Origin of the sequence: Streptomyces rishiriensis (genome assembly GCF_003112535.1) — a bacterium.
Classification (GTDB): domain Bacteria; phylum Actinomycetota; class Actinomycetes; order Streptomycetales; family Streptomycetaceae; genus Streptomyces; species Streptomyces rishiriensis.
The window spans coordinates 1-55184 of record NZ_BEWA01000015.1 but is presented as its reverse complement, the minus strand read 5'-3'; the positions used below and the strand labels follow the sequence as shown (position 1 = coordinate 55184).

Annotated in this window: 52 protein-coding genes and 3 pseudogenes (1 of these 55 running past the window's edge); 24 read left to right on the top strand and 31 right to left on the bottom strand. The window is 71.6% G+C overall.

The window, feature by feature from the left end; genetic code table 11:
- Window positions 1-345, bottom strand: the 5' end (the start) of a protein-coding gene (locus tag Sri02f_RS25785) for a ribose-phosphate diphosphokinase (protein WP_109003692.1). It extends 609 nt beyond the left edge of the window; 345 of the gene's 954 nt are visible here — the first part of the coding sequence; the start codon lies at window positions 343-345; the stop codon falls past the left edge of the window.
- A gap of 358 nt (window positions 346-703) precedes the next feature.
- Between Sri02f_RS25785 and Sri02f_RS25780 the strand changes: the two genes are divergently transcribed.
- On the top strand, window positions 704-1393 hold the full coding sequence (locus tag Sri02f_RS25780) for a DUF4230 domain-containing protein (RefSeq protein ID WP_109003691.1): 690 nt from the start codon (window positions 704-706) through the stop codon (window positions 1391-1393).
- Window positions 1394-1536: 143 nt separating this feature from the next.
- Complete coding sequence (locus Sri02f_RS25775) at window positions 1537-2193, top strand: VanZ family protein (RefSeq protein ID WP_245970796.1); 657 nt, start codon at window positions 1537-1539, stop codon at window positions 2191-2193.
- Window positions 2194-2224: 31 nt separating this feature from the next.
- On the opposite strand, the gene Sri02f_RS25770 is transcribed toward Sri02f_RS25775, so the two are convergent.
- Complete coding sequence (locus tag Sri02f_RS25770; protein WP_109003690.1) at window positions 2225-2461, bottom strand: hypothetical protein; 237 nt, start codon at window positions 2459-2461, stop codon at window positions 2225-2227.
- A gap of 119 nt (window positions 2462-2580) precedes the next feature.
- On the opposite strand from Sri02f_RS25770, the gene Sri02f_RS25765 reads away from it, so the two are divergent.
- From Sri02f_RS25765 to Sri02f_RS25755, 3 genes are all read left to right on the top strand, one after another.
- Complete coding sequence (locus Sri02f_RS25765; protein ID WP_109003689.1) at window positions 2581-3621, top strand: PHP domain-containing protein; 1041 nt, start codon at window positions 2581-2583, stop codon at window positions 3619-3621.
- Window positions 3622-3685: 64 nt separating this feature from the next.
- Window positions 3686-4342: an HAD family hydrolase gene (locus tag Sri02f_RS25760; RefSeq protein ID WP_109003688.1), complete on the top strand. Its 657-nt coding sequence runs from the start codon at window positions 3686-3688 to the stop codon at window positions 4340-4342.
- Between the two features lie 322 nt (window positions 4343-4664).
- Window positions 4665-5633 (top strand): SDR family NAD(P)-dependent oxidoreductase, encoded by a 969-nt coding sequence (locus tag Sri02f_RS25755; protein WP_109003687.1) that lies wholly within the window; start codon window positions 4665-4667, stop codon window positions 5631-5633.
- 25 nt (window positions 5634-5658) lie between these two features.
- Here the strand turns inward: Sri02f_RS25755 and Sri02f_RS25750 are convergent, their stop codons facing one another.
- The 3 genes from Sri02f_RS25750 to Sri02f_RS25740 all read right to left on the bottom strand — a co-directional run bounded on the left by Sri02f_RS25750 (window position 5659) and on the right by Sri02f_RS25740 (window position 8428).
- Window positions 5659-6492 (bottom strand): alpha/beta fold hydrolase, encoded by an 834-nt coding sequence (locus Sri02f_RS25750; protein WP_109003686.1) that lies wholly within the window; start codon window positions 6490-6492, stop codon window positions 5659-5661.
- A gap of 194 nt (window positions 6493-6686) precedes the next feature.
- Window positions 6687-6923, bottom strand: coding sequence for a hypothetical protein (locus tag Sri02f_RS25745; protein ID WP_109003685.1), 237 nt, complete (start codon window positions 6921-6923; stop codon window positions 6687-6689).
- 149 nt (window positions 6924-7072) lie between these two features.
- Window positions 7073-8428, bottom strand: a complete 1356-nt coding sequence (locus Sri02f_RS25740) for an ROK family transcriptional regulator (RefSeq protein ID WP_109003791.1) — start codon at window positions 8426-8428, stop codon at window positions 7073-7075.
- A gap of 515 nt (window positions 8429-8943) precedes the next feature.
- On the opposite strand from Sri02f_RS25740, the gene Sri02f_RS25735 reads away from it, so the two are divergent.
- Window positions 8944-10197 (top strand): FUSC family protein, encoded by a 1254-nt coding sequence (locus Sri02f_RS25735; RefSeq protein ID WP_109003684.1) that lies wholly within the window; start codon window positions 8944-8946, stop codon window positions 10195-10197.
- Window positions 10198-10826: 629 nt separating this feature from the next.
- On the top strand, window positions 10827-12104 hold the full coding sequence (locus Sri02f_RS25730) for a lactonase family protein (RefSeq protein ID WP_109003683.1): 1278 nt from the start codon (window positions 10827-10829) through the stop codon (window positions 12102-12104).
- Here the strand turns inward: Sri02f_RS25730 and Sri02f_RS25725 are convergent.
- Together Sri02f_RS25725 and Sri02f_RS25720 are read right to left on the bottom strand one after the other, a co-directional pair.
- The gene (locus Sri02f_RS25725; RefSeq protein ID WP_109003682.1) at window positions 12072-12800 is read right to left on the bottom strand and encodes a DUF2470 domain-containing protein; all 729 of its coding nucleotides are present in this window, start codon (window positions 12798-12800) and stop codon (window positions 12072-12074) included. The genes Sri02f_RS25730 and Sri02f_RS25725 overlap by 33 nt on opposite strands.
- Before the next feature lie 73 nt (window positions 12801-12873).
- Window positions 12874-13491, bottom strand: a complete 618-nt coding sequence (locus Sri02f_RS25720) for a TetR/AcrR family transcriptional regulator (RefSeq protein ID WP_109003681.1) — start codon at window positions 13489-13491, stop codon at window positions 12874-12876.
- 222 nt (window positions 13492-13713) lie between these two features.
- Between Sri02f_RS25720 and Sri02f_RS25715 the strand changes: the two genes are divergently transcribed.
- Window positions 13714-15267: a cytochrome P450 gene (locus Sri02f_RS25715; RefSeq protein ID WP_245970801.1), complete on the top strand. Its 1554-nt coding sequence runs from the start codon at window positions 13714-13716 to the stop codon at window positions 15265-15267.
- Here Sri02f_RS25715 and Sri02f_RS25710 read toward each other — a convergent pair.
- The 10 genes from Sri02f_RS25710 to Sri02f_RS25665 form a co-directional block, all read right to left on the bottom strand.
- Window positions 15229-16059 carry a pentapeptide repeat-containing protein gene (locus Sri02f_RS25710; protein WP_109003680.1) on the bottom strand — a complete coding sequence of 277 codons (831 nt, stop codon included), beginning with the start codon at window positions 16057-16059 and terminating at the stop codon, window positions 15229-15231. The two genes, Sri02f_RS25715 and Sri02f_RS25710, sit on opposite strands and share 39 nt — an antisense overlap.
- A 25-nt stretch (window positions 16060-16084) precedes the next feature.
- On the bottom strand, window positions 16085-16828 hold the full coding sequence (locus tag Sri02f_RS25705) for a PIG-L deacetylase family protein (RefSeq protein WP_109003679.1): 744 nt from the start codon (window positions 16826-16828) through the stop codon (window positions 16085-16087).
- A gap of 28 nt (window positions 16829-16856) precedes the next feature.
- Window positions 16857-18158, bottom strand: coding sequence for an alpha/beta fold hydrolase (locus tag Sri02f_RS25700; protein ID WP_109003678.1), 1302 nt, complete (start codon window positions 18156-18158; stop codon window positions 16857-16859).
- Between the two features lie 172 nt (window positions 18159-18330).
- Complete coding sequence (locus Sri02f_RS25695) at window positions 18331-19371, bottom strand: LacI family DNA-binding transcriptional regulator (RefSeq protein ID WP_109003677.1); 1041 nt, start codon at window positions 19369-19371, stop codon at window positions 18331-18333.
- Between the two features lie 91 nt (window positions 19372-19462).
- Entirely contained in the window at window positions 19463-20884 is a 1422-nt protein-coding gene (locus Sri02f_RS25690) for a BNR repeat-containing protein (RefSeq protein WP_109003676.1), read from the bottom strand.
- A gap of 21 nt (window positions 20885-20905) precedes the next feature.
- The gene (locus Sri02f_RS25685) at window positions 20906-21226 is read right to left on the bottom strand and encodes an L-rhamnose mutarotase (protein WP_109003675.1); all 321 of its coding nucleotides are present in this window, start codon (window positions 21224-21226) and stop codon (window positions 20906-20908) included.
- Window positions 21227-21243: 17 nt separating this feature from the next.
- A complete protein-coding gene (gene rhaS, locus Sri02f_RS25680; protein ID WP_109003674.1) occupies window positions 21244-22326 on the bottom strand; it encodes a rhamnose ABC transporter substrate-binding protein in 1083 nt (360 codons plus the stop codon).
- Window positions 22327-22363: 37 nt separating this feature from the next.
- Entirely contained in the window at window positions 22364-23371 is a 1008-nt protein-coding gene (locus tag Sri02f_RS25675; RefSeq protein WP_109003673.1) for an ABC transporter permease, read from the bottom strand.
- Window positions 23364-24524, bottom strand: coding sequence for an ABC transporter permease (locus tag Sri02f_RS25670; protein ID WP_373865126.1), 1161 nt, complete (start codon window positions 24522-24524; stop codon window positions 23364-23366). The genes Sri02f_RS25675 and Sri02f_RS25670 overlap by 8 nt, the downstream gene beginning before the upstream one ends.
- Complete coding sequence (locus tag Sri02f_RS25665) at window positions 24521-26038, bottom strand: sugar ABC transporter ATP-binding protein (RefSeq protein ID WP_109003672.1); 1518 nt, start codon at window positions 26036-26038, stop codon at window positions 24521-24523. The genes Sri02f_RS25670 and Sri02f_RS25665 overlap by 4 nt, the downstream gene beginning before the upstream one ends.
- 318 nt (window positions 26039-26356) lie before the next feature.
- Here Sri02f_RS25665 and rhaI point away from each other — a divergent pair, with 318 nt between their 5' ends.
- The 6 genes from rhaI (at window position 26357) to Sri02f_RS25635 (ending at window position 34078) form a co-directional block, all read left to right on the top strand.
- Window positions 26357-27517: an L-rhamnose isomerase gene (gene rhaI, locus Sri02f_RS25660; protein ID WP_109003671.1), complete on the top strand. Its 1161-nt coding sequence runs from the start codon at window positions 26357-26359 to the stop codon at window positions 27515-27517.
- Between the two features lie 113 nt (window positions 27518-27630).
- Window positions 27631-29670, top strand: a complete 2040-nt coding sequence (locus Sri02f_RS25655) for a bifunctional aldolase/short-chain dehydrogenase (RefSeq protein WP_109003670.1) — start codon at window positions 27631-27633, stop codon at window positions 29668-29670.
- A 5-nt stretch (window positions 29671-29675) separates the two neighbouring features.
- The gene (locus tag Sri02f_RS25650) at window positions 29676-31112 is read left to right on the top strand and encodes a rhamnulokinase (protein WP_109003790.1); all 1437 of its coding nucleotides are present in this window, start codon (window positions 29676-29678) and stop codon (window positions 31110-31112) included.
- Window positions 31113-31185: 73 nt separating this feature from the next.
- Entirely contained in the window at window positions 31186-31941 is a 756-nt protein-coding gene (locus tag Sri02f_RS25645; RefSeq protein WP_109003669.1) for a (Fe-S)-binding protein, read from the top strand.
- Window positions 31938-33440, top strand: a complete 1503-nt coding sequence (locus Sri02f_RS25640) for a LutB/LldF family L-lactate oxidation iron-sulfur protein (protein ID WP_109003668.1) — start codon at window positions 31938-31940, stop codon at window positions 33438-33440. The genes Sri02f_RS25645 and Sri02f_RS25640 overlap by 4 nt, the downstream gene beginning before the upstream one ends.
- Window positions 33437-34078 carry a LutC/YkgG family protein gene (locus Sri02f_RS25635; RefSeq protein ID WP_109003667.1) on the top strand — a complete coding sequence of 214 codons (642 nt, stop codon included), beginning with the start codon at window positions 33437-33439 and terminating at the stop codon, window positions 34076-34078. The genes Sri02f_RS25640 and Sri02f_RS25635 overlap by 4 nt, the downstream gene beginning before the upstream one ends.
- A gap of 128 nt (window positions 34079-34206) precedes the next feature.
- On the opposite strand, the gene Sri02f_RS25630 is transcribed toward Sri02f_RS25635, so the two are convergent.
- Window positions 34207-34782: a hypothetical protein gene (locus Sri02f_RS25630; RefSeq protein ID WP_109003666.1), complete on the bottom strand. Its 576-nt coding sequence runs from the start codon at window positions 34780-34782 to the stop codon at window positions 34207-34209.
- Window positions 34783-34904: 122 nt separating this feature from the next.
- Here Sri02f_RS25630 and Sri02f_RS25625 point away from each other — a divergent pair, with 122 nt between their 5' ends.
- Window positions 34905-35762 carry an AAA family ATPase gene (locus Sri02f_RS25625; protein WP_109003665.1) on the top strand — a complete coding sequence of 286 codons (858 nt, stop codon included), beginning with the start codon at window positions 34905-34907 and terminating at the stop codon, window positions 35760-35762.
- On the top strand, window positions 35759-37111 hold the full coding sequence (locus Sri02f_RS25620) for a VWA domain-containing protein (protein ID WP_109003664.1): 1353 nt from the start codon (window positions 35759-35761) through the stop codon (window positions 37109-37111). The genes Sri02f_RS25625 and Sri02f_RS25620 overlap by 4 nt, the downstream gene beginning before the upstream one ends.
- A gap of 78 nt (window positions 37112-37189) precedes the next feature.
- On the opposite strand, the gene Sri02f_RS25615 is transcribed toward Sri02f_RS25620, so the two are convergent.
- From Sri02f_RS25615 to Sri02f_RS25605, 3 genes are all read right to left on the bottom strand, one after another.
- Window positions 37190-37549, bottom strand: coding sequence for a cupin domain-containing protein (locus Sri02f_RS25615; protein ID WP_109003663.1), 360 nt, complete (start codon window positions 37547-37549; stop codon window positions 37190-37192).
- Window positions 37550-37690: 141 nt separating this feature from the next.
- On the bottom strand, window positions 37691-38668 hold the full coding sequence (locus Sri02f_RS25610; protein WP_109003662.1) for a pyridoxal-phosphate dependent enzyme: 978 nt from the start codon (window positions 38666-38668) through the stop codon (window positions 37691-37693).
- On the bottom strand, window positions 38665-39378 hold the full coding sequence (locus tag Sri02f_RS25605) for a helix-turn-helix transcriptional regulator (RefSeq protein ID WP_109003661.1): 714 nt from the start codon (window positions 39376-39378) through the stop codon (window positions 38665-38667). Before Sri02f_RS25605 ends, Sri02f_RS25610 begins: the two co-directional genes overlap by 4 nt.
- Window positions 39379-39550: 172 nt before the next feature.
- Here Sri02f_RS25605 and Sri02f_RS25600 point away from each other — a divergent pair, with 172 nt between their 5' ends.
- A complete protein-coding gene (locus Sri02f_RS25600; RefSeq protein ID WP_109003660.1) occupies window positions 39551-40369 on the top strand; it encodes an SAM-dependent methyltransferase in 819 nt (272 codons plus the stop codon).
- Window positions 40370-40403: 34 nt separating this feature from the next.
- Here the strand turns inward: Sri02f_RS25600 and Sri02f_RS25595 are convergent, their stop codons facing one another.
- Both Sri02f_RS25595 and Sri02f_RS25590 read right to left on the bottom strand, forming a co-directional pair.
- On the bottom strand, window positions 40404-41321 hold the full coding sequence (locus Sri02f_RS25595) for a helix-turn-helix domain-containing protein (protein ID WP_109003659.1): 918 nt from the start codon (window positions 41319-41321) through the stop codon (window positions 40404-40406).
- A gap of 185 nt (window positions 41322-41506) precedes the next feature.
- On the bottom strand, window positions 41507-41737 hold the full coding sequence (locus Sri02f_RS25590) for a DUF397 domain-containing protein (protein WP_174855706.1): 231 nt from the start codon (window positions 41735-41737) through the stop codon (window positions 41507-41509).
- A gap of 130 nt (window positions 41738-41867) precedes the next feature.
- Here Sri02f_RS25590 and Sri02f_RS25585 point away from each other — a divergent pair, with 130 nt between their 5' ends.
- From Sri02f_RS25585 to Sri02f_RS25575, 3 genes are all read left to right on the top strand, one after another.
- On the top strand, window positions 41868-42329 hold the full coding sequence (locus tag Sri02f_RS25585; protein ID WP_109003658.1) for an ATP-binding protein: 462 nt from the start codon (window positions 41868-41870) through the stop codon (window positions 42327-42329).
- A gap of 26 nt (window positions 42330-42355) precedes the next feature.
- Entirely contained in the window at window positions 42356-42844 is a 489-nt protein-coding gene (locus Sri02f_RS25580; RefSeq protein ID WP_245970795.1) for a hypothetical protein, read from the top strand.
- Between the two features lie 174 nt (window positions 42845-43018).
- Window positions 43019-43984 carry a pirin family protein gene (locus tag Sri02f_RS25575; RefSeq protein ID WP_109003657.1) on the top strand — a complete coding sequence of 322 codons (966 nt, stop codon included), beginning with the start codon at window positions 43019-43021 and terminating at the stop codon, window positions 43982-43984.
- A gap of 158 nt (window positions 43985-44142) precedes the next feature.
- Here Sri02f_RS25575 and Sri02f_RS25570 read toward each other — a convergent pair whose 3' ends face one another.
- Window positions 44143-44571, bottom strand: a complete 429-nt coding sequence (locus tag Sri02f_RS25570; RefSeq protein ID WP_245970794.1) for an ATP-binding protein — start codon at window positions 44569-44571, stop codon at window positions 44143-44145.
- Between the two features lie 218 nt (window positions 44572-44789).
- On the opposite strand from Sri02f_RS25570, the gene Sri02f_RS25565 reads away from it, so the two are divergent.
- Window positions 44790-45155: an STAS domain-containing protein gene (locus Sri02f_RS25565; protein ID WP_109003655.1), complete on the top strand. Its 366-nt coding sequence runs from the start codon at window positions 44790-44792 to the stop codon at window positions 45153-45155.
- A gap of 129 nt (window positions 45156-45284) precedes the next feature.
- Here Sri02f_RS25565 and Sri02f_RS25560 read toward each other — a convergent pair.
- From Sri02f_RS25560 to Sri02f_RS25545, 4 genes and pseudogenes are all read right to left on the bottom strand, one after another.
- Window positions 45285-45759: pseudogene (locus tag Sri02f_RS25560) on the bottom strand (SDR family oxidoreductase).
- Window positions 45760-45780: 21 nt separating this feature from the next.
- Window positions 45781-46302, bottom strand: a complete 522-nt coding sequence (locus Sri02f_RS43895; RefSeq protein ID WP_109003654.1) for a DUF3100 domain-containing protein — start codon at window positions 46300-46302, stop codon at window positions 45781-45783.
- A 270-nt stretch (window positions 46303-46572) separates the two neighbouring features.
- On the bottom strand, window positions 46573-47640 hold the full coding sequence (locus tag Sri02f_RS43035; RefSeq protein WP_245970793.1) for a tyrosine-type recombinase/integrase: 1068 nt from the start codon (window positions 47638-47640) through the stop codon (window positions 46573-46575).
- 384 nt (window positions 47641-48024) lie between these two features.
- On the bottom strand, window positions 48025-50505 hold the full coding sequence (locus Sri02f_RS25545; protein ID WP_159106782.1) for a right-handed parallel beta-helix repeat-containing protein: 2481 nt from the start codon (window positions 50503-50505) through the stop codon (window positions 48025-48027).
- A gap of 339 nt (window positions 50506-50844) precedes the next feature.
- On the opposite strand from Sri02f_RS25545, the pseudogene Sri02f_RS25540 reads away from it, so the two are divergent.
- Window positions 50845-50989, top strand: a pseudogene (locus Sri02f_RS25540) (IS110 family transposase); the annotation flags it as partial.
- Window positions 50990-51054: 65 nt separating this feature from the next.
- Here the strand turns inward: Sri02f_RS25540 and Sri02f_RS41355 are convergent.
- Window positions 51055-51216, bottom strand: coding sequence for a hypothetical protein (locus tag Sri02f_RS41355; RefSeq protein WP_159106781.1), 162 nt, complete (start codon window positions 51214-51216; stop codon window positions 51055-51057).
- Window positions 51217-51357: 141 nt separating this feature from the next.
- Here Sri02f_RS41355 and Sri02f_RS25535 point away from each other — a divergent pair.
- Window positions 51358-52404, top strand: a pseudogene (locus Sri02f_RS25535) (DUF4158 domain-containing protein); the annotation flags it as partial.
- 130 nt (window positions 52405-52534) lie between these two features.
- On the top strand, window positions 52535-53215 hold the full coding sequence (locus tag Sri02f_RS25530) for a hypothetical protein (RefSeq protein WP_109003653.1): 681 nt from the start codon (window positions 52535-52537) through the stop codon (window positions 53213-53215).
- A 3-nt stretch (window positions 53216-53218) separates the two neighbouring features.
- Here the strand turns inward: Sri02f_RS25530 and Sri02f_RS43030 are convergent, their stop codons facing one another.
- On the bottom strand, window positions 53219-54760 hold the full coding sequence (locus Sri02f_RS43030; protein WP_167467616.1) for a site-specific integrase: 1542 nt from the start codon (window positions 54758-54760) through the stop codon (window positions 53219-53221).
- Window positions 54757-55092 (bottom strand): helix-turn-helix domain-containing protein, encoded by a 336-nt coding sequence (locus Sri02f_RS25520; protein ID WP_109003652.1) that lies wholly within the window; start codon window positions 55090-55092, stop codon window positions 54757-54759. Before Sri02f_RS25520 ends, Sri02f_RS43030 begins: the two co-directional genes overlap by 4 nt.
- Window positions 55093-55184 lie beyond the last annotated feature (92 nt).

The window sequence follows — 55184 nt, the reverse complement described above, 5'->3', positions numbered from 1 at the left end:
CAGATCGGCGACCAGGCGTCCGCCCAGGGAGATGCGGGGGGCGTCCTTCTTGTCGGAGCGCGCGTAGGAATAGTGCGGCATCACGACGGTGATCCGGCCTGCCGACGCACCGCGGGCCGCGTCGCACATCAGCAGCAGCTCCACGAGGTGCTCCTGCACGGGCCGGACCAGCGGCTGCACGAGGAAGACGTCCCGTTCCCGGCAATTGGCCTGGAGCTGGACCTCCAGGCAGTCGTTGGCGAACCTGCTCAGGCGGGTGGGGCTCAGGGGCACGCCGAGATGGGCACAGACCTCGGCCGCCAGTTCGGGGTGGGCACTGCCGCTGAACACGGAGATGTCTCGCACGGTCGGCTCCTCGCTGATCGTGTCCGGCCGGGGGCGGGGTCTCTCATGCTACGGATCACGCCCGTTCTGCCCACCCGCGGGAAGCCCCGGGAGGCTCCGCAGTCCCGCGACGGCCCCGAACCGGCCGTCTCTCCCCCCGACCGGTGTGATCAGGCGCTTCGCCGGTTCGCGGGGAAGGCCGGCGAGCCGGGGACGCCCTCCGGGCCGTCCGCTCACGCCTGCCGTGCGGCGCTCCTCCCGCCGGGCCGACGCGCGCGGGCGGGCGCCGCACGCGGGCCTGCTGTCACAGCTCCTCAACAGGGCGGTCTGACACGGGCATTGACGGGAATCCGGTGAGGAGGAAGAGAGGACCGTCCGCATGACGACTTCGATCGAGCCCACCAGGGAGACCAAGCCCACCCGGCGTCCGCCCGGCCGCATGCCCGGCTGGGCCAAGGTGCTCACCGCCGTCGTGGTCGTGCTCGTCGTGATGTTCGCGGGGATCCGGCTGAGCCTGCTGCCGGGACTGCGCGACCTCTTCGGCACGCAGACCAACGACCGCTCGGGCCCCGCCCTGCTCCAGTCCATCCAGGACATGAACCGCTACGACGCCGCCTCCGGCAACTTCCAGGTCGTCGTGGACCTGGAGAAGGACGCCAAGTACCTTCCCGACGCCATCCGCGGCACCCGCACCCTGTACGTCGGGGCGGGCACGGTCGACGCCTACGTCGACCTCGGGAAGATCGGCGACAAGAACGTGACGGTCGACGAAGACCGGACCTCGGCCACGCTCCGGCTGCCGCATGCCCAGCTCGGCAAGCCGGCCCTCGATCCCGACCGCTCCTACGCGGTGTCCAAGCAGCGCGGTCTCCTCGACCGCCTCGGCGACCTCTTCTCCGACAACCCGGGCGGTGAGCAGGCCGTGCAGAAACTCGCGGTCAAGCACATCGGGGAGGCGGCGAAGGAGAGCGAGCTGGCCAAGCGCGCCGAGACCAACACCACCGGCATGCTCCAGGGGCTGCTGCGCTCCCTCGGCTTCAAGGAGGTGAAGGTGTCCTACGGCACCTGATGCCCGGGCGGAGGTGAGCGGGCGGACGCGCGGGCGACCGCGAGGGCCGCGGGAAGCCACACCCGGGGCCGTCCGCCCGCATCCCGGGGCCGTTCGAGGGTAACCGCGCTACGACGCCTGGAAGTTGAAGACTGGAGGACCGCATGGCCCGTGCAGCGCTACGTCCGCTCACCACGTTCCGCCTGCGCACTGCCAAGACCGCCGCCCCGGCGCCCGAGCCGGACAGGACCGGCAGGTTCGGCAGGTTCGGCACAGCACGACCGGCCCGGAAGGCCGGAAGAACACGGAAGGCCAGGAAGGCCGAGAGGGCCGCGGAAGCGGGGTCGGCGCGTACCGAACACCGGCCGTTGCCGTTCCCGCTCCGGCTGCTCGCGATGCTGGTGGCCTTCACCTTCATGGTGGCGTTCGCCGTCGTCCTCGCCCGGATCACCCTGGAGCCGTCGCCCGCCTCGGCGGCGCTGGTCCACTCCAACCTGCGCCCGGGCGACTCGCTGCGGGCCTATCTGGACCAGCCGGCGCTGCGCGACGCGGTGAAGCAGATCGGCGGAAACGTGCTGCTCGGCGTCCCCTTCGGCGTGCTGGTCCCGGTCGTCGCGCCCCGGGCGCGCGGGTTGGTGCGCGTGCTGCTGTTGACCGCGACGGTCATGCTGCTCGTGGAGTTCGCCCAGGGCGCGCTGGTGACCGGACGCGCCTTCGACATCGACGACGTCATCCTCAACACCACGGGCGCCCTGATCGGCTACCTGCTCCTGGGGCGCAGGGTGAGCCGCGCGGTGCACGCGCGCAAGCAGCGCGCGTGAGGGGGCGCGGGACGGGCAGCGGGGGCGCCGCTCAGTGCGGCTTCCAGGTGTACTTGTCCCCGCCCACCCAGCGCACGGTGTCCGGGTCGTCGAGGTCGTGGACCGTGATGCCGTAGGCGGCGGCGATCTCGAGGACGTCGGTCACGTCCCTCGCCTCACCGACCACCTCGGCGTCGATTTCCACGATGCGGAACGGCGCGGGGCCCGGCTGCACCCCGAGCACCATGATCCGCGGCCGGGAGACACGCAGGCTCGCGATTTCGGTCATGACATAGAGGGTAGAGCGGAACACATCGGGATGAATCATCGAATGTCTCCCCTCGGCAAGCGCTCCGCTCGTCGTGCGGTCGGGGCGACGGTGGGGAACTCTGGAGCCAGGAGGTGGCGATGGATCCCGTCGAGGCACTGGACCGGATCGCCTTCCTGCTGGAACGGTCCCTGGCGCCGACGTACCGCGTGCGGGCCTTCCGGACCGCGGCCCGGGTGCTGGCGCGACTGCCCTCGGCGGAGGTCGGGCAGCGGGTGGCGGACGGCACGCTGGAGTCGCTGAAGGGCGTGGGCCCGAAGACCGCCCAGGTGGTGCGCGAGGCGCTCGCCGGACAGACGCCGTCCTACCTGGAGAGGCTGGAGGAGGAGGCCGGGCGGCCCCTGACGGACGGCGCGGGGACCCGGCTGCGCGCCCTGCTGCGCGGCGACTGCCATCTCCATTCCGACTGGTCGGACGGCGGCAGCCCCATCGAGGAGATGGGCCGGGCGGCCGCCGCGCTCGGCCATGAGTGGGCCGTGCTCACCGATCACTCGCCGCGCCTGACGGTGGCCCGCGGGCTGTCCCCGGAGCGGCTGCGCCACCAGCTGGACGTGGTCGAGGAGCTCAACGCCTCCTGGGCGCCCTTCCGGCTGCTGACCGGCATCGAGTGCGACATCCTCGACGACGGCTCGCTGGACCAGGAGCCCGAACTGCTGGAACGGCTCGACGTGGTCGTCGTCTCCGTGCACTCCAAGCTGCGGATGGACTCCCGGGCGATGACGCGTCGCATGGTGAACGCCGTGCGCGATCCGCACGCGGACGTCCTCGGCCACTGCACCGGCCGGCTGGTGACCGGGCGCGGGCGGCCCGAGTCGGAGTTCGACGCGGACGAGGTGTTCGCGGCGTGCGCCGGGTCGGGCACCGCCGTGGAGATCAACAGCCGGCCGGAGCGGCTCGACCCGCCGCGCCGGCTGCTGCGCCGGGCCGTGGCGGCGGGCGTCCTGTTCTCGGTCGACACGGACGCCCACGCGCCCGGCCAGCTGGACTGGCAGATCCTGGGCTGCGCACGGGCCGAGGAGTGCGAAGTGCCCGCGGAGCGGATCGTGACCGCCTGGCCGCTGGACGACCTGCTGGCCTGGACGCGGGAGGGCCGGGTGCCGGCGGGCGTGGCCGCCCCGTGAGGTGGTACCCGGGGGTATCGCCCGGGGGGACGCGAAAGTACCCGCAGACGGAGAAAGGACCCAGATGACACGCGCCGCCGTGTTCGACGTCGACGGCACCCTCGTCGACACCAACCACCTTCATGTCGTCACCTGGTGGGAGGCCTTCCGGCAGGCGGGCCACCGGGTGCCGATGCACGCCGTGCTCCGGGCCGTCGGGCTCGGGTCCGGCGACCTGATCGCACGCCTGCTCGGCGACGACCGGGACAAGGACGAGGACGCCGAGCTCAGCGCCGCCCACAAAGCCCTGTACGGGCAGTACTTCGACCGGCTGCCGCCGCTGCGGGACGCCGGTTCGCTGCTGCGCCGGCTGCACGACGACGGCTGGACGGTCGTGCTCGCCACCTCGGCGAGCGGGCCCGAGCTGTCGGCCCTGCGCAGCGCCATCGACGCCGACGACGTCATCGCCGCGACGGCCAGCGCGGACGACGTCGAGGAGGGCAAGCCCGCGCCGGAACCCGTGCAGCACGCCCTGGAGCTGGCCGGCGCCCCCGCCGAGCGGGCCGTGTTCGTCGGCGACACCGTGTGGGACATGCAGGCCGGCCGCCGGGCCGGGGTGCGCTGTGTAGGCGTCCTCAGCGGGGGCATTCCGCGGGCCGACCTGGTGGCGGCGGGCGCGGAAGCGGTCTACGACGATCCGGCCGACCTCCTGGCCTCGCTGTCGACCAGTCCGCTGGCGTGAGGTGACGGACGTCACTGCACGGTGCGGCGAACGGGGGAACACGCATAGGTAGTTACCCGTTGAACCAACCGTGGGTGCGGACGGGACAGTGTCCCCGGGCCTCACCTTCTGCCCACAGGGACGATCGTCCGGCTGAAGCCCTGTGGAGCGTCTCGCCGAGAGGCGACCGCCGTCCGCGCCCACGCACAGACTGCCCCGACCGTGATTCCCCCGTCCGGTCGGGGCTTCTCTCTGTCCGGCGGCCCCGCGCTCGCCGGTGTCCGCGGCGCGCTCACGGCGCGCATTTGACTTCGAGCGCACTCCACTTCGTAGCGTCTCGGACATGAGCACTGCACAGCACAAGATCGGTTCGGGGTTCGACGCCCACAGCACCGCCGACGACGTCCTCGCCGGCATCGACCTGAGCGGACAGCTCGCGATCGTCACCGGCGGCTACTCCGGACTGGGCCTGGAGACCACGCGCTCCCTCACCGGGGCCGGCGCGCGCGTCGTCGTCCCCGCCCGCCGCCCGGACACCGCGCGGGCGACCCTGGAGGGCCTCGACGGCGTCGAGGTCGACGAGCTGGACCTCGCCGACCTGGACAGCGTGCGCGCCTTCGCCGACCGCTTCCTCGCCTCCGGCCGCACCCTCGACCTCCTCATCGCCAACGCCGGCGTCATGGCCTGCCCGGAGACCCGCGTCGGGCCCGGCTGGGAGGCGCAGTTCGCCACCAACCACCTCGGCCACTTCGCGCTCGTGAACCGGCTGTGGTCCGCGATCGAGCCCGGCGGGGCGCGCGTGGTCTCGGTGTCCTCGCGCGGCCACCACTTCTCCGGCGTGCGCTGGGACGACGTCCACTGGCGGCAGGGCTACGACAAGTGGGAGGCCTACGGCCAGGCGAAGACCGCGAACGTACTCTTCGCCGTCCACCTCGACCGGCTCGCCCGGGACCGGGGCGTACGGGCCTTCTCGCTGCACCCCGGCGGGATCATCACGCCTCTCCAGCGCCACATCCCCAAGGAGGAGATGGTGGAGCGCGGCTGGATCGACGAGGACGGCAACGTGATCGACCAGCCCGGCTTCAAGACCCCCGCGCAGGGGGCGGCCACCCAGGTCTGGGCCGCGACCTCGCCGCAGCTGGCCGACATGGGCGGGCTCTACCTGGAGGACTGCGACATCGCCGAGCCCGCAGTCGACGGCGATGTGCGCACCGGCGTCAAGGACTGGGCGACGGACCCCGAGCAGGCGGCGCGGCTGTGGGAGCTGTCCGCCGAGCTGACGGGCGTGAACGCCTTCCCCGCCCAGGGATAGTACGGCTCCCTCCCCTCCGGTGAGCTCACTCCCCCGCCGCGAACGTGCGCAGGTCGGCGGTGAGGCGGTCGGCGTGGGTCGCGAAGAGACCGTGGCCGGCGTTCTCGTACACCTCCAGGGTGGCGTTCGGGGCGAGGGCGGCGGCGCGGCGGCCGGTCAGCTCGATCGGACCGGAGGTGTCGTGGGTGCCGTGCACGACGAGCACCGGCAGGTCGAGCGCGGCCAGTTCGGGCGCGACGTCGAGGGCCGCGATCAGCTCGCCGACGGCGACGGCGGCCCGCGCCGTGGAACCGTGGCAGCGCCGGATCATGGCCTCGACGTACGCCTCGGAGAGGTCGTTGCCCGGGCGGTCCAGCGCGAAGAAGGCGCGGGCGCCGTCGGCGAAGAACGCGGAGCGGTCCCGCCGCAAGGCCTCGACGCCGCCCAGCATGAGCTGCGGGTCGACGCCCTCGGGGTGGTCGGCCGACCGGGCGGGGCCGGGCGTCATGCCGGCGACCAGCGCCAAGCGGGCCACCCGGTCGGCGCCGTGCCGGGTCAGACAGCGGACGGCTTCGGCCGCGCCGACCGAGTGCCCCACCAGGGTCACCTCCCGCAGGTCGAGGTGGTCCATGAGGCCCTGGACGTCGTCGGCGAGACTGTCGAGGTCGAAGCCGCTCCATGTGTCGTCGGAGCGGCCGTGACCGCGCCGGTCGAAGCCCACGCAGCGGTGGCCCTCCCGCGCCAGCGGCAGCATCTGGTACTCCCACATCTCGGACCCGAAGTACAGGCTGTTCACGAAGACGATCACCGGCCCGTCGGCGGGGCCGTAGTCGACGTGGTGCAGCCGGGCGCCGTCGACGGGGCTCGTGAAGTACGGCATGGACATCCTCCTGCGGTGCGTGCGGCACACGGTGAGCGGGTGATGCGTCCATGCTTGCCGCACGGCCTGCGGGCGTCGATTACCCGCCGGGTCATGCGGCCGGGACCCCGTGGACCCGTCAGCCCACGGACGCCCGACGTCGCAGCGCCGCCGCAGTCCGCGGCGCACCGTCAGGAGGTCAGGAGCCCGGGCGGTCAGGCGGTCGGCTCTTCGGGCTCCGGGTTCTCGGACGGGCCGCTGCCCGCGCGCGGGGCGCCCTGTCGGCCCGTTCCCGCCTCGTCGGTGTCGGGAACGTCCTCGGCGGCCTGCTGTGAGTCCTCGGGCTCGGCGACGTCCCAGTGGTCGTCGCCCCCGTCGGCCTGCTGGTCCGGCGGGTCGCGCGGGACCCGCGCGCCGTTCCCGCCAGGACCCTGGAGACGGTGTTCGGCCACGACGTCCTCCTTTCGCGGTCGCACCGCGTCGAACGCGGGCAACGCTCCCCGGACGGCCTTCGTCCGGGCGACTCGCGAGTACCTCCCGCACGGACGGCGAAACGTGCGGCCCACCCGCCTCGCAGGTCGCGGGCACGGCGCACCGCGGGTCAGCGCGGGGCGCGTTCCTCCAGTACGGTGCGCCAGGCCGGCGCCGGGCCGGTGGGCGCGGGCTCGGGGCGTCGGCCGCCGCGGCCGAAGAAGTCGGCGAGCGGGAGGATCGCCGCCCCGACGGTGACCGCGTCCGGACCGAGCCGCCCCAGCTCGACGGTGACCCTCTGGGCGGGGTGGCGCAGCGCGTACGCGGTGGCGTGCCGGCGTACGGCGGGCAGGAAGCGGGCGCCCAGCTGCAGGCCGGCCCAGCCGCCGATGAGGATGCGCTCCGGCTGGAAGAGGTTGATCAGGTCGGAGAGACCGGCGCCGAGGTACTCGGCGGTCTCCTCCAGGACGGCGAGCGCGAGGGGATCCGCGGTCCGCCCCGCGCCGGCGGCCTCCCCGTCGTCGCCGGACCCGCCGTCCTCGGACGACCCGCCGTCGTCCGGTCCGGCCGGGGGGTAGGCGGCGGCCAGCATGGCGGTCAGGGCGGTCTCCTCGTCGACGTCCTCGGGCGGCCGTCCGCCCTGCTCGCGCCAGCGTTCCAGCAGCGCTTCCGCGCCCGCGTACGCCTCCAGGCAGCCCAGGGCTCCGCAGCGGCAGCGGCGGCCCCGCACCCGGACCGTGAGATGGCCCCATTCGACGGCCCGGCCGTGTTCCACCTCCGGGGTGACCAGGCAGGCCCCGACGCCCGAGCCGAAGAGGACGACGACCGCGCTGTGCGCGCCCCGGCCGCCGCCGAACCACATCTCGGCCTGGCCCAGGGTCTTCGCGCCGTTGTCGATGAAGTACGGGACGCTCTCGGGCAGGAGGGCGCCCTCGCGCAGAAGCGCCTCCACCGGGACCGCGTCCCAGCCGATGGTCTGGCCGTGCACGACGGCGCCGCGCTCGGGGGTGTGCTCGACGATGCCCGGGACGCCGATGCCGACCCCGAGGAGCTGCTCGGCGGCGACGCCGGCCGTCGCGAGGACCTCGGCGACGCCGTCGCGGACATGGCCGACGATCCCGTCGACCTCGTACCGGCGCTGTTCCAACGGCCTCTCGGTGCGGGCGAGTTCGGTGAGCGTGAGGTCGAACAGCTCGATCCGCACCCGGGTCTCGCCGACGTCCACGCCGATCATGTGGCCGCTGCCGGGGGCCACCCGCAGCAACGTGCGGGGGCGGCCGCCGTCGGAGTCGACGCTGCCGGCCTCCTCGACGAGTCCGTCGGCGACCAGGTCGGCGACGACGTTGCTGATCGAGCCGGAGCTCAGGCCGGTGGCCGGCCCCAGCTCGAAGCGGCTGAGGGGCCCGTCGAAGTAGAGCCGTTGCAGTACGGCCGTGCGGTTCGCCCGCCTCAGGTCGCGTACCGTGCGCCCGTTCCGCCCCGTCATGTCGCTCCCCTCCGAGCCCTGCCCGACCTGCAACATACCTCCGCGGGGAGGGCACGCGCGACATTCTCCAACCCTTAGTTCACGATGTGAGCTAAGAGAGGCCGGGGTGTACTCCCGGTACAGGGTACGGAACGCGTCCCGGACGCCCGGAGCCGTCCGGAGGCCGTCGCCGCACACGGAGACCCGGGCGCCCCTGGTCAGCAGCCGCCGCACCTCGTCGGCCTCGGCGGCGATGCGGTGTCCTCGGCGGCGCAGCAGCTCCTCGGCGTGCACGGGTCTGGCCTGTTCGCTCTCTCTGCGCGCAGGAAGGCGCTGGAGCCGGGGGGCCCGCTTCGAGGAGTGCCTGAGCCGCAGGAGCAGATCGTCCGTGCGTCGGCCGACCTGTCCGCCCTCCTCGACAGGCTGTGCGCCTGACCCCGCCGCGGCGGCGCGGGACACGGGCCGGTGGGCCGTCCGGTCCATCCCGGGGCGGAAGAAACGTTCGAGGTCACGGAGGAAGGGGAACGGGTCTGGGGATGCAAGAAGTACGTCAACGCGCGGCGCCGCTCGTGCGGCTGGTGCGGCGCCATCGGGAACCCGTCGTCCTCCAGGCTCTGCGGTCGGCCGCCGCGGCCTCGATCGCCTACGTCATCGCGCTGCGCCTGAGCCCCGAGGCACTGCCGCTCACCGCGCCGCTGACGGCGTTGCTGGTCGTCCAGGTCACCCTGTACGCGACCCTCACCAACGGCGTCCGGCGGGTGACCGCGGTGGTCGCCGGCGTCGTCGTCGCCATCCTCTTCAGCCTCCTGGTGGGTCTGACCTGGTGGAGTCTCGGGCTGCTGATCGTGGCCTCGCTGGCGGTGGGGCACCTGGTGCGGGTCGACGAGTACGTCCCTGAGGTGGCGATCAGCGCCATGCTGGTGCTGGGCGTCACCACCGTCGGGGACACGGCGTGGGCGCGGGTGGTGGAGACGCTGATCGGCGCGGTCGTCGGCCTCGGCTGCAATCTGCTGCTGCCGCCGCCGGTGTGGGTGGAGGAGGCCGGCGAGTCGATCGAGGGGCTGGCCCGGCGGCTGCGGCAGCTGATGCTGCGCATCGGCGAGGAGGCCGCGGGCCGGACCCCGGCCGAGCAGGCGGCCGCCCGGCTGCACGAGGCACGACGGCTGGACCACGACATCGTCGAGGTGGACGCGGCCCTGCGGCAGGCCGAGGAGAGCATGCGGCTCAATCCCCGGGTGCGGGAGGGACTCCTGCACCGGGTCGTGCTGCGCACCGGTCTGGACACGCTGGAGATCTGCACGGTCGTGCTGCGGGTGCTCGCCCGGTCCCTCACCGACCTCGCCAAGGAGCGCGAGCCGCATCCGCTGTTCCCGCCCGCGACCGGCGAGGTCGTGGAGCGGGTGCTGTCCGAGATCGCCGACGCGGTGGTCAGCTTCGCCGTGCTGGTGACCACGCACGTCAGCCTGAACGCGGACGCCGCCGAGGCCCGGCTCACCGCCGAGCTGCGGCAGGCCGCCACCACCCGCGACAAGCTGGCCCAGCTGCTGCTGGAGCAGCTCCAGCACGACGCCCGCCAGTGGCAGCTGCACGGCGCGGTCCTGACCGAGGTCAACCGCATACTCGACGAGCTGGACACCGAGCACCGGTCCCGCCGGCTCCTGGAGGAGCTGGACCGCAACAGCCACGAGCAGCGTGAGCGCAGGCCGTGGCTGTACCGGCTCAGGAAGCGACTGCGGACACCGGGCCTGCTGCGGCGCAACGGGGCCGCGGCCCGACGTCGTTCCGGCTGACGAGCGCGCGACGGCCGGACGCCCAGGGGCGCGGGGACGGCCGACATCGCCGTCCGGATCGACGGAAACACGCAGGTCGGAGCGGGCAGAGTGCGAGCGATCCCCGCGCCGTGTGCACCTGGGCCGCTGCACCGGTCCGACCCCGCGACCCGGCCGGGACGCGCAGGACCTCGCCCCCGGGGAGACGCGCGACGGCATCCAGCCGGTCGACGACCCGGCCCCGGCCCGGGCCCCGATCCCGTCCCGGAGCCGGATCCGGCTCCGTGACCGCCGCCCGCCTCGGCCAGGTGCGGCACCTGGCGGTCACGCCGGAGAGCCCGAGAAGGACGGCGACCGGCGGTGCCAGAGCCCACTTGGCCGCACGTTCCGTCCCGTTCCCGTCCGGATCTCCCGCAAGGTGCCGCCCCGCGCACCCGCCCTCGCGCCCGGTCGCGCCTCCCGCCGCCTACCGGTCCCGGCACCCGCACATCCGTCCCGGCGCCCCGCCGCGCGCCCGTCCGCGCGGCCGAGTGGACGCCCAGCCGCGCGCCCCGCCGCAAGCCGGCCTCCGCGGCCGCTTTGCGTTCGCCGGTCGGTCCGGGTCAAGGTGGCTGTCACGGCGGCGGCGTACGACGACCTGAGGTGCGGGCATGGACAGTGGGACGGGAGCGGCGCGACGGGGGTCACCCGGCCCGCCGGAAACCGGGGACCGCGGACGCTGGACGAGGCGCCGTTTCGTCGGGGCGCTCGGCGGCGCGGCCGCGGGCTCGGCGCTGGCCGGCTGCGGCGGCGACGGGGGCCCGGCCGACGCCGAGGAGGCGCGGCGGGGCGCACCGCCCCGGCAGTCGTCGTCGTCCGCCGCCCCGAAGGCCTCGCCCCGCCCCTCGCCGGGCCTCTCCGGCGCGCGCCCGCTGTACCTGGGCACGTACACCTCGGCGGAGGGCGGCGGGAAGGGCGTCGGCGTCGCCTCCTACGACAGCGCCTCGGGGCGGATCACCGGGAAGGGGACGATCACCGGCGTGCCGGACCCGTCCTACCTCGCGGTGCACCCGGACGGCGCAACCCTGTACGCGGCGAACGAACGCGAGCGGGGCGCGGTGACCGCGGTGCGGCTGTCCGACGAGAAGGTGCTGGGCAGCCGGGCCACCGGCGGGTCCGCCACCTGCCATCTGTCGGTCCACCCCGGCGGGCGGTGGCTGCTGAGCGCGGACTTCGGCTCGGGCACCGTGGCCGTTCACCCGATCGGCGCCTCGGGGGCGCTCGGTGAGCGCACCGACCTGGTCCGGCACACCCGCCCGGCGCCGCGGCCGGGCCAACAGGGGCCGCACGCGCACCAGTTCATCACGGCGCCGGACGGCGGACACGTCCTGGCCGTCGACTTCGGCACGGACACCGTGTACAGCTACCGCCTGGACGACAAGGCGGGCACCCTCACGGAGGTCGCCCAGGCGCACACCCGGACGGGCGCCGGTCCGCGCCACCTCACCTTCCATCCCGGCGGCAGGCACGCCTATCTGGCGAACGAGGCCGACGACACGGTCGCGGTGTGCGCCTACGAGCCGTCGAGCGGCCGGCTGACGATCGGGCGGCCGCAGTCCACCGGCTCGAAGGCGGAGACCAACTACCCGGCGCAGCTGGCGGTCACGCCGGACGGCGCGTTCGCCTTCCTCGCCAACCGCGGCGACAACACCGTCGCGCGCTACGCGGTGGAGGCGGCCGGCGCCCGGCTGCGGCTGCTGGGCACGACGCCGGTGGAGGGCGACTTCCCCCGCCAGATCGCCCTTTCCCCGGACGGCGGCCTGCTGTTCGCCGCCAACCAGCACTCCGGCACGGTCAGCGTCTTCCGGGTGGACGGCACGAACGGCGGGCTCCGGCTCGCGGGCGAGCCGTTCGCCTCACCCGTCGCCGTCTGCGCGCTGCCGCTGTAGGGCCGAGCGGGGGCAGGACGCGGCGGCGGCCTGGGAGAGCAGGACGTGCATCCGCTCGGTGAGCCGGCCGACGTCGTCCGCGGGGGCGTGGAAGGGCAGCCGTACGTCGCCGTGGGCGCGGGCGCGTTCGACGCGCAGCGTCAGCCCGTGCCGGTCCACGGCGAGGGGCTGGACACGGACGGCGCCGTGCAGGCTGTCCGGCGGGACGAGCCGGGTGAGCCGCTCCAGCGCGTCCGGGTGGGCGTCGGCGAGATGGGTGAGCAGACGCGCTTCGGCGGCGGCGAGGGGGTCGGGCCGGGCCTGCGAGAACTCGTCGAGGGCGACGACGACCGCGCCGGTGGGCGGCGTGAACACCACGCGGGTGGCCCGGAAGGCGAGGCGGTCGCCCTCGGGGGTGAACCAGCCGGCGAGCCGAAGCCGGGCGCGGACCCGGTGGCGCACCGGGACGGGCGCGACGTCGGCGAACTCCAGCACGGCGGACGGCTCGCCGCGGGGCGCGCAGATCGCCGCCGTGAGCAGGGCGCTGTTCCCGGGCACGCGCAGGACCACCCGGCCGTCGCCGTCGACGGTGTGCGCGCCGACGAACTCCTCGCGCCCGCCGCTCGCGGTCACGGCGCAGGACCATGCGGTCGCGAGCACCGAACGGGCCCGCTCGGCCGCCGCGGGCATGGCGGCCCAGCTGTGGCTGTCACCCATCCCGAAACCTCCTAAGGTAAGGCTTGCCTAAGCTATCGGAGATCCGTGCTCGCGCCAACCACGGCGCAGTGGGTCACTCCGGAGCGGCGATGACCCCCAGCAGCGCCCTGGCGCACAGCTCCCGCACCTGCTCGCGGGAGAGGTCCGACCCGCGCAGCCACTCCAGGCAGACCGCCGTCGTGAACGCCAGCCAGCCGCGCACCGCGAGCCGTACGTCGGGGCGCTCCTCCAGGACCCGGCCGAACTCGGGGTCGGCGCCGAGGGCCGCCAGCATCTGGTGCTCCTGCGCCGCGAGCGCCCGCCGGTAGACCTTCCGTACGGCCTGGTCGCCGGCGGCGTCCGCGCGATGGAACGCGCGATAGCCGTGCGCGTGGGTCTCCACGTACTCCAGATAAGCATCGAGACCGGACACGAGCTGTGCGCGGACGGGGACGCCGGGCACCGCCGCCGTCATGCGCAGCATCCGCTCGCTCTCGCGCTCGACGACCGCCGCGAAGAAGTCCCGCTTGGTGGGGAAGTAGTGGTACAGCAGCCCCCGGGAGACCCCGGCGATCTCGGCGACCTGCTCGATCCACACGTCGTCGTACGGGCTCTCCGAGAAGAGCCGCGCACCGACCGACAGGAGCTGTTCCCTGCGCTCCTGGGTGCTGAGTCGGCGCCGGGTGCGCGCCTCCCCCTGGTTCGCGGCCATGGCCGCACCTTACTTGACGCCGGTTCGACGGCGGCTCCAGACTGAGGCCCGCTATTGAACCCATGTACAACATGCTCAACCTGCCGCTGCATCGAGGGAGATCGCGTCATGGCGGAGACGGGGACGACGGGAACAGCGGGGCCCGCGGGCACAGCGGGGGGTGCGGGGCCGGCGGGCTCGGCGGGGTTCCGGCGGAGCACGGTGGCCCCGCAGCCGGCGGGGATGGCCCGGGCGGAGTCCGCGGACGCGCTGCCGAAGGGCTTCCGCAGCGCGGAGCGCGGCTGGCCCGAACTGGAGCGCATACCGCATCCGCCGCACCGGATCCCCCTGCTCGGCGACCTCCTGGGCGCGAGCCGGCGCACACCCGTGCAGGACTCCCTGCGGTACGCCGCGGAGCTGGGGCCGATCTTCCGCCGCAAGGTGTTCAACCGGGAGTTCGTGTTCGTCGGGGGCGCGGAACTGGCCGCCGACATGGCGGACGAGACCCGGTTCGCCAAGCACGTGGGGCTGGGCATCGCCAACCTGCGCCCCGTGGTGGGGGACGCCCTGTTCACGGCGTACAACCACGAGCCGAACTGGCAGTTGGCGCACGACGTCCTGGCCCCGGGGTTCAGCCGGGAGGCCATGGCCGCCTACCACCCGATGATGCTGGACGTGGCGGCGCGCCTCACCGGCCACTGGGACGCGGAAGCCGCCGCGGGCCGGGCGGTGGACATTCCCGGCGACATGACCAAACTGACCCTGGAGACGATCGCGCGCACCGGCTTCGGGCACGACTTCGGCTCCTTCGAGCGGGCCCGGCCGCACCCCTTCGTCACCGCGATGGTGGGCACCCTCACCTACGCCCAGCGCCTGAACACCGTGCCCTCCCCCGCCCTGCTGCGGCGGGCCACGCGCCGCAACGAGGCCGACATCGCCCTGCTCAACCGCACCGTCGACGATCTGGTCCGCAAGCGCCGGTCGGCGGGCGGCGGGGAGGGCGACCTGCTCGACCGGATGCTCGACACCGCCCACCCCTCGACGGGGGAACGGCTGTCGGCGTTGAACGTGCGCCGTCAGGTCGTCACCTTCCTGGTGGCCGGTCACGAGACGACCTCGGGCGCGCTCTCCTTCGCCCTGCACTACCTCTCCCTCGACCCGCAGCTCGCGGCGCGCGCCCGTGCCGAGGTGGACCGGGTGTGGGGGGACACGGCCGTGCCCGGCTACGAGCAGGTGGCGAAGCTGCGCTGTGTGCGCCGGGTGCTCGACGAGGCGCTGCGGCTGTGGCCGACGGCGCCCGCGTTCGCGCGCGAGGCCAGGGCGGACACGGTGCTGGGGGGCGAGCATCCGATGCGGCGCGGCGGCTGGGCGCTGATCCTCACCGCGATGCTGCACCGCGACCACGAGGTCTGGGGACCGGACGCCGAACGCTTCGACCCCGACCGCTTCGACGCCCAGGCCGTGCGCACACGTGCCCCGCACACCTACAAGCCGTTCGGCACCGGCGCCCGGGCCTGCATCGGGCGGCAGTTCGCGCTCCACGAGGCCGTGCTGGTGCTGGGGCTGCTGCTGCGCCGCTACGAGCTGCGGCCCGACCCCGCCTACCGGCTGCGGGTCACGGAACGGCTGACGCTGATGCCGGAAGGGCTGCGGATGCGTCTGGAGCGGCGCACCCGGACGTCGTCCGACGGCCCCGCCGGCGACCCGGTCAGCGGTCCCGCGGACGACCCGGGCCCTGAGGGGCGCGGGACGCCGGGCTCAGCGCCGGGCTGTCCAGTGCGCGGGGCGGGCGACTGACTGAGGCAGGCGGGTGCCCGCGCTCCCCCGGGCCGCGTTCAGCTGCGGCTGGGTCAGGAAGAACGCGCCGGTCAGATCGGCGTCCGTCAGATCGGTGTCACGCAGGTCGGCGCCGATCAGGTCCGCTCGGCGCAGGTCCGCGCCGGTGAGGTCGGCGGCGATCAGACAGGCGCCGCGCAGGTTCGCGCCGTGCAGGTCGGCACCCTTGAGCCGGGCCCCCGCCAGATCGGCGCCCCGTCGCTCCTTTCCGCGCCCGGGTATGCCGGAGCGCACCAGCTCGCTGGTCTTCAGCAGCAGCACGTTGACGTCCTGACGGTGGGCGGGCACGTCCAGCGCGGCCAGCTCCTCCGGGGACAGACGGGTGAGTCCGTCGGTGCGGTCCAGGAGCCGTCGCAGCTCGCCGTGGACCGGGCGGGCGGCGGGGAGGGCCAGCGCCTCGGTGAGATACCAGAGGAGTTCGTGGAGCTGGCGGACCACCGGGAACACCTCCAGCATGCGCCGGGCCTCCTCCCGCGGGGCCGTCCTGCGGTCCCGGCCGCCGAAGGTGACCTGGGAGACCTTCTGCCCGGCGCCGAAGCAGTCGTAGACCGTGCAGCCGGTGAAGCCGGACTCCCGCAGCCGCGCGTGGATGCCGCAGCGGTGGTCCTCGCCCAGGTTCGGGCAGGCCTTCCCGGCGGGCTTGTCGATCGCGAAGTCCGCGGAGCGGGCGAAGGGCAGGGCCACGCAGCACAGTCCGAAGCAGTTCCCGCAGTCGCCGCGCAGGTCGGCCGGCTCCGCCGTCTTGTCTCGCATGCCGCCAGCCTACTGACCTGCCGGACTACCGGTGGAACAGCTCGAACGCCACGGCCGGCCGGCCGCCGAACCTCTCCCCCACGGACGTCGCCGCCCCGGTCAGGAACTTCCTCGCGTAGGCCTCGGGCGCCTCGTCGGTCAGCGCCTCGATGTAGGCCCGGTGTTCGAGCAGCGAGGCCACCGCACGCTCCAGACCCGGCGACGCGTCCACGGCGTGGGTGGGCGTCGCGGACCCGGCCACGGCGACCCAGCGCACCCCGTTCCAGGGCTGCAGACCCTGCTCGACGAGTTCGGGGAAGATCCAGCGGTTGCCGGCGTCCCCGGCCGCGTCGAGGACGGCCCGGCCGACGGCGACGTGGTCGGGGGTGTTCCAGGCGACCCCGCCCCAGGTGTCACGGTGGTTGAGGGTGATCACCAGCTCGGGACGATGCCGGCGGACGGCGGCGGCGATGTCGCGGCGCAGGGCGAGGCCGTACTCGACGACGCCGTCGCGGTGGTCGAGGAACTCGACCGACGAGACGCCCACCACGGCCGCGCTCGCCCGCTGCTCCCGCTCGCGCAGCGGGCGGCACTCGGCGGGCGCGAGGGTGTCGATGCCGGCCTCGCCGCGGGTCGCCAGCACATAGCCGACCTCGCGGCCGGCGTCGGTCCAGGCGGCGATCGCCGCGGCGCACCCGTACTCCAGGTCGTCCGGGTGCGCCACCACCGCCAGGGCGCGCTGCCAGTCCTCGGGCATGGGCTGGAGCTGGGGGATCGTCGGCTCGGTCATGCCCGCAGACTATCCGGTGACCGTGGCGTCACACCTCGTCACGGGCGAGGGCGAGCAGGCGGTCCAGGACGCGCGGACCGCCGGCCCGGACGCCGTCGTGCTCGAACTCGTCCGTGACCCAGGTGCGCAGTCCCCGGATCGCGCGCGCGGTGCGCAGCGAGTGGGCGGTGTCGACGTACAGGTCGTCGTGGTAGATCGCGGCCGCGACCGGCACCTCGTTGGCGGCCAGCCGTGCGGGGTCGTACAGCGTCGGCCAGTCGGTGCGGGCGGCGAGGAGTTCGGCGGCCCCGCGCAGCGGGCGCAGGGCGGGGTCGTTCTCGAACATCCAGGGATGGATCGTTTCTCCGGTGAGGAGCAGCGGGCCGTCTCCGGTGAGCGCCTTGGCTGCGTCGAACTGCGGGAACTCGGCGCGCACCCGCTCGGCGGACCAGTCGGTGGGGCGGGCGCCCTGTGCGTAGACCGCCTCGTGTACGAGGGCGTAGAGCGGGTGTCCCGCGAAGGAGAGCTGACCCTGAAGCTCCTCCTGGAGGGCGTCGGACAGCTCCGGGCCCCGGGGGGTGGTCACGAACGCCTCTTCGAGGAGGTGGTGCAGGCGGTGGCTGCCCTCGCCGCCGCCGAGCAGGATGCCCAGCGTCTGGAACGCCTCGGCGGTCAGCCGGTAGCCGTTCGGGAGGGTCACCTCGTGGTGCAGCAGATGGTCGGCGATGCGGCGGGCGCGTTCGACGTCCTGCGGGTAGCGGGCGTAGTGCGCGGCGTTCTTGCGCTCCATGCGCGGGTAGGCGGCGCGGTAGACGTCGTCGGCGTGGGCGTCCAGCGAGGGCAGCCCGCCGGTGATCAGGGCGGCGGCGAGGCCCTCGGGAGCCAGGGAGAGGTACGTGACCGTGCAGAAGCCGCCGAAGCTCTGGCCGAGGACCGTCCAGGGAGCGCCGCCGGCGACCTCGCCGCGGATCAGCTCACAGTCGCGGACGATGGAGTCGGCGCGGAAGTGCGCGAGATAGGCGGCCTGTTCGGCCGGGCCGCCGCGCAGCGGGAGCGTCTGGCGGTTGGCCGGGGTGGAGTGGCCGGTGCCGCGCTGGTCCAGGAGCAGGACGCGGTACTCCTCCAGCGCGCGGCCGAGCCAGGCCGGCCTGCCGACGAACCGGTGGGCGCCGAAGCCGGGCCCGCCCTGGAGGTAGAGCAGCCACGGCAGGTCCTGGTCCGCCTTGTCGCTCGCGACGACCTCACGGGCGTAGAGCCCGATCGTCTCCCCTGCCGGGTCGGCGTGGTCGAGGGGCACGGTGAAACGGCGGTCGGTGAGGACGACGCCGGGCTGACGGTAGCTGACGGACAACGAAGGCTCCCGGGACGATCGGTGTGCGGACCGCGGCCCAGTTCAGCACATGTCGGGGCGGCGCCCCAGCCCGGGGATCATGAACGGCGCAGAACCGCCGCCCGGGCGCCGTGCTGAACGGCGGATCAGTACACTGCTGAACGGACGTTCAGCGCGGCGGTCCCTCCGCCGCTCACCGTGCGGACAGGCTGGACCTGCGCACCACCAGCTCCGGCTGGAGCACCACCCGGCGGTGTTCGTGGGCCCGCTTCCCGCCCGCGTCGCCCGCGGCGCCTTCCTCGGTCTCCTCCAGCAGCATCTCGGCGGCCAGGGCGCCCATGGTCACGGCGGGCTGTCGCACCGAGGTGAGCGGGACGGCCGCGGCGGCGGCGAACTCGATGTCGTCGTAGCCGACGATGGCGAGGTCGCCGGGGACTCCGACGCCGGCCGCGTACATGGCCTGCAGAACGCCGAGGGCGAGCAGGTCGTTGGCGCAGAACACGGCGGTCGGGCGGTCGGCGAGGCCGAGCAGCCGCGCGCCCGCGTCGCGTCCGGCGGCGACGTCGAGCCGCTCGGTGGGCAGCTCGCGCAGGCTGTCGGGGCCGAGGCCGGCCTCCGCGAGCGCGTTCAGCGCGCCGGTGCGGCGGTCGCGGACCTGCGTGAAGCCGGGCGGGCCGCTGACGTAGGCGATCGAGCGGTGTCCGGCGTCGATCAGATGCCGCACCGCGAGCGCGCCGCCCGCCACGTCGTCCACCGACACCGAGCACTCGGCCGTGCCCTCGGCGACACGGTCCACGAGCACGAAGGGGATGCCGTGCCGGCGGAAGGAGGCGATGTTGCGGCCGGTGGCGTCGGCCGGGGTGAGCAGCACGCCGCGCACCCGCTGCTCGGCGAAGAGCGACAGGTACTCGGCCTCCTCCCCGGCGCTCTCGGCGCTGTTGCAGACCATCACGCCGAGACCGGCGTCCCGGGCGGCCCGCTCGGCGCCGCGGGCGACGTCCACGAAGAAGGGGTTGCCCATGTCGAGGACGAGCAGCCCCATGATCCGGCTGCGTCCCGCGCGCAGCTGCCGGGCGGACTCGCTGCGGACGTAGCCGAGCCGGTCTATCGCCGAGAGCACCCGGGCGCGGGTCTCCGTGGCGACCGTGTCCGGCCGGTTGATGACGTTGGACACCGTGCCGACGGAGACTCCGGCGGCACGGGCGACGTCCTTGATACCCACCGACTGGGCCATCAGGCGGGAACCTCCAGGTGAACGGGGCACGGCGGGACGGCCTTCACATTACCGTCATCCCGCCGGGCCCCCGGCCGAGCCGGTGCACCGGTCATGCGGGCAGCGCGAAGTCGACGACGTGGAGCGCCGAGGGGGTCGTCCCGCTCGACTTCTCCTGGTACATGAACGACAGCACGTCATCGGCCCTGACCCGGAGTTCGTCGATGACGACCTCGCCGAAGGCGTTGAGGCCGCTGCCGTCGAAGAGGACGGTCCAGTCGGTGTACCCGGAGGCCCTCGAGGCCCCGGCGATCCGTCCGAAGGGGAAGACCGCGTAGGCGTTGTCGTACCTGTCCAGGACCAGCTTGGTGCGCTGGCTGGAGCCGAGGGCGATCGGGATCTCCGTCTTCTGCCAGCCGCCGGAGGCGTTCTTGCGCAGGTGGAAGGCGCGGCCGTGGGCGGTGCGGTCGCCGACGTAGTCCGTGGTGCACTGGCCGAAGCGGCCGGGGACGTAGCTGATGATCGCGTGCGGCCGGCCGGCCGAGTCGGTGGCCTGGCTCTCCTGGTTCATCAGGGAGTGGTCGGGGTCGAGCGCGTCCACGACGAGTCCGCCGTCGGTCACGGCCACCTTGTCGGAGCCGCCCGTGACGCCGACGACGGCGCCCGCGTCGTTGCGCCAGGTCCGGCCGCGGTCGTCGGAGTACACGTAGCCGGTGTCGTGGTTGGTGATGCCGCCGCCGGAGCACATCACCGCGCCGTTCTGCTCGCGCCAGGTGAAGAAGGAGTGCAGCCGGCCGGCGACGTCGTAGTCGATGCCGTGCAGGTACATGTTGCGGGCGGTGGAGGAGCCGTGCGCGCTGGTGTACGTCCCGGTGGAGGCGGACCATTCGCCGAGGTTCGTCCAGGTCGAGCCGTCGTACTCGGCGAGGGCGTTGCGGCCGTTGCCGGAGATGCCGGCCCGGTAGCTGAGCTGGAGCCTGCCCTCGGGGGTGGCGACGAACTGCGGGTAGGTGAACTGGGCGGTGAGCGCGAGGCCGTCGAGGGTGGTCTGTACGGCGCCGAAGACGGCCGGCGTCCAGGAGGTGGCCGACGGGTCGTCGAGCAGTCCGGGAGCCGACTTCACGTAGAAGAAGCCGTCGCTGTGGGAGTCCATGTTCAGGTGGAGGCGGCCGTCGCCCCTGGAGACGCCCATGGAGATGACGTTGTGCGAGTCGCTGGCCTTCAGCCGGTGCGGGAGGGTCACGGTGGACCAGGCGGCGCCGCCGAGCACGCGGCGGGCGACGACCGCGTTCCCGGTGGAGGTGTACCAGGCGGCGTACTGGTGGCCCTTGTAGGTCAGCAGCCCGTTCTTCTGGAACGAGTTGTTGTTGACGAGCCCGTCGTAGGACACGAAGAACACGGCCTGCGCGTCGAGTTGGGTGGTGCCCTTCCAGGTGACGGAGGGGCCGGGTGTCGCGGCTCGGGCGATGCCGGGCACTGCCATGGCGGCCATCGCGGCGGACGCGGCGGTCGCGAGCACGGTACGTCTTCTCATCGTTTGCGGCTCCTGCGGTGGTCAGGCGAGGTGGAAGACCTCGGTGAGCGGTTTCATCGCTTCGTCGGGCCGGGCGCCGTCCGACGCCTCGAAGAACGGCGCCATCTCCGCCTGCCAGCGGGCGTTGACGTCGGTGGCCGCCATGCCCGCCCGGGCGGCCGCGAAGTCCTCGGTCTCCAGGTAGCCGACGAGCAGACCGTCCTCGCGCAGGAAGAGCGAGTAGTTGTGCCAACCGGTGGCCGAGAGGGCTTCGAGCATCTCCGGCCACACGGCGGCGTGCCGCTCGCGGTACTCGTCGAGGCGGTCCGCCCGGACCTTCAGCAGAAAGCACACGCGCTGCATCAACAGCCCCCGGGGGATCAGAAGTCGAACTGGTCGATGTTCTTGGCGTCGAACACGGTCGGCTTGCCGAGGCTGATCACGCCGTCCTTGCCGATGGCGTACGCGGTGCCGCCGGCCTTGAAGGTCTCGCCCTCCTTGCCGGTGATCTGTCCCGAGACGAGCGCCACCGCGGTCTGCGCGGCGAGCGCGCCGAGCTTCGCGGGGTCCCACAGCTCGAAGGCGTCGACGGTGCCGTTCTTGACGTAGGTGCGCATGTCGTTCGGGGTGCCCAGGCCGGTCAGCTTGACCTTGCCCTTGTACTTGGAGCCCGACAGGTACTGGGCGGCCGCCTTGATGCCGACGGTGGTCGGGGAGATGATCCCCTTCAGGTTCGGGTACTGCTGGAGCAGGCCCTGGGTCTGCTGGAAGGACTGCTGGGCGTCGTCGTTGCCGTAGGCGACCTTGACGAGCTTGACGTCCTTGTACTTCGGGTCGGCCAGCTCCTTCTTCATGAAGTCGATCCAGACGTTCTGGTTCGTCGCGGTCTGCGCCGCCGACAGGATCGCGATCTCGCCCTTGTAGCCGATCTGCTCGGCGAGCAGCTGCACCTCGGTGCGGCCGAGGTCCTCGGCGGAGGCCTGCGAGACGAAGGCGTTGCGGCAGCCGGGGTTGGTGTCGGAGTCGTAGGTGACGACCTTGATCTTGTTGCTCATCGCCTGCTTGAGCGCGGTGCACAGGGCACCCGGGTCCTGCGCGGACACGGCGATCCCGTCGACCTGCTGCTGGGTGAGGGTGTTGACGTACGACACCTGTCCGGAGGTGTCCGTCGCGCTCGACGGGCCGACCTCCTTGTAGCGGGAGCCGAGCTCCTTCAGAGCCGCCTCGCCGCCCTTGTCGGCGGAGGTGAAGTAGGGGTTGTTGACCTGCTTGGGCAGGAAGCCGACGGTCAGGCCCTTCTTGGTGGCCGCGTTCGGGTCGGCCTTGCCGGCGGAGACGGCCGCGCCGGTGCTCTCGTTCTTCACGTCCTCCTTGGTGGTGCCGCCGCAGGCGGTGGCGGCGAGGGCGAGCGAGGAGACGGCGCAGAGGGCCGCGCAGGCACGGCGGAGCGATGACTTGCGCATGATGGTGTGGGTCCTTTACGAGGGTGGGCGGAGCGGGTTACGACGTCGGCGTCGAGGCGGCGGCTCGGCGGCCCGCCCTCGCGACGGAGATCTGCCGTGCGACCCGTGGGCCGAGCACGGAGACGACGAGCAGGACGCCGGTGACGACGATCTGCGACTGGGCGGAGACGTCCTGGAGGCTCATCACGTTCTGCGCCGCGCCGAGCAGGAAGACTCCCGCGATCGCGCCGCCGAGCGTGCCCTTGCCTCCGTCGAAGTCGATGCCGCCGAGGAGGACGGCCGCGATGACGGAGAGTTCGAGGCCGGTGGCGTTGTCGTAGCGGGCGCTCGCGTAGTGCAGCGCCCAGAAGATCCCGGTGAGGGAGGCCATGAGGCCCGTCACCGTGAAGAGGATCAGCTTGTGCCGCTTGACCCGGACGCCGGCGAACCGGGCGGCCTCCTCGCCCGCACCGATCGCGAACAGCGAGCGGCCGAACGGGGTGGCGTGCAGGACCACGACGGCGATCGCGAACAGGACGACGAAGGGCAGGAACGCCTGCGGGAGGAAGGTGTCCCCGAGCCGGCCGGCCGCGAAGTCCAGGTACTGGGCGGGGAAGTCGGTGACCGCGTCGGAGCCGAGCACGATCTGCGCGATGCCCCGGTAGGCGGCCAGGGTGCCGATGGTGACGGCGAGGGAGGGCAGCCCGAGCCGGGTCACCAGCAGGCCGTTGACGAGCCCGCAGACCACGCCGAGCAGCAGGCAGACGGGGATGATCGCCTCGATCGTCATGCCCTGGTTCCACAGGGCTCCCATCACCGCGCCGGACAGTCCGGCCGTGGAGGCCACGGACAGGTCGATCTCGCCGGAGACGACCAGGAGGGTCATCGGCAGCGCGACCAGGGCGATCGGCAGGGTGTTGCCGATCAGGAAGGACAGGTTCAGCGCGTTGCCGAAGCCGTCCACGAAGGTGAAGGAGAACAGCAGCAGGACGATCAGGACGGCGCCGACGACCCCGTCCCACCGGAGGGCGGACCAGCGACTCGGGCGGGTGAGCGGCTCAGGCATCGTGAGCGTCTCCCTTCGTGACGGGGGTCTTCACGGCGGCCTTCTCGACGGGGGTCTTCTCGACAGGGGTCTTCGCGGCGGCGGTCTTCGCGGCGGGGGTCTTCGCGGCGGCGGTCCTGGCCGCGGCCGACTTCTTCCTCAGCGCGGACGCGACCCGCACGGCCACGACCCGGTCGATCGCGATGGCCAGCAGGAGCAGCACGCCGTTGATGGCGAGCACCCAGACCGAGCTGACGCCGAGGGCGGGCAGGACGCTGTTGATGGAGGTGAGCAGCAGCGCGCCGAGTGCGGCGCCGTAGACGCTGCCGGAGCCGCCGGTGAAGACCACGCCGCCGACCACGACCGCGCTGACGACGGTCAGTTCGTAGCCGTTGCCCGTGCTGGAGTCGACGTTGCCGAACCGGGCCAGGTACATGGCTCCGGCGAGGCCTGCGAGGCCGCCGCAGAAGGTGTAGGCGGCGAGGATCCGCCTGCGGACCGGGATGCCGGCCAGCAGGGCGGCCTCCGGGTTGGAGCCGAGCGCGTACAGCTCGCGCCCGCTGCCGAAGTGCTTGAGGTAGCAGGCGGTGGCGATGAGGACGACGAGCGCGATCAGCGCGAGCCAGGGCACGGCCGAGAGGCCGCCGGAGCCGAAGTCCACGAACGGGTTCGGCAGGTCGGCCGCGGTGATCTGCCGGGAGCCGACCCAGATGGAGTCGATGCCGCGGATGACGTACAGCGTGCCGAGGGTGACGACGAGGGCGGGCACCTGGCCGAGGCTGACCAGCAGACCGTTGAGGAGCCCGAAGCCGACGCCCAGCAGGACGGCCAGCACGATCGCGATGACCGGGTCGCCGCCGCCGTGCAGATACGTGCCGGCGGCGAAGGCGCTGATGCCGAGGGTGGAGCCGACCGACAGGTCGACGTTGCGGGTGATGACGACCAGGGACTGGCCGGTGGCGACCAGCACCAGGATGGTCGCGTTGAGCAGGAGGTCCTTGACGCCCTGCTCGGACAGGAACTCGCTGTTGCCGGCCTGGGTGACGGCGATCATCACCAGGAAGACGACCAGGATGGCGAGTTCGCGCACCTTGAACACGCGGTCGACGAGCCGGGTGCCGCTGGAACGGGGCGCCTCGGCGACGGGGGCCCGGTCGGGAGTGGTCACCGTCATGCGGCGGCCCTCCCGGTGGCTGCGGCCATCACGGTTTCCTCGGTGGCTTCGGTGCGGGCGATCTCGGCGGTGAGCCGGCCCTCGTGCATCACCAGCACGCGGTCGGCCATGCCGAGGATCTCGGGCAGGTCGGAGGAGATCATCAGGACGGCGACCCCGTCGGCGGCCAGCTCGGAGAGCAGCCGGTGCACCTCGGCCTTGGTGCCGACGTCGATGCCGCGGGTCGGCTCGTCGACGATGAGCACCTGGGGGCCGGTGGCCAGCCACTTGGCGAGGACGACCTTCTGCTGGTTGCCGCCGGAGAGCGTGTTGACGGTGTCGGCGATCCTGGCGTACTTCACCTGGAGCCTGATCGCCCAGTCGAGGGCGCGGCTGCGCTCGGCGCCGCGGTCCATCAGGCCCGCCCTCACGGTGGTGCGCAGGCCGGTGAGGCCGATGTTGCGCTCGATGGACATGTCCATCACCAGGCCCTGGGCGCGCCGGTCCTCGGGGACCAGGGCGAGGCCGGCGGCCATCGCGGTGGAGGGCGCGCCGCTGGTGAGCGGGCGGCCGTCCACGACGACCTCGCCGGCGTCCCAGCGGTCGATGCCGAAGACCGCGCGGGCGACCTCGGTGCGGCCGGCGCCGACGAGGCCGGCGAGGCCGACGATCTCACCGCGGCGGACGTCGAAGGAGACGTCCGTGAAGACGCCCTCGCGGGTCAGCCGGCGGACGCTGAGGGCGACCTCGCCCGGCGTGACGTCCTGCTTGGGGTAGAGCTCGTCGAGGTCGCGGCCGACCATGCGGCGGACCAGGTCGTCCTCGGTCATGCCCGCGACCTGCTCGGTGGCGATCCACGCGCCGTCGCGCAGGGTGGTCACACGCCGGCAGATCTCGAAGATCTCCTCCAGGCGGTGCGAGATGAACAGGACCGCCGCGCCCTGCTCGCGCAGGGTGCGCACCACGCCGAAGAGGCGGGCGACCTCGCTGCCGGTGAGGGCCGCGGTCGGCTCGTCCATGATCAGGACGCGGGCGTCGAAGGAGAGCGCCTTGGCGATCTCGACGATCTGCTGGTCGGCGATGGACAGGCCGCTGGCCGGGCGGTCGGGGTCGAGCTCGACGCCGAGGCGCTTCATCAGGGCGGCGGTGGCCGCGCGGGTGGCCTTGTGGTCGATGCGGCCGAAGGCGCGCCGGGGCAGGCGGCCCATGAAGATGTTCTCGGCGATCGACAGATCGGGGAAGAGCGTGGGCTCCTGGTAGATCACGGCGATGCCGGCGTCGCGGGCGTCGCCGGGACCGTGGAAGACGACGGGCTCACCGTCGAGCAGCACCCGGCCGGCGTCCGGTCGGTGCACCCCCGCGAGGGTCTTGATCAGGGTCGACTTGCCCGCGCCGTTCTCCCCGGCGAGGGCATGGACCTCGCCGGGGAACAGCTCCAGGGAGACGCCCCGCAGGGCGCGTACGGCGCCGAAGGACTTGGCTACGTCCTTCAGCGCCAGCACCGGGGCAGGTCCCGTGTCGGACGGGTGGGTCATGGGTGGCTCCTCGACGACGTCCGCGAAGCGATGCCCTGGGGGCCGTCACGGCGTCGTGAAAGGTTTCAACTGGATTGCCGGGACGTTAGGCAGGGCGGGCATGTCACGTCAATGGGTATGTCTCGAAAAGTTTTCGATAGCCGTAGGTCACGCGGCGATCACGGACAACGGGGCGAGCCGGGGGTCTTGACACCCTTCCGGCGGGCTCATAGCTTCCCGTTCTGAATCGTTTCATCAACAGCGTTTCCAGAAGCGTCCCCGGAAGGCCCTGGCAGCCGCTGCGGATGTTCTTCCGGACCGATGTCACAGGAGCCCGAAGTGACCGACCTCGCCGCGGTGAAGGCCGCGCTGAAGACCCAGGCCGTCGAGACACCGTCGTGGGCGTACGGGAACTCGGGGACCCGGTTCAAGGTGTTCGCCCAGCAGGGCGTCCCCCGCACCCCGCAGGAGAAGCTGGACGACGCCGCACAGGTGCACGCGTTCACCGGCGCGGCCCCGACCGTCGCGCTGCACATCCCGTGGGACGAAGTGGAGGACTACTCCGCACTTGCGAAACATGCCGAGGACCGGGGCGTGAAGCTGGGGGCTATCAACTCCAACACCTTCCAGGACGACGCCTACCGGCTCGGCAGCATCTGCCACCCGGAGGCGGCGGTCCGGCGCAAGGCCGTCGACCATCTGCTGGAGTGCGTCGACATCATGGACGCGACGGGCTCGGCCGATCTGAAGCTGTGGTTCGCGGACGGGACCAACTATCCCGGCCAGGACGACCTGCGCGCGCGGCAGGACCGGCTGGCCGAGGGCCTGGCCGAGGTGTACGCGCGGCTCGGCGACGGCCAGCGGATGCTGCTGGAGTACAAGTTCTTCGAGCCGGCCTTCTACTCGACGGACGTGCCCGACTGGGGGACGGCCTACGCGCACTGTCTGAAGCTGGGCCCCAAGGCGCAGGTCGTGGTCGACACGGGACACCACGCGCCCGGGACCAACATCGAGTTCATCGTCGCCACGCTGCTGCGTGAGGGCAGGCTCGGCGGGTTCGACTTCAACTCGCGCTTCTACGCCGACGACGACCTGATGGTCGGCGCCGCCGACCCCTTCCAGCTGTTCCGGATCATGTACGAGGTCGTGCGCGGGGGCGGGTTCACCGCCGAGGTGGCGTTCATGCTCGACCAGTGCCACAACATCGAGGCGAAGATCCCGGCGATCATCCGGTCCGTGATGAACGTGCAGGAGGCGACCGCGAAGGCGCTGCTGGTCGACCGCTCGGCGCTGGCCGCCGCGCAGGCTTCGGGGGATGTCCTGGAGGCCAACGCCGTGCTGATGGACGCGTACAACACGGACGTGCGGCCGCTGCTGCGTGAGGTGCGCGAGGAGACGGGGCTGGATCCCGACCCGATGGCCGCGTACCGGGCGTCCGGGTACGCCGAGAAGATCGTTGCCGAGCGGGTCGGCGGGGAGCAGGCGGGGTGGGGGGCGTAAGCGCCTGCCACCTGTCCGTCGCGGACTGCGGACCCGTCGTGGCTGGTCGCGCAGTTCCCCGCGCCCTTCGGGGCGCACCTCCGTCGCCCGCGTCCGAGAAGTAAGGAATCCGCATGACCACCCACCCCGAAGCCGCCGCCCTGCTCGGTCGGTCCCATCGGCTGGGCGCCGATCCCCGCAACACCAACTACGCCGGCGGCAACGCTTCCGCCAAGGGCGCCGGCGTCGATCCCGTGACCGGCGGGGACGTCGAGCTGATGTGGGTGAAGGGCTCGGGCGGCGACCTCGGCACGCTCACCGAGGCCGGACTCGCCGTGCTGCGGCTGGACCGGCTGCGCGGGCTCGTCGACGTCTATCCGGGCGTCGAGCGCGAGGACGAGATGGTCGCCGCGTTCGACTACTGCCTGCACGGCAAGGGCGGGGCGGCTCCGTCCATCGACACCGCCATGCACGGGCTCGTCGACGCCGCCCACGTCGACCACCTGCACCCGGACTCCGGGATCGCGCTCGCCTGCGCGGCGGACGGGGAGAAGCTGACCGCCGAGTGCTTCGGGGACGCGGTCGCCTGGGTGCCGTGGCGGCGGCCCGGCTTCCAGCTCGGCCTGGACATCGCCGCCGTCAAGGAGGCCAACCCGCAGGCGATCGGCGTGGTGCTGGGCGGCCACGGGATCACCGCCTGGGGCGACACGGCCGAGGAGTGCGAACGCAACTCGCTGCACATCATCCGCACCGCCGAGGCCTTCCTGACGGAGAAGGGGAAGGCCGAGCCCTTCGGACCGGTCGTCGCCGGGTACGAGGCGCTGCCCGAGGACGAGCGCCGGCGACGGGCCGCCGCGCTCGCCCCGCACGTGCGGGCGATCGCCTCCCAGGACCGGCCCCAGGTCGGGCATTTCACCGACTCCGAGGCCGTGCTGGACTTCCTGGCGCGGGCCGGGCACCCGCGGCTCGCCGCGCTCGGCACCTCCTGCCCGGACCACTTCCTGCGCACCAAGGTGCGGCCGCTCGTCCTGGACCTGCCGCCCACCGCCGCGCTGGAGGACGCCGTCGCCCGGCTGGCGGAGTTGCACGCCGGGTACCGCGAGGAGTACGCCGCCTACTACGCACGGCACGCCGAGCCCGGCTCCCCCGCGATGCGCGGCGCCGACCCGGCGATCGTGCTGGTGCCGGGCGTGGGCATGTTCTCCTTCGGCAAGGACAAGCAGACGGCCCGGGTCGCCGGCGAGTTCTACGTCAACGCGATCAACGTGATGCGGGGCGCCGAGTCGGTGTCGTCGTACGCGCCGATCGAGGAGTCGGAGAAGTTCCGCATCGAGTACTGGGCTCTGGAGGAGGCCAAGCTTCAGCGGATGCCGAAACCGAAGGCGCTGGCCGCCCGGGTGGCCCTGGTGACGGGCGGCGGCAGCGGGATCGGCAAGGCGATCGCGCACCGGCTGTCCGCTGAGGGCGCCTGCGTGGTCGTCGCCGATCTGAACGCCGGGAACGCGGCCGCCGTCGCCGAGGAGCTCGGCGGGGCCGACAAGGCGGTGGCCGTCACCGTCGACGTGACGTCCGAGGAGCAGATCGCCCGCGCCTTCGAGGCCGCCGCGCTCGCCTTCGGCGGGGTCGACCTGGTGGTCAACAACGCCGGCATCTCCATCTCCAAGCCGCTGCTGGAGACCTCGGCCCGGGACTGGGACCTGCAGCACGACATCATGGCCCGCGGCTCCTTCCTCGTGTCGCGGGAGGCGGCCCGGGTGATGATCGCGCAGAAGCTGGGCGGCGACATCATCTACATCGCGTCGAAGAACGCCGTCTTCGCGGGCCCGAACAACATCGCCTACTCCGCCACCAAGGCCGACCAGGCGCACCAGGTGCGGCTGCTCGCCGCCGAGCTGGGCGAGCACGGCATCCGCGTCAACGGCGTCAACCCCGACGGCGTGGTGCGCGGGTCCGGCATCTTCGCGGGCGGCTGGGGCGCCCAGCGCGCGGCCGTGTACGGGGTGGAGGAGGACAAGCTGGGCGAGTTCTACGCGCAGCGGACCATTCTCAAGCGCGAGGTGCTGCCCGAGCACGTCGCCAACGCCGTGTTCGCGCTGACCGGCGGCGAGCTCACCCACACCACCGGGCTGCACGTCCCCGTCGACGCGGGTGTGGCGGCCGCCTTCCTCCGGTGACGGCCGTGAAGGCGTACGCCGCCGTCGACCTCGGCGCGTCCAGCGGGCGCGTCATGGTCGGCCGGGTCGGCCCGGACGCGCTGGAGCTGACCGAGGCCCACCGCTTCCCCAACCGGCCGGTCCGGGTGCCCGAGGGGTTGCGCTGGGATGTGCTGTCCCTGTACGCGGGCGTGCTGGACGGGCTGCGGGCGGCCGGCCCCGTGGACTCCGTCGGCATCGACAGCTGGGCCGTGGACTACGGCCTGCTCGACGCCGACGGGGCCCTGCTCGGCAACCCGGTGCACTACCGGGACGCGCGCACCGAGGGCGTCGCCGAGAAGGTGTGGGCCACCGTGCCGGCGGCCGAACTGTACGCGGCGACGGGCCTGCAGTACGCGCCCTTCAACACCCTCTACCAGCTGACGGCCGAGGCCTGCACGGCCCGACTGGCTCAGGCCCGACGGCTGTTGCTCATCCCCGACCTGCTGTCCTACTGGCTGACGGGCGAGCAGGGCACCGAGCTGACCAACGCCTCCACGACCCAGCTGATCGACCCCCGCACCGGCGACTGGTCCTACGGCGTCGCCGCTCGGCTCGGCATCGACCTGGAGCTGTTCGCTCCGCTGCGCCGGCCCGGCGACCCGGCGGGGCTGCTGCGCTCCCAGGTGCTGGAGGAGACGGGGCTGACCGGCCCGGTGCCGGTGACCACGGTCGGCTCGCACGACACCGCGTCCGCCGTGGCCGCCGTCCCGGCCGTCGGCGAGCACTTCGCCTACATCTGCACCGGCACCTGGTCGCTGGCCGGACTGGAGCTGACGGCGCCCGTGCTCGGCGAGGAGAGCCGCGTCGCCAACTTCACCAACGAGCTGGGGCTGGACGGCACGGTCCGCTACCTGCGCAACATCATGGGACTGTGGCTGCTCCAGGAGTGCGTACGCGCCTGGGGCGACCCCGACCTGGGCGGACTGCTGCGGGACGCGGCCGCGGCGCCGGGGCTGCGGTCGGTCGTCGACGCGGGCGACGCCGCGTTCCTCGCGCCCGGGCGGATGCCGGAGCGGATCGCCGAGGCGTGCCGGGCGTCGGGGCAGCCGGTTCCGCGCACGCCCGGTGAGATCACCCGCTGCATCCTCGACTCCCTGGCCCTCGCACACCGGCGGGCGGTCGCCGACGCCCAGCGTCTCGCCGACCATCCCGTCGACGTCGTCCACATCGTCGGCGGCGGCGCCCGCAACGCGCTGCTGTGCCGGCTGACCGCCGACGCCTGCGGGCTGCCGGTGGTGGCCGGCCCGACGGAGGCCGCGGCTCTCGGCAACGTGCTCGTCCAGGCGCGGACCCACGGACTGGCCGGCGACCGCGCCGACATGCGCCGGCTGCTGGCCCGTACGCAGCCGCTGACGCGCTACGAACCGCGCGGAGACGCCGAAAGGTGGCGGGAGGCGGAGGTCCGGCTCGCCGTGCGCTGAGCCGGGGTCTCCCCCTTGAGCGCCGCGCCGGTCTACTCTTCACTCATCCGATGATCTACCTCAAGGAGCCGCGATGCGTGTCGCACTGTTCCTGACCTGTGTCAACGACACGCTCTATCCGGAAACCGGCCGTGCCGTCGTGAAACTGCTGACCAGGCTGGGCGTAGAGGTCGACTTCCCGATGGCGCAGACCTGCTGCGGCCAGGCGCACTACAACACCGGTTACCGCCACGAGGCCGAACCGCTGGCCCGTCATTTCTCCGATGTCTTCGAAGAGTACGAGGCCATCGTGACGCCGTCCGGATCGTGCGGGGCGATGGTGCGGGAGCTCTATCCGCGGATGGGCGAGCGCGCCCGGGCCGAGGGGCGAGGAGAAGCGCTGGCCGCCACGCTGGCCCCGGTGGTCCCGAAGACCTACGAGCTCACCGAGTTCCTGGTGGACGTGCTCGCGGTGACCGACGTCGGCGCGTACTACCCCCACACGGTCACCTACCACCCGACCTGTCACGGGCTGCGCGGACTGGGGCTCGGGGACCGGCCCCGGCGGCTGCTCCAGGCCGTCGGGGGCCTGGAGCTGGTCGAACTGCCGGGAGCCGACGAGTGCTGCGGCTTCGGCGGCACCTTCGCGCTGAAGAACCCGGACGTCTCGGCGGCGATGGGCGCCGACAAGGTGCGCAACGCCGAGTCGACGGGCGCGCAGGTGCTGTGCGCGGCCGACAACTCGTGTCTGATGCACATCGGCGGGACCATGACCCGGCTGCGGACCGGCATGCGGCCGGTGCACATCGCGGAGATCCTGGCGAGCACGGAACGGGAGCCGGCACGGTGAGCGGGACGTTCGTCGGGATGCCGGCCTTTCCGGAAGCCGCCCGCGAGGCGGTCGCCGACCCCACTCTGCGGGGCAATCTGCGGCACGCCACGCACACCATCCGCGCCAAGCGCGCGGCGGCGGTGGCGGAGATGTCCGACTGGGTGGAGCTGCGGGAGGCGGGCCGGCGGATCAAGGACCACACCCTGCGCCGGCTCGACCGGTACCTCGTGCAGCTGGAAGAGGCGGTCACCGCGGCCGGCGGCACGGTCCACTGGGCGGCGGACGCGGACGAGGCCAACCGGATCGTCACCCGGCTGGTCAAGGAGACCGGCGAGTCGGAGGTCGTCAAGGTCAAGTCCATGGCGACGCAGGAGATCGGGCTCAACGAAGCGCTGGAGGCCGAGGGCATCCGGGCCTACGAGACCGATCTCGCCGAGCTGATCGTGCAGTTGGGCAGGGACCGTCCCTCGCACATCCTGGTCCCGGCCATCCACCGCAACCGGGGCGAGATCCGGGACATCTTCCGGGCGGAGATGGGCGAGTGGGGCCGTCCGGCCCCGGAGGGTCTCACCGACACACCCGCCGAGCTCGCCGAGGCGGCCCGGCTCCATCTGCGCGAGAAGTTCCTGCGGGCGAAGGTCGGGATCTCCGGCGCGAACTTCATGGTCGCCGAGACCGGCACGCTGGTGGTCGTCGAGTCCGAGGGCAACGGCCGTATGTGCCTCACCCTGCCGGAGACGCTGATCTCCGTCGTCGGCATCGAGAAGATCGTGCCGACCTGGCGCGACCTGGAGGTCTTCCTCCAGACGCTGCCCCGCTCCTCGACGGCCGAGCGCATGAACCCGTACACGTCGACGTGGACCGGCACCAGGGACGGCGACGCCGGGGAAGGGGACGGCCCGCGGACCTTCCACCTGGTGCTGCTGGACAACGGCCGCACCGACACCCTCGCCGACGAGGTCGGCCGCCAGGCGCTGCGCTGCATCCGCTGCTCGGCCTGTCTGAACGTGTGCCCGGTGTACGAGCGGGCCGGCGGTCACGCCTACGGCTCGGTGTACCCGGGCCCGATCGGCGCGATCCTCAGCCCCCAGCTCCGGGGCACCGGAAGCGAGATCGACGCCTCACTGCCGTACGCCTCCTCGCTGTGCGGCGCCTGCTACGAGGTGTGCCCGGTCGCGATCGACATCCCGGAGGTGCTGGTGCACCTGCGCGAGCGCGTCGTCGAGGGCGGCCTCGTCACCCGGGAGGGCAACAAGGTGGTGCTGAAGCCGGCCAGGGGCCACGCGGCCGAGCGGGCGGCGATGCGGGCGGCACGCTGGGCGTTCTCCCGGCCCGGCGCACTGCGCGCCGGGCAGCGGCTGGCGTCGCGCACACGCGCCCTGCATCCGCGGACCCTGCCCGGCCCCGGCAGGGCGTGGAGTGCCGCGCGCGATCTGCCGGCCGTGCCCGCGGAGCCGTTCCGCGACTGGTGGCAGCGTACGAACGGCGGCACCACCGAGGAGGGGACGGCGAAGTGAGCAGCAGGGAACTGATCCTGGGCCGGGTGCGGCGCGCGCTGGCCGACGTGCCACCGGACGACACCCCGTACGAGGACGCCGCGCCGCGCGGCTATCTGCGCGAGCACGGCGCACGCGGAGCGGAGGAGACCGTGGCGCTGCTGGCGGAGCACCTGGCGGACTACCGGGCGATCGTGCACCGGTGCGGTGAGAGCGAACTGCCCTCCCTGCTGGCCCGGTTGCTCGCGGAGCGCGAGGCGGCGACCGTGCTCGTGCCCACCGGCCTCGACGAGACGTGGCTGGCGGAGTCGGACGTCACGCGGGTGGCGGACCGGGCCGAGAGCGACGCGCACGAACTCGACGCGGTGGACAGCGTGGTGACGGCGTGCGCGGTGGCCGTCGCCGAGACCGGGACGATCGTGCTGGACGCCGGACCGGACCAGGGCCGGCGCCGCATCACCCTGGTCCCCGATCACCACATCTGTGTGGTGCGCGCGCCCGACCAGGTGGTGTCCTCGGTGCCGCTGGCACTCGAACGGCTCGATCCGGGACGTCCGTTGACATGGATCTCGGGGCCCTCGGCGACCAGCGACATCGAGCTGGACCGAGTGGAGGGGGTGCACGGTCCGCGCACCCTGGAGGTGATCCTGGTCGGCTGAACCACATCCCCACGGTCACGCGCCCGGCGGGCAGCCCGGCATCCCGCGCTGCCTCGGCCTCCCCCTTCAGGGCGTCCGTACGGCCCGGTCCTCGGCACGGGCCGGTGGGCACGCGTGCCCGGGGGGGCTCAGGAGTAGACCATCGGGCAGCCGTGCCGCAGGGAGTACTGGGCGGCCCGCAGGTACACGGCCACATAGAAGGCGGTGTCCAGGTCCTCGGCCCACGGGCCGGGGCGGGCGGCGGCGACCTCACGCCCCTCCCCGTCCAGGAACCACAGGGTCAGTTCCAGGTTCCCGGTCGCCGGTATCGCGTCCAGCGGCAGGCCGAGGACGGCGGCCAGCCGCTCGGCGATCGCGAGGACCTGCGGCGCTCCCGCCACCAGCGTCTCGTCGCTGTACGGCGTGCCGATCGGCAGCTCGATCTCCTGGTCGAGGAAGAGCGGCACCAGGACGGACCACCCCGAGAGGGTCTCCTCCTCGGCCCGGGTCAGATGCGCCCGGCACAGCGCGGAGAACCCCTCCATGGACGGGCTCATCTTCTCCTCGAACCAGCCGCTCCCGCCGCCCGATGGCTCTCCCGGCAGGTACGGCGGCTGTCCGCGCCGCCGCAACTCCTCGTTCAGCGCGGCGGCGGTCTCGCCATGCCCGCCCTCGTGCCGCCCGAACCACTCCCGCGTGTCCACGCTCACCAGATACACACCCATGATCCGCAACGTACCGCCCGCCACTGACAACGGTCCCCCATCGGGTGACAAAGCCGGTGAACAAGCGCTTAGATAGTGGCCGGATCCTGCCCGCAGACCACACCGACCGCTCGGAGGCCCCGTTGTTCACATCCGTCGACGATGTGTCCGCCCGCCTCGCGGAGAGCGGCTACCTGGCCTCCCCCGCCGTCGCCACTACCGTCTTCCTCGCCGACCGGCTCGGCAAGCCGCTGCTCGTGGAGGGCCCGGCCGGGGTCGGCAAGACCGAGCTCGCCAAGGCCGTGGCCCAGGTGGCACAGGCCCGGCTGGTGCGGCTGCAGTGCTACGAGGGCGTCGACGAGTCGCGGGCGCTGTACGAGTGGAACCACGCCAAGCAGTTGCTGCGCATCAGCGCCGGCCGCGGCGAGACCTGGGACGCGGCCCGCACGGACATCTTCAGCGAGGAGTTCCTCCTCCCGCGTCCGCTGCTGACCGCGATCCGGGGTGACGAACCGACCGTCCTGCTGATCGACGAGACCGACAAGGCCGACGTCGAGGTGGAAGGACTCCTCCTGGAGGTGCTCAGCGACTTCCAGATCACCGTCCCGGAGCTGGGCACGGTCACCGCGACCCGCCGCCCCTTCGTCGTCCTCACCTCCAACGCGAGCCGAGAACTGTCCGAGGCGCTGCGCCGACGCTGCCTGTTCCTGCACATCGGCTTCCCCGAGGAGGAGTTGGAGCGGCGGATCGTCCGGCTGAAGGTGCCCGGGATCGGCGCGGCGCTGACCGAGTCGGTGGTCCGGGTGGTCGGCGCGCTGCGCGCGATGGACCTGCGCAAGGCACCCTCCGTCGCCGAGACGATCGACTGGGCGCGCACGCTGCTCGCCCTCGGCGCCGACGCCCTCGACGAGGACGTCGTCCGCGAGACGCTCGGCGTGATCCTCAAGCACCAGGACGACATCCTCAAGGCCGGCGCGAAGCTCGACCTGGACGCCGGGTGAGCGCCGAGGTCGCCGACCGCCTCGTCGGCTTCGTCGCCGCGCTGCGCACGCACGGCGTCCGCGTCGGCACCGGCGAGACGGTCGACGCCGCCGAGGCCGCCGCGGCCCTGGGCTTCGCCGACCGCGGGCTGCTGCGCGAAGGCCTGGCCGCGACGCTCCTGCACTCCACGGAGCAGCGGCGCGTCTTCGACACCGTCTTCGACCTGTACTTCCCGTACGGCGTCGGCGCGCCGCAGGACGAGCCCGGCGACCGGGACGACCTGCGCGACCGGCTGGCGGCCGCGCTCGCCGCGGACGACGAGGCGCTGCTGGCACGGCTGGCGATCGAGGCGGTCGACGGGTTCGGCGGGTACGGGAGCTCACCGGACGCGGACGGCTGGTCGTCGCACCAGACCCTCGAACGGCTGCGCCCGCAGACGCTGTTGGCGCGCGTGCGGGACGATGTCCGGGCCCGCGGCGGCGCTTCCGGATTCGCCGACCGGCTCCTGGAGGACGAGATCCGGCGCCGCATCGAGGCCTTCCGCGCCCTGGTCGCCCAGGAGGCTCGGCGCCGGGTCGCGGAACGGCGGGGGCGCGACGAGATCGCCCGGCGCGCGGTGGCGCCGACCGCCGACCGGGTCGACTTCCTGTACGCGGGAAAGGACCGGCTGGCCGAACTCCGGCGGACGGTACAGCCGCTGGCCCGCAGACTGGCCACCCGGATGGCAGCGCGCCGCCGCCGGGCCGCCCGGGGCACGATCGACCTGCGGCGCACGCTGCGCGGCTCCCTGTCGACGGGCGGGGTGCCGATGCGGCCCGTACTGCGCCGCCGCCGCCCGGTCCGCCCCGAACTGGTGTTGCTGTGCGACGTGTCGGGCTCGGTGTCGGGGTTCTCCGACTTCACGATGCTTCTGGTGCAGGCGCTGCACGACCAGTTCAGCAAGCTCCGGGTGTTCGCCTTCGTCAACCGGATCGACGAGGTGACCGGTCTGCTGGAGCACGGCGCCGCCGATCCGGAAGGTCTCGGCGCCCGCATCCGGGCCGAGGCGACGGTGACGGGCTACCACGGCAGCAGCGACTACGGCGTCGCCCTGGGCGAGTTCGCACAGCGTTACAGCGCGGCCGTCGGGCCCCGCACGACGGTGTTCGTCCTCGGTGACGCGCGCACCAACATGAGCGACCCGAACCTGTCGTCCGTGCGGGAGATCTCCGAACGGGCCCGCCGGGTGCACTGGTTGAACCCGGAGCCGCGCTCGCTATGGGGCACCGGCGACTCGGCCGCGCCGGAGTACGCCGAGCTGGTGGCGATGCACGAATGCAGGAACGCCCGCCAACTCGGCGAACTCACCGGCCGCCTGCTCCCCGTCTGACGCGCAGCGGCCGCGCCCCCCTTCTCCTCTCCCCTCCTCCGACTCTGCCCGTGGCCCTACCGGGCCTCTGCTCTCGCTCTACCGGGCCTTCGCGTAGTCCTTCGCCATCGCCCCGGCGAAGTCGTAGACCACGCACTGTTCGTCGCCCACCACCCAGGCGTCGTGGCCGGGCGGGACCACGAAGACGTCGCCCGGGCCCACTTCGGCCTCGCCGCCGTCGTCCATGGTGATGTGCATGCGTCCGGAGACGACATAGCCGTTGTGGTGGATCATGCAGGTGGCGGTGCCCGCGAGCGAGGCGAGCGACTCGGTCCAGCGCCAGCCGGGCTCGAAGGTCGCCACGGCGAAGTCCAGCCCCGTCATATGGACGGCCTCGAGGTGGCCGCGGGGGAAATCGCGGCGCTCGTCCGGCTTGTCGAGCGTCTTCACTTCGATCATGACGGTCCTCCCTTCCGGCCGCGCTCGACCACGGCCGGGGCCGGTCTCCCCGGCGGACCTGGACGGCGCCGGTGGAAGCCGGGCCCTACGCCTCCATCGTCCGCCTGTCCACCGGGGGCCGCCATCCGGGCGACACCGGCCTCAGACGGCGCCGCCGCACAGCTCGGCGAAGCGGGCGGCGTCGATGTTGCCGCCGGAGACGATCACACCGATCCGACGGCCCGGAGCCACGACCCGGCCCGCGAGCAGGGCGGCGAGACCGGCGGCGCCGCTGGGCTCCGTGACGATCTTCAGGCGCTCGAACGCGAACCGCATGGCCGAGCGGATCTCGTCGTCCGAGACCAGGGCGATCTCGTCCACGAGCCGCCGGTTCACCGAGAAGGTCAGCTCTCCGGGGACGTGCACCGCCTGGCCGTCGGCGATGGTCCGCGGCACGGGGATCTCGATGCGCCGCCCCGCCTCCAGCGACCGCTTGGTGTCGTCCCCGTCCTCCGGTTCCACGCCGACGACCCGGATGCCCGGAGCCAGGCCCTTGACCGCGGTCGCGCTGCCGGCGATGAGCCCGCCGCCGCCGACCGGCGCCAGCAGGACGTCCAGCTCCCCCGCCTCCTCCAGGAGTTCCAGCGCGGCGGTGCCCTGACCGGCCATGACGTGCGGGTGCTCGTAGGGCGGGATCAACGCCAGGCCCCGCTCGGCGGCGAGCGCCTCGGCGACGGCCACCCGGTCGCCGCGGTAGCGGTCGTACGTCACGATCTCGGCGCCGTAGGCCTCCGTCGCCGCCCGCTTGGAGCGCGGCGCGTCCTCGGGCATGACGATCACGGCGGTGGCGCCGAGCTCCCGCGCGGCCAGCGCGACGGCCTGGGCGTGGTTGCCGGAGGAGTACGCGGCGATGCCCCGGGCGAGCTGCCCGGGGGCCAGCCGGGAAGCGGCGTTGTACGCGCCGCGGAACTTGAAGGCGCCGACGCGCTGGAAGTTCTCGCACTTCAGCAGGACCTCGGCGCCGACCGACCGGTCGAGGGTCCGGGAGCGCAGGACGGGCGTACGGTGGGCGACGCCCTTGAGGCGGACGGCCGCGTCGCGCACGTCGTCGAGGGTGATCGGCAGGGGTGTGGTCGTCACGGGTGTGCTCCCTCGGGGGTGCCGTCGGAGCCGTCGGCGTCGCGCTCGGCTCTGGACCGGGACAGGTAGTGGTAGGCGGAGGCGCGGGAGATGCCCAGCCGGGCGGCGATCTGCTCGACGGCCCGGCGCACGGCGAACACGCCGCGTTCGTCCAGACCACGGAAGAGCGCCAGGCGGCGCGGGCCGTCGAGTCCGGCCCAGGTCTGGTCCTGGCGCGCGAGATGGGCGTCGAGAAGGGCGTCGACGACGGAGTCGATGTCGTCGCCGAACGTGGTCACCGGCGGGTCGGGCCGTGCTCCCGCCGTCCCCGCGAGCGCGTTCAGCAGGCTCTGCACCCGGTCGACCTCCGTGACGTCCACGTTGACGCACAGCGCGCCGAACACCGCGCCGGCCGAGTCGCGCAGCACCATCGTGGACGACTTCACCAGCTTCCCGGCGCCGGTGCGCGTGACGTAGTTCAGCTCGTCGACGGCGTCGTCGCCGCGGGCGAGGATCCGCATGCCGATCTCGCTCATCGCGCCCCCGGCGGTCCGCCCCGTCACCGACCCGGCGACGGCGGCCACGGACCGCTCCGGTCGCCGGTAGTCGTGCAGTACCACCTCGCACACCGGTCCGAAAGTCGCCGCGATCCCCTCGACGACGGGAGCCAGCGCACGCAGGATCGCGTTCCGCTCGGCTTCCCGGTCCTGGCTCGCTTCTGTGGCTTCCATACCGTCATTAGACCACGAGTCCAGCAATTAGACATAGAGTCCAGGTGCCGGCGGGTGCGCTGCGCCTCCGGGGAGCTGTCGATCAAGGGGGGTGGTGCCGTCAAGCGCCGTTTCCCTAGGATGGGTCGTCGGCCGCGCCGGTCCGTGGCGCAGCGGGGATCCGGGGGAAGAGATGCAGCCTGGCAAGCAGTTATCCACGTCGATCGACTCCGCGGTGCCGACGGCGGCCCGCATGTACGACCACTACCTGGGCGGCAAGGACAACTACGCGGCCGACCGTGCCGCCTGCGAGGAGCTCGACAAGGTCGTCCCGAGCACCCGCGCCCTCGCGCTGAACAACCGGCGCTTCCTCCAGCGGGCCGTGCGCACCCTGAGCCAGGAGTACGGCATCCGGCAGTTCCTCGACCACGGCTCCGGCCTGCCCACCCAGGACAACGTGCACCAGGTCGCCCAGCGCATCGACCCGAGCACTCACGTCGTCTACGTGGACAACGACCCCATGGTCCTCGTGCACGGCCGGGCCCTGCTGGAGCAGGACGAGCGGACCACCGTCATCCACGCCGACATGCGGGACACGGACGCCATCCTCGCCCACCCGGAGACCCAGCGCCTGATCGACTTCTCCCAGCCGGTGGCCGTGCTCTTCAACTCCGTGTTCCACTGCATCCCCGACAGCGACAGCGACGGGCCGCGGGCGGTGGTCCGCCGGGTGACCGAACACCTCGCCCCCGGAAGCTTCGTGCTGATGTGCCAGCTCGTCAGCGAGGACCCCGCGGTCAGGGAGTTCGTCACCGACTTCATGGACCAGGCCACCCAGGGCCACTGGGGCCGGGTGCGCCAGGAGAAGGACGTCGCCGCGCTCTTCGACGGCCTGGACATCCTCGACCCCGGGCTGGTCGAGGTGTCCACGTGGCGGCCCGACAGCGAGGTCGCGCCCCGTCAACTCACCCAGGAGTGGATCGAGTTCGGCGGCATCGGCCGCCTGCGCTAGCGCGCCCCGGACCGGTCGCGCGCCCCTCCCGTCGTCAGGAGGCGTAGCGCTGCCGGACGGTCGCCTCCAGCAGCGCCACGGAGTCGCGCGGGTTGAGCGCCTCGTCGGCCAGCCGGTCCAGCGCCACCCGGTACTCCTCCGTCTCGTCCCGGTCCTCCAGGAAGGTGGCGCTGCGGATCTGCTCCAGATAGACGACATCGGGCAGATCGACGCCGGCGAAGCGGAGGTAGGTGACCGGTATGGCCGGCGCCGAGGCGTGCGTGACGTCCAACGGCACCACCTGGACGGTGACATGGGGCAGAGCGGCCAGCTCCACGAGATGGTCGAGCTGCTCGCGCATCACCTCGCGACTGCCCAGCACCCGCAGCAGCACCGACTCGTCGAGGACGGCCCAGACGCGCGGCGGGTCCGGTCGCCGCAGGAGTTCGGTACGCCGGGTCCGCAGCTCCACCCGGCGCTCGACCTCCCGTGACGTCGCCGACGGGAGACCGCGCTCCACGACGGCACGCGCGTACGCGGGAGTCTGGAACAGGCCGGGCACGTACTGGATCTCGAAGGTACGGATCGCCGTGGCCGCCTCCTGCAGTCCGACCAGCCGGTCGAACCACTCGGGCATCAGCCGCTTGTCGTAGCGCTGCCACCACCCCGGCTGACCCGCCTGCCGCAGCAGTTGGACCAGCACGGACGCCTCGTGCTCGTCGGTTCCGTACAGCGACAGCAGGGCGCGCACGTCGGACTCGACTGGAGGCCTTCGCCCCTTGCCCGCCTCGATGCGCGACAGCTTCGCCGGGCTGAAACCGAGGGCGCGCGCGGCCTGGTCCTGGGAGTAGCCGGCGTCCTCCCGGATTCCGGCCAACTGCACGCCGACCAGCATTTTCAGCAAGGTCGGGGCGGGCTCGGCCCGGTTCAGATACGGTTCGAGGCGGGACACGCGAGGTGACTCGACAGACATCCTGACTCCCCGTGGACCGGCAGACGACAGACCGCAGTATCGCATCCGAACCCCTCCGGCCGCACGCGGCAGGGGAATTGAGGCTGTGTCGAGCACCCTCGCGCCCCGTCGGGCCTCCACGCCCCCGGCGGTCCGTCGAGCCCGGCGGGCCCACCCGGGACCCTCACGTCGCCTTCACGCGGGCCTCACACCAGATGGTCGAACTCCCCGCCCTTCGCCCCGGCCACGAAAGCGGCGACCTCGGCCGGCGTGTACACCAGCGCCGGCCCGTCCGGATCACGGGAGTTGCGCAGCGCGACACCTCCCCCGTCCAGGGCCGCGACCTCGACGCAGTTGCCCTCGGCGTTGCTGTGGCTGCTCTTGAGCCAGCGGACGCCCAGCGAGCTCGCCCGCACTCCGTTCGGCACTGACGCCATTGCACTCTCCTCGCTTCGTGCGCGCAATTTCCCGTGAAATTGCACGAGGACCTCTTCAGCGTGGATAATAGCCATGCCGTCAACCGCACTTCTGGCCGACCGTCCTGACGTCGTCTCAGGGAGATGCCCCGTGTCATCACCTGCGCAGTTCCGGAGCCACGAGTCCGTCTCCGTCCGCGACTCGCCCAGAACCGCCGCCCTGAACCTCTGGGGCAGCCGTGAGGAGTTCGCCCAGGCGCGGGACTTCACCCACCGCACACTCGACTGCTGGTCCCTGAACCACTGCAGCGACGACGCGGTCACCGTCGTCACGGAACTGGCCGCCAACGCGGTGCTGCACGCACTCCCGCACGCCTCGGCGGACGAGCTGCGTGTGCGGCTCAGACTCACCCTGCGCGGCTCCCACCTGATGTGCGCCGTCACCGATCCGAGCGACAGCCTGCCCGTCTACCCGCACACCGGAGACGCCCTCCTGGAGCACGGCCGCGGACTGCACATCGTCGAGGCCCTCTCCGAGCACTGGGGCTGGACCCGCCGCTGCCCGGCGGGCAAGACCGTGTGGGCCATGCTGCCGACCCGGCGCCGGCCCTGATCCCCGACCCCCAGCAGACACCGGACATGACTGCCACGAAGAGAACCGCACCCCTCGCGGACCTGGGACACGTGCCGTGGCCCGAGATCAAGGACTCCACCGGATCCGCCGCGGGCATCCCCCTCCTGCTCACCACACTGGCCCGGGGCGACGCGGACAGCGCCGACACCGCATTCGGTCAACTCAGGCGAAGAATCTGCCAGTTCGGATTCGTCGTGGAGGAGGCCACGGCGGTGACGGTGCCCTTCCTCTGGGAACTCGCCCGGCTCCCCCAGGTCACCTGCCGCGCGAAGATCCTGCGCCTGCTGAAGAGCATCGCCGACGCCCGGCAGTGGGAGACCACCGCCGTCGCGTACCCCAAGCTGCTGCACCACCCGGACAACTACGTGGCGTGGGAGCGCGCGGCCCGTCACGCCGTCCGCGCCCAGCGTGACGTCCTGTGCCAGCTTCTGGCCGAGCCGGACACCGACATAAAGCGGGCGACCACAGAACTCGCCGCCGCCCTGACCGACTGACCGCCCGGCTGTCCGACCGCCCGGCCACCCGCTCGACCCGGCCACCCGCTCGACCCGGGTGACCGCTCGACGGACCGGCCGCCCGGCCGCCGGACCGACCGCGGATCCGGCGGCACACCGGCCCGGACCCCACCTCCGTCCCACACACCCCCGCACGAGCGCTAGGTTGACCGCATGAGCAACCTTGACCGCTCGCCCGTGCCGAGTGTGTGCGGCGGCCGCGGATTCGTCGTCGCCGAACCCGTCCGCGAGCTGCTGAGCCCCCGCCACCTGAAACTCGGCGGGTCGACCGAGGTGCGCCGGCTGCTGCCCAATCTCGGCCGGCGCATGATCGGCGCCTGGGCCTTCGTCGACCACTACGGCCCCGACGACATCGCCGACGAACCGGGCATGCAGGTCCCGCCGCATCCCCACATGGGCCTGCAGACCGTCAGCTGGCTGCACGAGGGCGAGGTGCTGCACCGCGACTCGACCGGCAGCCTGCAGACCATCCGGCCCCGGGAGCTCGGGCTGATGACCTCCGGGCGCGCCATCAGCCATTCCGAGGAGAGTCCGCGGGCGCACGCCCGCCTCCTGCACGGCGCACAGCTCTGGGTGGCGCTGCCGGACGCGCACCGGCACACCGACCCCCGCTTCGAGCACCATGCCGACCTGCCCACGGTCACCGCGCCCGGCCTCACCGCCACGGTGCTCCTCGGCGACCTCGACGGCTCCACGTCGCCGGGAACGGCGTACACCCCCATCGTGGGCGCCGACCTCGCCCTCGCCCGGGGCGCCGACGTCCGGCTGCCGCTGGTGCCCGACTTCGAGTACGGCGTCCTGTCGATGTCCGGCGAGGTGCACGTCGACGGCGTCCCCGTCCTCCCCGGCTCCATGCTCTACCTCGGCTGCGGCCGCACCGAACTGCCTCTGCGGGCCGAGTCGGACGCGGGCCTGATGCTGCTCGGCGGCGAGCCGTTCGAGGAGGAGCTCGTCATGTGGTGGAACTTCGTCGGCCGTACCCAGGCCGAGATCGAACAGGCCCGCGCGGACTGGATGCAGGGGACGCGATTCGGCGAGGTGATCGGCTACGACGGCGGTCCGCTGCCCGCCCCGGAGCTGCCGCCGGTGCCGCTGAAACCCCGCGGAAGGGTGCGCTGACCCGCGAAAATCCAAGCGGTCGGGCCCTGGCGTTCGGGACTGCCTGCGTACCTGTCCCCCCTACGACGATCCCGGATGCCGCCTCCGGGGCCGCCGCTACGGTTTCCCGACCACAGGTGGAGCCTCGGCCCCGGCTTGTGCGCGGCGGGGGTACGGGGTCAGTTCCGGCTGCCGCTCGTCACGGCGTCGCAGGAGGCGTCGGACAGGGCGAGGCGGGCCGTGATGCGCTTGCCGACCGGCTGCTGCTCCATGAACAGCTCCTCGGCGACGGCCTTGACGATCTCCAGGCCGTGCTGCCCGACTCTGTCCGGATCGGCGGCCCGGACGGCGGGAACCATGGGTTCGCTGTCCCACACGACGACGTCGACGGCGCGGGTGCTGACGCGCAGCTCCATCAGGACCGGGCCGGGCGCGTACTTGCGGGCGTTGGTGACCAGCTCGCGCACCACCGGCTGGGTGAGGTCCTTCGCACGTGCGGAGACCGGCAGACGATGGGTATCGCCGGCCTGGCGGAGAAAGGCCGCGGCGTGGCGCCGGGCGTCTGCGATGCAGCCGTCGTCTCCGCCCAGGGCATAGCCGGCCCGCATCAGGAACTCATCCGGGGCACTACCGCCGTCACCGTCGGCTTCGGATCCCACTCGCCTTCGCCCTCACTTCCCGTTCACCCGACGTCCAGTACCCCGATCCCCGCCACCACATGACGTAGGGGTTCGGCACAGCCGCCCGATGCATCGGGACGCGACGGCGGGGCAGAATCACCGCGCACGCCCCGCCCGTCACGGGCCTGAACGCAGTCGAGGAAACGGTGAGCCACATCGAGAACGCGGACCGGCCGGTCCGGCTTTCTGCCCGGCAGCGCACGGTCGAGGGTATCCGTGTCGTGGTCCTGCGGGGCGAGATCGACGACGACGTCAAAGATCAGCTCAGCGCAGCACTCCGCATCGAGAACGCCGCAGCGCCGACGCGGATCGTCGCGGACCTCAGCGAGGTCACCTTCATGGACTCCAGCGGCATCAACGTCTTCGTCGCCGCCCACCGGCAGGTGAGCGGCGCAGGCGGGTGGGTACGCATCGCAGGGGCCCAGAAGCCCGTCCTGCACGTTCTGCAGCTGGTCGGCATCGACGCCGTCATCCCCTGTCACCCCACTGTCGAGCAGGCTCTGGCCGGCTGACGACGTCACCCGGGCCGCTGGGCGCCTGCACGACCAGGCCACAGCCGAGTACGGACAGCCGTGCGGGGCGAGGAGGCCTTCGGGTTCTCCTCGTCAAGCCGCCGGAGGCGGCGTAGTCGGGCCGTCTCATCAGCCGCCGAGACCGCCGTTGCTCTTCAGCAGCTGGCCGTTGATCCACTGGCCCTGCGGTGAGCACAGGAACTCCACCAGGTGCGCGGTGTCCTGCGGGCCGCCGATACGCCCCAGGGGTGTCCGGCGCAGCACATGGTCGCGGATGTCGTCGGACATCCATCCGGTGTCCACCGGGCCCGGGTTGATCACGTTGGCAGTGATCCCGAGGTGGGCGAGTTCGGTCCGCTTCGACCGCCACCGTGTCGGCGGCCCGTTCCTCCAGGTCCTTGGCGATGGTGGCCGCGGCGTCGATCTCGATGCCCCGGGCCATGCGCGCGTCGTACGGCGTCCAGTACGTGAAGGCGACGTTCCAGCCTGCCTCGGCGAGTCGGCGAGCGATCCCCGCACCGATCCCGACGGACCGGCCGACGCCGGTCACCAACGCGACCGGCCTGGCCGCATCGAACAGCGGCTTCTCCTCAACAGTCGTCACAAGGCACAATCGTTCGGCCTGCTACGCGGGAACGGCAACCCGATTTTCCTTCAGCGGATCCACAGGTCTTGACGATCGCTCCCGGCCTCTGCGGGTGGTTTCTCCAAGGCCTTGCTGGTACGCCTCCACGAGCGCTTTTTCGTGGTCGGTGGTGTGCAGCCTGCAGGCGAAGTCCGAGCCGGAGGACTGCGTGGGGCAGGGGTTGGCGAACTCGGTGGGATGTCCACAGGCGCCCTGGGCGAGTCGCCCGGCGTGGGCCTTCAGCTGGGCGTCGTCGTCGGTCTGGGGGGCCTGCGCGGCGAACTGCTGGGCCCGGCCGGCGATGGCCGCGGCGACCTGATAGCCGCCGCCGACCGAGCCCAGCGCGGTCTCCAGCGCGCTCGCCGACAGGCCGCTGCCAGAGGTGGCGTTTGCGAGGTGCGAGAAGTGCGACGTCCCCAGCAGCGACCCCAGGAGCGCGATGCCGAGCGAGCCGCCCCGCTCCGGCGAGGTGTCGTTGACCGCGCCGCCGACGCCGAGCTGCGACTCGGCGAAGGACCCCATGATCGCGTCAGTGCTGGGCGACGGTGTCGATCCGGCCGCGCGGCGCTTCGCCTCGGAGGGCGGGACGAGGTCGTGACGTCTCCCGTCACCGGAGACTCAAGGACTGTTTGCCGCAGAACGGCCGCGGAGGACGATCGAGGCGGTGCCGTATCGGCGCTGTACTCGAACTCCTGGCGGACTGGCGCTCCTGGGCCGGCCGGGCAGGTGGGGCGCGCACCCGGTGGTCTGGTTGGAGGGCAGCCGGAATACGCCAGAAACGTGCCGTAGGGGTCAACCCCGACGGCGGGCAGCGGGGTCGCGCTCAGCGACGTGCCGGGCGACCGCGTCGACGCCGGGGCGAGCGTAGCGTTCCAGGGACCGTACGGAGGCGTGGCGGGAGCGGGCCAGCAGCATCGGCGTGGACGTGCCGTTCTCCGCGTCGTGCGTCAACGCACTGTGCCTGAGCCGGTGCAATATCCATCCCGCCGGGTCCTCGACGTCCTCGGGCCGGGCAAGCGGGTTCGCCAGCAGCCGGGTGGACTCCTCGAAGATCTCCTCCCCCCGGCGGTAGGAGAGCCGGGCCCGGCTGGTCTCCTCGCACACGTCCAGCGTCGCGGTTCCGGCTGGGGCCTTGCGACCGGTAAGGAACAGGGGCCCGCGGGTGCGGCCGGCGATCAGGCGGGGCAGGAGCTGGGCGGCGCCGGACTGCCAGTGGATCCACTCGGTCGCGCCGCCCTTGGCGGTGATCTTGCCGCGCTTGTCCTGCGGGTACAGGTCTTCCACGTTGAGGCACAGCACCTCGTCGGCCCGTGCGGCGGACTCGTAGAGCATCTTCCAGAACGTCTTCTCACGCAGTGCGACGTCCAGGCGCCACAGGGCAGCGATCTGATTCTCCGCCAGGGCCTTGGTGCGGTCCGGCGGCGCCGGCCGCCGCTCGATGCCGATCGTGGGATCGCCTTCGATCCAGCCCTGGCGCTGCCACCAGCCGATCGCCTTGCGCGCGATGGACAGCTCGCGGTTGACGGTGTCGGCGTCCATCTCGTCCGCCCGCGCCGTCGCCAGTTCGGCCAGCACCTCCGGCAGCGCCGGGTCGTCGATCGCCGCGACAAGGAAGACGGGCGGCTTCGCGCCCCGGCGGGCGGGTCCGGTCGGCGCGGGTTCGCCGGTGAGCATCCACCCCCACGTCGTCAGCGAGATCCGGTAGATCCGCGCGGAGGACTTCGCGATGCCCGCGCCGGTGAGATACCGCTCGACCGCCGCGGTGTACGACGCCGCCGGGGCGGACAGCGGCACCACCCGGGCGCGCGGCAACCGAAGCACGCCCCCGGCCCCGAGTTCGGCCACTGGTTCGATTGTCACGCCCGCCCCGTCCCACTCAGCGCTGCCGCAGTAAATGCGTACACCTCACCCCGGTGGCCGGAACACCCCGCCGCAGGTCGTGGTGATCACGGTAGAGGCTCTGCCGCAGTAAATCCGGTATTTACTGCGGCACCACCCTGACGAGCCAACAGGTGTGAGAGGTCCGGTAAGCAGAACCGCCGCTCACGCGTTCCCTGCACGGTGTCATACCGTCACGACGGGTGTGTGCTCGCATAGTTGGCGACACAAGAATCATGCTGGAACACGCTCCGCCTCGGAAGTGCCACTGGCCCGCTGTGCCATCAACGTCCACCACGCTCAGCTCACTCAATGGCGGAGTCGATGATATGCGGCATCCCCGGTATCAGCTCCGTCCACCTCCGCTTACTCTCCCAACAGGTGCGCCGCTCTCAGCTTGGCAAGAAGTGCGTTGAAATCAGCCCTCAGATGGTCAATGTCCAACGCGTGCGAGTCCGTCTGATCTGGCACGCACTGTGGAATCGGTTCAAGGTACTTTTTGTTTGCGGGATCATCCAAGTCATAGAGCGTCTGCCACTCTAGGCATTTGTCCTCAGTCGTATCACCAACAGTTTGGCTCCAGCGCGGCTCACTTTGACCGGAGACGTTGAGGTGCGGGTTCAACGGGCGCGGGTTCAATCCGTCCTTCCTGTACGCCTTCAGTCGATACAAGAAGCCATTGGCGGGCGTGGGGTGCCTCGGCTTGACGGTTTGCCCTATGCTGTAGTGCTCCCCGGGAACCCAGGGATGACAATGACCCTCTGACCCCCGTCCACACGCAGCCGCCACCGCCCACCCGATCGGGCCTTGGCGCGTTGCATCATTGTAAGCATTGAGAATTAGATCACCCGGGCTGTAGAAGTTGCAGCTACCCACACTAGTAGTGTACGGATTTCCGCTATAAACAACACCGATTCGCCGCTCACCGTGATCAAATTGTCCAATCCAGGCTTCCGGAAGCATCAGCGCGCCGGGACGCGGACCGTTTCCGTACGCGGTTTGATAGTACGTATGGAAAGGCTGCCCAGCACTCAGAAGGGACGTTTCAATCCTGCCGATACGAGGGTCATCAGGATCCCGAGATACCTGGACTTGGGTACGGAAGAGTGAATCTCCGTCGACGGGTTGCAACTTGCCGTCCACCATCATAGACTGAATATCCTGAATGATCGCGGGATCCAGATTATGTCCGAGGGTGTTGGACGTTACGACGCTAGGCGGGCATGGGCCCAAGCATTCCCATGTCACACCGTCATCTTTTGTGCCATCTTGTGTCAAGCCCCCGAACGTTGGGACCTCCGTGAACCATTCACCAGGCATACCGGTCGGGTTTGCCAAACTCTTTCCGAGAGTACGCCCGCCGACTTTTGCTTCAAATAGGTATCCTAGCGCCTTTGGGGTTGGTTCGCCTGGTGCGGGCGGGGGCGGCGTCGTCTGCTCGCCCTTATCTATATCGATCCCACCGTCGACGGCCCGATAATATTGCACTTTGGAAGAGTTATTTAGGACTTTCAAAGCAGAGGGTCCATGGCCTCCACGGACGGGGCCGTAACCCCAGTACGTTGAGTCGGGGGTGATGTCCATGTCCCCTCCGACTACAGCGATGGGCCCCTTGAATACCGCTGGTGCATCAATCTCGGCGTAGCAGCCGAGGTATACGGAGTAGGAACTACTCGGGCGTTCACAGCTGATGTTTCGGTGTTTGTTTGCTGCAGTGTGACACGAAACGAAGGTGCAGCCCAAGCGCGAATTGTCGCAAATTCCATCACGCCCATTTGATGAGGCATCAACGTTCGTAACTAGTATGGTACTGGCGTTGTCGTTGCCAAGGCTGCCGATGTCGAGCCCATTTTGGCCATTGCTGGTAAGGCGGCAATCACGTATCTGCACGCCGCTGGCGTTAACCACCGGTGCGATCTCACTTGAGGATATCTCTATTCCGTTACGCCTGAAACTGACAACGCTCATTCTCTCAATGCATGCGCCGGTCGCCATAACCCGTATGCCATCCATCTGCGGAGCCTGGAGGGTGGCGACAGGCATCCCTTGAGCGGGGATCGAATGGAGGGCGAGCTGACGAAGCACGGCATAGTCCGCCCGCCCGCGAGGGGGCCTCATGGCCAATCCGGTCCCATAGCCCACCAGGGCAATTGCGCAATAAACGGTCTCCCGCACTGTCCCCCCGCCGACTTCACCGATTTTAGTCGAGACAGAGAGGTTGAAATTTCCGGATTCGACATCTGCGAGTATGCGACTGGTTTCGTCATGATAGGCAAGGCCGGCCCCCTCCAGAATGCAACCGTTTGAGATAACGAGAGGCTTCTTAATGCGGTATTCTCCCGGCGGGAGGTAGACGACACTGCCGTCGGTAGTGCCGAGTCGCATCGCGCAGTCCAGGGCGCTTTGGATCGCGTCCGCGTCGTCGGCGTTTTCGTCGGTTTTGCCGTTTCCCACTGCTCCGAAGTCGAGCACGTTCAAGCGCGTGTCGCGGCGGGGGCGGATTGTCACCGTGCCTGAAGCATCGCAGTCGCCGATCCAGTTCGGAGCGCTCACGCATTCCTTACTTGCAGCGCGGACGAGCTGTCCCGAACTGTTGATGCCAACCGCGCCGAACCTAGGGACCGAACCTACCTCGGGGCCCAGGCTGCGAAGGGTGAAAAGACCACTTACTTGAACTTTGACGGGGTCGTTGGCACGCAACGCCGTTTCCAGCGCAACCCCGAAGAACGGACTGGTATGAAACTTCTCGGCCTCGGCAGTAGCAGGGGTGACGGTGCGTGATCCTGTGGTGCGGACCGCCTGGCCGGCATTGATGCGCTGTGCGGCTTTCATGTTTTCGATGTCCATCGGAACGTCCCTGCCGTCGAGGCTTCGTCGGTCGGACGGGTCGGCGTGAGCGCGGCCGAAGCGCGCGAGTATCCCGACCTCGGAGGCGAAGGCCGGTACCCTTCGGCAGTGCACGCAACACAACACCGTTTAGGGCCTCTTGCACTGTTCGCCCTTTCCACGTTAGGCGTGATCACCGGCCTACGCACTTCGCCAAGGCCCGATGGCCGTCCCGACCGCGATCATGCTGATCAAGACCGAGTGCATCCACGGCCGGGTGTTTCGCCACCAGGGCCGGCTCCAACTCCCTGGCCAGTACCACACCGAAGCAGTTGGGAGCACGATGCCGACATCGGCCACATGAGCGTCCTCCTCGGGATGGACGTCCGCAAGACCGCTCACCAATGGCCACGGACTCATCCCGGCCGGCAATAAGGTCTTCGACAAGCAGCTGCCCAACAGTGAGCCAAAGCTGCGGGCCGTCTTCGACAAAGTGGTTGCAGAGCGCGCCATTGGAGCTCGGGTGCCCTTTCGGCTGCACTGGCGCAGTTCATGGAACGGACCACACCGTCACGCGGCCATCCGCAGCCGCCCTACCGCTTCGTTCTCGGGCGGCTCCATGTCAAGGTGCCAGGTACCGAAGCGGCGGGTCTTGCTGGTGATGTACGGGGTGACGGTGGCCAGGTCCACCGGGTCCACCTCCCACCCCTCGTCGATGAGGTCATTGGCCACCTTCGTAATCGGCCTCGGGGAACATCGGTACAGCGGTTGGCGCTGAGATTGATCATGGTCGGCCAGTACACCGGCCAGTGGCTCCGCTGGGGTTCGTGGAAAGATCGCCGGGCGGGTGCCGGGGCTGGCTACGGTCCGCTCGTGCCGGTGGAGTTTCTGACTGATGAGCAGGCCGAGGCGTACGGGAAGTTCGCCGAGGAGCCGACCCGCCCCGAGCTGGAGCGGTTCTTCTTCCTGGACGACGTCGACCGCGATCTGATCGCCCGGCGACGCTCGACGTACCACCAGCTCGGCTTCGCCCTCCAGATGTGCACGGTGCGCTACATCGGCCGGTTCCTCCCGGACGACCCGCTGGATGCGCCGTGGCCGGTGGTCGAGCACCTGGCCGCGCAGCTCGGCGTTGAGGACCCGTCGGTGGTGAAGCGATACACCGAGCGGCCGAAGACGGCGTACGAGCACGCGTGGGAGATCCGGGACGCCTACGAGTACCACGAGTACGACGATGCGGAGTGGTCCCGGCGGTTCCGCACGTTCCTGAATAGCCGGGCGTGGACGCACGCCGAGGGCCCGAAGGCGCTGTTCGACCACGCGGTGGGCTGGCTGCGCCGCAACCGGGTGCTGCTGCCCGGGGTGTCGGTGCTGGCCCGGCAGGTGTCGGAGGTGCGGAGGGTCGCGGACAAGCAGCTGCACGCCACGGTCGCGGGCGCCGCCCGGCGCGCGGACCCGGCGCTGCCCGGGGACCTGGTGGCGACGCTGAAGACGCCGGAGGGCTCGCGGTTCTCGGAGCTGGAGCGGCTGCGCCGGCCGCCGACGCGGACGACGGGCACAGCGTTCGCCCGTGCGCTGGAGCGGGTGGACGAGATCGGCGCGTACCGGCTCGGTCGGCTGAGGCTGTCGCAGATCCCGCCGAACCGGATGGCGGCGCTGGCCCGGTACGCGCTGGGGTCGAAGGCGCCGCTGCTGGAGCGGGCGGCGGAGCCCAAGCGCACGGCGATGCTGACCGCGGTGATGCGGCACCTGGAGGCGAAGGCGATCGACGAGGCCCTGGACCTGTTCCAGGTCCTGATGGCCACCCGGCTGCTGAACTCGGCGAAGCGGAAGACGGAGAAGGAGCGGCTGTCGACGCTGCCGCAGCTAGAGAGGGCGTCACGGGTGCTCGCGCGGGCGGCGAAGGTGCTGTTCGAGGACGGCCTTGGTACTGGTGGGCTCTCGTATTCAACCGTCGCGAGTTCACACGCCTGACTCCGGCACTGCTACTGAGCGTGACAGCCCTTGAGGGGAGATTCTGGGTGTCAGAGGCATCCGGTTGGATGAGCACGTGACTGTCTATAACGTAGCTCGCCAGCTCCCTTCGATCGCTGACCTGCGGAACCTGTGCCGCTCACTGGCGATGCTCGACGCAATCCTGAGCCCGGACTGGGAAGGCCGGTATTACTCCTTCAACGCCGGCTGGGCCGACAGCGAGGAGATGGCCTCGATGCGCAACGGGTCGGGGGACGAGTACTCCATCGTGTTCTCGGCGGCCGGGGCCTACGTCCGCGGCTTCGACCACGAAGCACCGATGAGCCCATACGCCAACGATGGCGATCCCTGGCCGGGAGTGATCGACGAGGTTCCGGAGGTCTTCAAGCCCTTCGTCGAAGAGCCGGCGTTCACCGACGAGGACGACGTCCCCGTTGTGACGGCCTGCCTGTGGCGGAAGGCAACGGATGATCGGTGGCGGCACGGCGTGATCGACTTCCCCGCCGAGTATTCCGACCCCGACGGGGCAACGGGCCTGTTCGAGCTCCTGGTCGACCGCTCGCCTGAAGCGTTCCAGCGCTTCGCCGAGGACTACTACGAGGTTCCCGTCGACCTGGAAGCGGTGCGCGACGTGTATGCCTTGCGGCTGCTGAGCCAGAAGCTCGTGTCATCGCTGAACGCAGAGGTCACCCTCGCAGACCTGGCCGAGGACATCGCTGAGATCGGCTACCCACAGCTGGCCCAGGACATGATCTGAGCTTCAACCGTCGGTGACTCGATGGGGAGCCCAGCCGGATGGTGACCGTAGGTGGTCGCCTGCGGCGTATCGGCTCCAGGTCCCGCCGCTCTCTCTGAGGAGACGGCTGGTGGTCTTGTCGTGGTAGCCGAGGGCGTCCGCGACGACGGGGGCGGGCAGTTCGAGGAGTTGTTGTCGGATGGCGGCGCCGCGGGCCGCGGCGACCGGGACACCGATCTCGCCCAGGCGTGCGGACAGGTGGTCGGGGCGGGCCGGCCGTCCGGCCCGGCGGCCGGGGAAGAGCCAGCGGGATGCCTGGTTGGTGGCGGTGTTCATGTTGTCGCGGTCCGCGATGTATGCCAGCAGCAGGGCTGCGACTGATGCGGGGACGGGGGAGGCGGGTTCCCCGAGCTGCAGAAGGGTGGTCTCTCCATCGTGGAGCACGTCGTCGACTGTCAGGTGGACGATCCGGGTGAGGGGTTGCGCGTAGAGGAGGACGATGACGCCGGCAACACGCAGGCCCATCGGTGCGTCTGCGTCGCTCAGCAGCCGGCCGAGAGCGGCCAGCCGTGCGTCCTCGCTCAGCGCGGGTCGTCGGGAGATCTTCATGGTGGGGACGGACAGGGAGCGTGGGCAGCGGCGGCTCTGCATGGCCCAGTTGAGGAAGGCCCTCAGGCAGGTGCGGCCGTGTTCGGTGTTCTCGGCGAACCAGGCGTCGATGTCGAGCTGGCCGCAGGACGAGAGAGAGCTGCCTCGGGCGCTGAGCCAGTGCAGGAAAGTGGTCGCGTGCTTGATCTGCTCGGCCGCGAAGCGGCGGATGCTCGGCGTGATGTGGCTTCGATCGGCCCGGCCCCGTAGGTGGGGAAGGACGTGCCAGGTCGCGAAGAGCTTGATCGTCTTGACGTGCTCGGGATCGGAGATGTGGGCCAGGTGGCCGGGCAGCCATCGCTGGAAGGAGCAGATGTACTTGTCGACGGCGGGCAGGACTCCGCTGGCCATCAGGAGCTCTTCCAGGTGAGCCGCTGCCCGCCAGGGCTGGAGTTCGTGGAAGGCGTCGTGGGTCAGAGGTAGCTGTCCGAGACCGAGCCGCCGCAGCATCTGGGAGGCGTTTCCCGGCTGGCCGCGGCGCATCGCCAGCCAGGCCAGGCCGCTTCTCGGCTCGTCCATGGCCACCAGCAGGTTGAACAAGGGTGTCAGCGCGGGACGGATGCGGCCGGTGCCGTCGTCCAGGAGGACGGTCAGCCGGTCGGTGAGTGTGCAGCGTTCGCAGAGCCGGCCGCCCAGGAGTTTGCCCTCGAAACCGCAGCGCGAGCAGTCGAAGGTCTGGGAGAAGCCGGCGCAGGTCGTGCAGATCGCGGAGCCGTCGACAGGGTGGTGCCCGGGGAGGGCCCGGTCCTGGCCGCATCCGGGGCAGGTGCCTCGTGTTCGCACCGCGCGGTCCGAGCAGGTCCGGCAGACGTATCCGTCCGGCCAGGTGCCGGCCTTGTGTCTACGCTGGCCGCAGCGGCAGCACTCGGCCATGAACCAGCGTTCGTACTGCTCGTCGGTGGCGTAGGGGCGGCTCATGCGTCGGGCAGGATGCGGGCCGCGCGAGGCCGGAGCTTCGCGAGGTTTGCGGGCGGGGTGGGCAGGTCGCCGGTGGCGGTCTTGCGGACGCCGGCGTTCTCGGCGGTGGTGGCCACCAGGTCGGCCGGGGTGCAGGCCAGAATGTCGCAGAGCGCGGACAGGACTTTTAGCGACAGCCTCTCAGGCGTCCCGGAGACCATGCGGTGGACCTGGGAGGCGGACAGATCGATGCCGCGTTCGCGCAGCAGCGGCACAAGCTCGGTCGCGGTGAAGATGTGGCGCTGGGCCATCAGCTCACGCAGCCGCCAGGTGTAGCCGACTTTGCGCTTCATGCCTGCCTCCCGTTCTGGGCCTGGAGGGCGGCGGCGACGGTGGCGTCCAGGTGCCGACGCAGGGTGCGGGTGCGGAAGTCCGAGGAGACGCA

Bases quoted from the DNA above. Each gene is read 5' to 3' on its own strand.
- Sri02f_RS25590 (WP_174855706.1), bottom strand. From the start codon at position 41,737: ATGGCGTCAGTGCCGAACGGAGTGCGGGCGAGCTCGCTGGGCGTCCGC.
- Sri02f_RS25705 (WP_109003679.1), bottom strand. From the start codon at position 16,828: ATGACCGAGCCGACGATCCCCCAGCTCCAGCCCATGCCCGAGGACTGG.
- Sri02f_RS25690 (WP_109003676.1), bottom strand. From the start codon at position 20,884: ATGAGAAGACGTACCGTGCTCGCGACCGCCGCGTCCGCCGCGATGGCC.
- Sri02f_RS25580 (WP_245970795.1), top strand. From the start codon at position 42,356: ATGACTGCCACGAAGAGAACCGCACCCCTCGCGGACCTGGGACACGTG.
- Sri02f_RS25545 (WP_159106782.1), bottom strand. From the start codon at position 50,505: ATGGACATCGAAAACATGAAAGCCGCACAGCGCATCAATGCCGGCCAG.
- Sri02f_RS25725 (WP_109003682.1), bottom strand. From the start codon at position 12,800: ATGGGTGACAGCCACAGCTGGGCCGCCATGCCCGCGGCGGCCGAGCGG.
- rhaS (WP_109003674.1), bottom strand. From the start codon at position 22,326: ATGCGCAAGTCATCGCTCCGCCGTGCCTGCGCGGCCCTCTGCGCCGTC.
- Sri02f_RS25570 (WP_245970794.1), bottom strand. From the start codon at position 44,571: ATGCGGGCCGGCTATGCCCTGGGCGGAGACGACGGCTGCATCGCAGAC.
- Sri02f_RS43895 (WP_109003654.1), bottom strand. From the start codon at position 46,302: ATGGGGTCCTTCGCCGAGTCGCAGCTCGGCGTCGGCGGCGCGGTCAAC.
- Sri02f_RS25770 (WP_109003690.1), bottom strand. From the start codon at position 2,461: ATGACCGAAATCGCGAGCCTGCGTGTCTCCCGGCCGCGGATCATGGTG.
- Sri02f_RS25655 (WP_109003670.1), top strand. From the start codon at position 27,631: ATGACCACCCACCCCGAAGCCGCCGCCCTGCTCGGTCGGTCCCATCGG.
- Sri02f_RS25750 (WP_109003686.1), bottom strand. From the start codon at position 6,492: ATGCCGTACTTCACGAGCCCCGTCGACGGCGCCCGGCTGCACCACGTC.
- Sri02f_RS25765 (WP_109003689.1), top strand. From the start codon at position 2,581: ATGGATCCCGTCGAGGCACTGGACCGGATCGCCTTCCTGCTGGAACGG.
- Sri02f_RS25675 (WP_109003673.1), bottom strand. From the start codon at position 23,371: ATGCCTGAGCCGCTCACCCGCCCGAGTCGCTGGTCCGCCCTCCGGTGG.
- Sri02f_RS25615 (WP_109003663.1), bottom strand. From the start codon at position 37,549: ATGATCGAAGTGAAGACGCTCGACAAGCCGGACGAGCGCCGCGATTTC.
- Sri02f_RS25630 (WP_109003666.1), bottom strand. From the start codon at position 34,782: ATGGGTGTGTATCTGGTGAGCGTGGACACGCGGGAGTGGTTCGGGCGG.
- Sri02f_RS25595 (WP_109003659.1), bottom strand. From the start codon at position 41,321: ATGTCTGTCGAGTCACCTCGCGTGTCCCGCCTCGAACCGTATCTGAAC.
- Sri02f_RS25760 (WP_109003688.1), top strand. From the start codon at position 3,686: ATGACACGCGCCGCCGTGTTCGACGTCGACGGCACCCTCGTCGACACC.
- Sri02f_RS25735 (WP_109003684.1), top strand. From the start codon at position 8,944: ATGCAAGAAGTACGTCAACGCGCGGCGCCGCTCGTGCGGCTGGTGCGG.
- Sri02f_RS25665 (WP_109003672.1), bottom strand. From the start codon at position 26,038: ATGACCCACCCGTCCGACACGGGACCTGCCCCGGTGCTGGCGCTGAAG.
- Sri02f_RS25715 (WP_245970801.1), top strand. From the start codon at position 13,714: ATGGCCCGGGCGGAGTCCGCGGACGCGCTGCCGAAGGGCTTCCGCAGC.
- Sri02f_RS25685 (WP_109003675.1), bottom strand. From the start codon at position 21,226: ATGCAGCGCGTGTGCTTTCTGCTGAAGGTCCGGGCGGACCGCCTCGAC.
- Sri02f_RS25710 (WP_109003680.1), bottom strand. From the start codon at position 16,059: ATGCGAGACAAGACGGCGGAGCCGGCCGACCTGCGCGGCGACTGCGGG.
- Sri02f_RS25730 (WP_109003683.1), top strand. From the start codon at position 10,827: ATGGACAGTGGGACGGGAGCGGCGCGACGGGGGTCACCCGGCCCGCCG.
- Sri02f_RS43030 (WP_167467616.1), bottom strand. From the start codon at position 54,760: ATGAGCCGCCCCTACGCCACCGACGAGCAGTACGAACGCTGGTTCATG.
- Sri02f_RS25755 (WP_109003687.1), top strand. From the start codon at position 4,665: ATGAGCACTGCACAGCACAAGATCGGTTCGGGGTTCGACGCCCACAGC.
- Sri02f_RS25740 (WP_109003791.1), bottom strand. From the start codon at position 8,428: ATGACGGGGCGGAACGGGCGCACGGTACGCGACCTGAGGCGGGCGAAC.
- Sri02f_RS25775 (WP_245970796.1), top strand. From the start codon at position 1,537: ATGGCCCGTGCAGCGCTACGTCCGCTCACCACGTTCCGCCTGCGCACT.
- Sri02f_RS25575 (WP_109003657.1), top strand. From the start codon at position 43,019: ATGAGCAACCTTGACCGCTCGCCCGTGCCGAGTGTGTGCGGCGGCCGC.
- Sri02f_RS25695 (WP_109003677.1), bottom strand. From the start codon at position 19,371: ATGGCCCAGTCGGTGGGTATCAAGGACGTCGCCCGTGCCGCCGGAGTC.
- Sri02f_RS25780 (WP_109003691.1), top strand. From the start codon at position 704: ATGACGACTTCGATCGAGCCCACCAGGGAGACCAAGCCCACCCGGCGT.
- Sri02f_RS25520 (WP_109003652.1), bottom strand. From the start codon at position 55,092: ATGAAGCGCAAAGTCGGCTACACCTGGCGGCTGCGTGAGCTGATGGCC.
- Sri02f_RS25645 (WP_109003669.1), top strand. From the start codon at position 31,186: ATGCGTGTCGCACTGTTCCTGACCTGTGTCAACGACACGCTCTATCCG.
- Sri02f_RS25605 (WP_109003661.1), bottom strand. From the start codon at position 39,378: ATGGAAGCCACAGAAGCGAGCCAGGACCGGGAAGCCGAGCGGAACGCG.
- Sri02f_RS25720 (WP_109003681.1), bottom strand. From the start codon at position 13,491: ATGGCCGCGAACCAGGGGGAGGCGCGCACCCGGCGCCGACTCAGCACC.
- Sri02f_RS25600 (WP_109003660.1), top strand. From the start codon at position 39,551: ATGCAGCCTGGCAAGCAGTTATCCACGTCGATCGACTCCGCGGTGCCG.
- Sri02f_RS25670 (WP_373865126.1), bottom strand. From the start codon at position 24,524: ATGACGGTGACCACTCCCGACCGGGCCCCCGTCGCCGAGGCGCCCCGT.